General features: G+C 69.4%; 55 protein-coding genes (1 of these 55 cut by a window edge). 23 read left to right on the forward strand and 32 right to left on the reverse strand.

The window, feature by feature from the left end; genetic code table 11:
• On the reverse strand, positions 1-394 hold the start of the coding sequence (locus L3Q65_RS31795) for an NCS2 family permease (RefSeq protein ID WP_237597391.1). 1,070 nt of this gene lie to the left of the window's left edge; the window shows 394 of its 1,464 coding nt (coding positions 1-394); it begins with the start codon at positions 392-394; its stop codon lies beyond the left edge, outside the window.
• Positions 395-477: 83 nt separating this feature from the next.
• On the opposite strand from L3Q65_RS31795, the gene L3Q65_RS31800 reads away from it, so the two are divergent.
• A complete protein-coding gene (locus tag L3Q65_RS31800) occupies positions 478-705 on the forward strand; it encodes a DUF2530 domain-containing protein (protein ID WP_182896749.1) in 228 nt (75 codons plus the stop codon).
• Positions 706-754: 49 nt separating this feature from the next.
• Here the strand turns inward: L3Q65_RS31800 and L3Q65_RS31805 are convergent, their stop codons facing one another.
• Together L3Q65_RS31805 and L3Q65_RS31810 are read right to left on the reverse strand one after the other, a co-directional pair.
• Complete coding sequence (locus L3Q65_RS31805) at positions 755-3,547, reverse strand: sacsin N-terminal ATP-binding-like domain-containing protein (protein ID WP_237597392.1); 2,793 nt, start codon at positions 3,545-3,547, stop codon at positions 755-757.
• Positions 3,544-4,677: a DUF3027 domain-containing protein gene (locus tag L3Q65_RS31810; protein ID WP_182896732.1), complete on the reverse strand. Its 1,134-nt coding sequence runs from the start codon at positions 4,675-4,677 to the stop codon at positions 3,544-3,546. The genes L3Q65_RS31805 and L3Q65_RS31810 overlap by 4 nt, the downstream gene beginning before the upstream one ends.
• 51 nt (positions 4,678-4,728) lie before the next feature.
• Between L3Q65_RS31810 and L3Q65_RS31815 the strand changes: the two genes are divergently transcribed.
• The 3 genes from L3Q65_RS31815 to L3Q65_RS31825 are packed head-to-tail and all read left to right on the forward strand — an operon-like array spanning position 4,729 to position 8,033.
• Complete coding sequence (locus tag L3Q65_RS31815; RefSeq protein WP_237597393.1) at positions 4,729-5,502, forward strand: glutaminyl-peptide cyclotransferase; 774 nt, start codon at positions 4,729-4,731, stop codon at positions 5,500-5,502.
• Between the two features lie 38 nt (positions 5,503-5,540).
• Positions 5,541-7,547 carry an MFS transporter gene (locus L3Q65_RS31820; RefSeq protein ID WP_237597394.1) on the forward strand — a complete coding sequence of 669 codons (2,007 nt, stop codon included), beginning with the start codon at positions 5,541-5,543 and terminating at the stop codon, positions 7,545-7,547.
• 9 nt (positions 7,548-7,556) lie between these two features.
• Positions 7,557-8,033 (forward strand): DUF2771 family protein, encoded by a 477-nt coding sequence (locus tag L3Q65_RS31825; RefSeq protein ID WP_037807782.1) that lies wholly within the window; start codon positions 7,557-7,559, stop codon positions 8,031-8,033.
• Between the two features lie 81 nt (positions 8,034-8,114).
• On the opposite strand, the gene L3Q65_RS31830 is transcribed toward L3Q65_RS31825, so the two are convergent.
• On the reverse strand, positions 8,115-8,501 hold the full coding sequence (locus L3Q65_RS31830) for a cold-shock protein (RefSeq protein WP_037718500.1): 387 nt from the start codon (positions 8,499-8,501) through the stop codon (positions 8,115-8,117).
• A 130-nt stretch (positions 8,502-8,631) separates the two neighbouring features.
• On the opposite strand from L3Q65_RS31830, the gene L3Q65_RS31835 reads away from it, so the two are divergent.
• Complete coding sequence (locus tag L3Q65_RS31835) at positions 8,632-8,859, forward strand: hypothetical protein (RefSeq protein WP_067594726.1); 228 nt, start codon at positions 8,632-8,634, stop codon at positions 8,857-8,859.
• 7 nt (positions 8,860-8,866) lie between these two features.
• Here the strand turns inward: L3Q65_RS31835 and L3Q65_RS31840 are convergent, their stop codons facing one another.
• Complete coding sequence (locus L3Q65_RS31840; protein WP_182896748.1) at positions 8,867-9,487, reverse strand: HAD family hydrolase; 621 nt, start codon at positions 9,485-9,487, stop codon at positions 8,867-8,869.
• Between the two features lie 108 nt (positions 9,488-9,595).
• Here L3Q65_RS31840 and L3Q65_RS31845 point away from each other — a divergent pair, with 108 nt between their 5' ends.
• Together L3Q65_RS31845 and L3Q65_RS31850 are read left to right on the forward strand one after the other, a co-directional pair.
• Complete coding sequence (locus L3Q65_RS31845; RefSeq protein ID WP_182896729.1) at positions 9,596-10,207, forward strand: TetR/AcrR family transcriptional regulator; 612 nt, start codon at positions 9,596-9,598, stop codon at positions 10,205-10,207.
• Positions 10,204-11,175 carry a R2-like ligand-binding oxidase gene (locus tag L3Q65_RS31850; RefSeq protein ID WP_182896728.1) on the forward strand — a complete coding sequence of 324 codons (972 nt, stop codon included), beginning with the start codon at positions 10,204-10,206 and terminating at the stop codon, positions 11,173-11,175. The genes L3Q65_RS31845 and L3Q65_RS31850 overlap by 4 nt, the downstream gene beginning before the upstream one ends.
• 52 nt (positions 11,176-11,227) lie before the next feature.
• On the opposite strand, the gene L3Q65_RS31855 is transcribed toward L3Q65_RS31850, so the two are convergent.
• Positions 11,228-12,886: an AMP-binding protein gene (locus tag L3Q65_RS31855; protein ID WP_237597395.1), complete on the reverse strand. Its 1,659-nt coding sequence runs from the start codon at positions 12,884-12,886 to the stop codon at positions 11,228-11,230.
• 142 nt (positions 12,887-13,028) lie between these two features.
• Here L3Q65_RS31855 and L3Q65_RS31860 point away from each other — a divergent pair, with 142 nt between their 5' ends.
• The 3 genes from L3Q65_RS31860 to L3Q65_RS31870 are packed head-to-tail and all read left to right on the forward strand — an operon-like array spanning position 13,029 to position 14,976.
• Positions 13,029-13,784: an ESX secretion-associated protein EspG gene (locus tag L3Q65_RS31860; RefSeq protein ID WP_237597396.1), complete on the forward strand. Its 756-nt coding sequence runs from the start codon at positions 13,029-13,031 to the stop codon at positions 13,782-13,784.
• A gap of 56 nt (positions 13,785-13,840) precedes the next feature.
• Positions 13,841-14,605, forward strand: a complete 765-nt coding sequence (locus L3Q65_RS31865; RefSeq protein ID WP_237597397.1) for a PhzF family phenazine biosynthesis protein — start codon at positions 13,841-13,843, stop codon at positions 14,603-14,605.
• A complete protein-coding gene (locus L3Q65_RS31870; RefSeq protein WP_182896725.1) occupies positions 14,605-14,976 on the forward strand; it encodes a YccF domain-containing protein in 372 nt (123 codons plus the stop codon). The genes L3Q65_RS31865 and L3Q65_RS31870 overlap by 1 nt, the downstream gene beginning before the upstream one ends.
• 13 nt (positions 14,977-14,989) lie before the next feature.
• On the opposite strand, the gene L3Q65_RS31875 is transcribed toward L3Q65_RS31870, so the two are convergent.
• Positions 14,990-15,499, reverse strand: coding sequence for a hypothetical protein (locus L3Q65_RS31875; RefSeq protein WP_182896724.1), 510 nt, complete (start codon positions 15,497-15,499; stop codon positions 14,990-14,992).
• Positions 15,500-15,610: 111 nt separating this feature from the next.
• Here L3Q65_RS31875 and L3Q65_RS31880 point away from each other — a divergent pair, with 111 nt between their 5' ends.
• Positions 15,611-16,171: a dihydrofolate reductase family protein gene (locus L3Q65_RS31880; RefSeq protein ID WP_182896723.1), complete on the forward strand. Its 561-nt coding sequence runs from the start codon at positions 15,611-15,613 to the stop codon at positions 16,169-16,171.
• Here the strand turns inward: L3Q65_RS31880 and L3Q65_RS31885 are convergent.
• Both L3Q65_RS31885 and L3Q65_RS31890 read right to left on the reverse strand, forming a co-directional pair.
• Positions 16,168-16,962: a metallophosphoesterase family protein gene (locus L3Q65_RS31885; RefSeq protein ID WP_182896722.1), complete on the reverse strand. Its 795-nt coding sequence runs from the start codon at positions 16,960-16,962 to the stop codon at positions 16,168-16,170. The two genes, L3Q65_RS31880 and L3Q65_RS31885, sit on opposite strands and share 4 nt — an antisense overlap.
• 37 nt (positions 16,963-16,999) lie before the next feature.
• On the reverse strand, positions 17,000-17,794 hold the full coding sequence (locus L3Q65_RS31890; RefSeq protein WP_037361533.1) for an HAD-IIA family hydrolase: 795 nt from the start codon (positions 17,792-17,794) through the stop codon (positions 17,000-17,002).
• A gap of 194 nt (positions 17,795-17,988) precedes the next feature.
• Here L3Q65_RS31890 and L3Q65_RS31895 point away from each other — a divergent pair, with 194 nt between their 5' ends.
• On the forward strand, positions 17,989-19,767 hold the full coding sequence (locus L3Q65_RS31895; protein ID WP_237597398.1) for a multicopper oxidase domain-containing protein: 1,779 nt from the start codon (positions 17,989-17,991) through the stop codon (positions 19,765-19,767).
• 359 nt (positions 19,768-20,126) lie between these two features.
• Here the strand turns inward: L3Q65_RS31895 and L3Q65_RS31900 are convergent, their stop codons facing one another.
• From L3Q65_RS31900 to L3Q65_RS31920, 5 genes are read right to left on the reverse strand one after another with little or no spacing between them, the layout of a single operon-like run.
• Positions 20,127-21,206, reverse strand: a complete 1,080-nt coding sequence (locus L3Q65_RS31900) for a sulfate/molybdate ABC transporter ATP-binding protein (protein WP_237597399.1) — start codon at positions 21,204-21,206, stop codon at positions 20,127-20,129.
• Positions 21,203-21,970 carry an ABC transporter permease gene (locus tag L3Q65_RS31905; RefSeq protein ID WP_237600967.1) on the reverse strand — a complete coding sequence of 256 codons (768 nt, stop codon included), beginning with the start codon at positions 21,968-21,970 and terminating at the stop codon, positions 21,203-21,205. The genes L3Q65_RS31900 and L3Q65_RS31905 overlap by 4 nt, the downstream gene beginning before the upstream one ends.
• Positions 21,971-22,019: 49 nt before the next feature.
• Entirely contained in the window at positions 22,020-22,823 is an 804-nt protein-coding gene (modA, locus tag L3Q65_RS31910) for a molybdate ABC transporter substrate-binding protein (protein WP_237597400.1), read from the reverse strand.
• Positions 22,820-23,224 (reverse strand): molybdopterin-binding protein, encoded by a 405-nt coding sequence (locus tag L3Q65_RS31915; RefSeq protein ID WP_009083933.1) that lies wholly within the window; start codon positions 23,222-23,224, stop codon positions 22,820-22,822. Before L3Q65_RS31915 ends, modA begins: the two co-directional genes overlap by 4 nt.
• Before the next feature lie 33 nt (positions 23,225-23,257).
• Positions 23,258-23,716, reverse strand: a complete 459-nt coding sequence (locus L3Q65_RS31920) for a MarR family transcriptional regulator (protein WP_237597401.1) — start codon at positions 23,714-23,716, stop codon at positions 23,258-23,260.
• A gap of 86 nt (positions 23,717-23,802) precedes the next feature.
• Between L3Q65_RS31920 and moaA the strand changes: the two genes are divergently transcribed.
• The 3 genes from moaA to L3Q65_RS31935 all read left to right on the forward strand — a co-directional run bounded on the left by moaA (position 23,803) and on the right by L3Q65_RS31935 (position 26,439).
• Positions 23,803-24,867: a GTP 3',8-cyclase MoaA gene (gene moaA, locus L3Q65_RS31925; protein WP_182896718.1), complete on the forward strand. Its 1,065-nt coding sequence runs from the start codon at positions 23,803-23,805 to the stop codon at positions 24,865-24,867.
• A 3-nt stretch (positions 24,868-24,870) separates the two neighbouring features.
• Positions 24,871-25,152 carry a MoaD/ThiS family protein gene (locus L3Q65_RS31930; RefSeq protein WP_182896717.1) on the forward strand — a complete coding sequence of 94 codons (282 nt, stop codon included), beginning with the start codon at positions 24,871-24,873 and terminating at the stop codon, positions 25,150-25,152.
• Between the two features lie 663 nt (positions 25,153-25,815).
• Positions 25,816-26,439 carry a transglycosylase family protein gene (locus tag L3Q65_RS31935; RefSeq protein WP_037807815.1) on the forward strand — a complete coding sequence of 208 codons (624 nt, stop codon included), beginning with the start codon at positions 25,816-25,818 and terminating at the stop codon, positions 26,437-26,439.
• A gap of 161 nt (positions 26,440-26,600) precedes the next feature.
• On the opposite strand, the gene L3Q65_RS31940 is transcribed toward L3Q65_RS31935, so the two are convergent.
• From L3Q65_RS31940 to L3Q65_RS31955, 4 genes are all read right to left on the reverse strand, one after another.
• On the reverse strand, positions 26,601-27,524 hold the full coding sequence (locus tag L3Q65_RS31940; RefSeq protein ID WP_237597402.1) for a molybdenum cofactor biosynthesis protein MoaE: 924 nt from the start codon (positions 27,522-27,524) through the stop codon (positions 26,601-26,603).
• Entirely contained in the window at positions 27,521-27,991 is a 471-nt protein-coding gene (gene moaC / locus L3Q65_RS31945; RefSeq protein ID WP_037807821.1) for a cyclic pyranopterin monophosphate synthase MoaC, read from the reverse strand. Before moaC ends, L3Q65_RS31940 begins: the two co-directional genes overlap by 4 nt.
• 101 nt (positions 27,992-28,092) lie before the next feature.
• Positions 28,093-29,487 carry an NAD-dependent malic enzyme gene (locus L3Q65_RS31950; protein WP_182896715.1) on the reverse strand — a complete coding sequence of 465 codons (1,395 nt, stop codon included), beginning with the start codon at positions 29,485-29,487 and terminating at the stop codon, positions 28,093-28,095.
• Between the two features lie 158 nt (positions 29,488-29,645).
• Entirely contained in the window at positions 29,646-29,825 is a 180-nt protein-coding gene (locus L3Q65_RS31955; RefSeq protein WP_037807827.1) for a hypothetical protein, read from the reverse strand.
• A 92-nt stretch (positions 29,826-29,917) separates the two neighbouring features.
• Between L3Q65_RS31955 and L3Q65_RS31960 the strand changes: the two genes are divergently transcribed.
• On the forward strand, positions 29,918-32,158 hold the full coding sequence (locus L3Q65_RS31960; protein WP_237597403.1) for a helicase-associated domain-containing protein: 2,241 nt from the start codon (positions 29,918-29,920) through the stop codon (positions 32,156-32,158).
• Between the two features lie 79 nt (positions 32,159-32,237).
• On the opposite strand, the gene L3Q65_RS31965 is transcribed toward L3Q65_RS31960, so the two are convergent.
• From L3Q65_RS31965 to L3Q65_RS31990, 6 genes are all read right to left on the reverse strand, one after another.
• A complete protein-coding gene (locus tag L3Q65_RS31965; RefSeq protein WP_182896713.1) occupies positions 32,238-33,269 on the reverse strand; it encodes a DUF742 domain-containing protein in 1,032 nt (343 codons plus the stop codon).
• 3 nt (positions 33,270-33,272) lie between these two features.
• Positions 33,273-33,704: a roadblock/LC7 domain-containing protein gene (locus tag L3Q65_RS31970; protein WP_009083953.1), complete on the reverse strand. Its 432-nt coding sequence runs from the start codon at positions 33,702-33,704 to the stop codon at positions 33,273-33,275.
• Between the two features lie 453 nt (positions 33,705-34,157).
• Positions 34,158-34,763, reverse strand: a complete 606-nt coding sequence (locus L3Q65_RS31975; protein ID WP_182896712.1) for an ATP/GTP-binding protein — start codon at positions 34,761-34,763, stop codon at positions 34,158-34,160.
• The gene (locus tag L3Q65_RS31980; protein WP_037807839.1) at positions 34,744-35,520 is read right to left on the reverse strand and encodes a DUF742 domain-containing protein; all 777 of its coding nucleotides are present in this window, start codon (positions 35,518-35,520) and stop codon (positions 34,744-34,746) included. The genes L3Q65_RS31975 and L3Q65_RS31980 overlap by 20 nt, the downstream gene beginning before the upstream one ends.
• Before the next feature lie 27 nt (positions 35,521-35,547).
• Complete coding sequence (locus L3Q65_RS31985; protein ID WP_369871052.1) at positions 35,548-36,024, reverse strand: roadblock/LC7 domain-containing protein; 477 nt, start codon at positions 36,022-36,024, stop codon at positions 35,548-35,550.
• Positions 36,021-39,101, reverse strand: coding sequence for a nitrate- and nitrite sensing domain-containing protein (locus L3Q65_RS31990; RefSeq protein ID WP_237597404.1), 3,081 nt, complete (start codon positions 39,099-39,101; stop codon positions 36,021-36,023). Before L3Q65_RS31990 ends, L3Q65_RS31985 begins: the two co-directional genes overlap by 4 nt.
• Before the next feature lie 699 nt (positions 39,102-39,800).
• On the opposite strand from L3Q65_RS31990, the gene L3Q65_RS31995 reads away from it, so the two are divergent.
• The 4 genes from L3Q65_RS31995 to L3Q65_RS32010 are packed head-to-tail and all read left to right on the forward strand — an operon-like array spanning position 39,801 to position 43,226.
• Complete coding sequence (locus L3Q65_RS31995; RefSeq protein WP_220508765.1) at positions 39,801-40,763, forward strand: ABC transporter substrate-binding protein; 963 nt, start codon at positions 39,801-39,803, stop codon at positions 40,761-40,763.
• Between the two features lies 1 nt (position 40,764).
• Positions 40,765-41,532, forward strand: a complete 768-nt coding sequence (locus L3Q65_RS32000) for an ABC transporter permease (protein WP_067594799.1) — start codon at positions 40,765-40,767, stop codon at positions 41,530-41,532.
• Complete coding sequence (locus L3Q65_RS32005) at positions 41,529-42,353, forward strand: ABC transporter permease (protein WP_182896709.1); 825 nt, start codon at positions 41,529-41,531, stop codon at positions 42,351-42,353. The genes L3Q65_RS32000 and L3Q65_RS32005 overlap by 4 nt, the downstream gene beginning before the upstream one ends.
• A gap of 15 nt (positions 42,354-42,368) precedes the next feature.
• On the forward strand, positions 42,369-43,226 hold the full coding sequence (locus L3Q65_RS32010) for an ABC transporter ATP-binding protein (protein WP_182896708.1): 858 nt from the start codon (positions 42,369-42,371) through the stop codon (positions 43,224-43,226).
• Here L3Q65_RS32010 and L3Q65_RS32015 read toward each other — a convergent pair whose 3' ends face one another.
• The 5 genes from L3Q65_RS32015 to L3Q65_RS32035 form a co-directional block, all read right to left on the reverse strand.
• Positions 43,227-43,946 (reverse strand): hypothetical protein, encoded by a 720-nt coding sequence (locus L3Q65_RS32015; protein WP_237597405.1) that lies wholly within the window; start codon positions 43,944-43,946, stop codon positions 43,227-43,229.
• 91 nt (positions 43,947-44,037) lie between these two features.
• Positions 44,038-45,255: an acyl-CoA dehydrogenase family protein gene (locus tag L3Q65_RS32020; RefSeq protein WP_182896707.1), complete on the reverse strand. Its 1,218-nt coding sequence runs from the start codon at positions 45,253-45,255 to the stop codon at positions 44,038-44,040.
• Between the two features lie 123 nt (positions 45,256-45,378).
• Positions 45,379-47,019 (reverse strand): protease pro-enzyme activation domain-containing protein, encoded by a 1,641-nt coding sequence (locus L3Q65_RS32025; RefSeq protein ID WP_237597406.1) that lies wholly within the window; start codon positions 47,017-47,019, stop codon positions 45,379-45,381.
• Between the two features lie 326 nt (positions 47,020-47,345).
• Positions 47,346-48,023 carry a copper homeostasis protein CutC gene (locus tag L3Q65_RS32030; protein ID WP_182896705.1) on the reverse strand — a complete coding sequence of 226 codons (678 nt, stop codon included), beginning with the start codon at positions 48,021-48,023 and terminating at the stop codon, positions 47,346-47,348.
• Between the two features lie 3 nt (positions 48,024-48,026).
• Positions 48,027-50,711, reverse strand: a complete 2,685-nt coding sequence (locus L3Q65_RS32035) for a nitrate- and nitrite sensing domain-containing protein (protein ID WP_237597407.1) — start codon at positions 50,709-50,711, stop codon at positions 48,027-48,029.
• A gap of 136 nt (positions 50,712-50,847) precedes the next feature.
• On the opposite strand from L3Q65_RS32035, the gene L3Q65_RS32040 reads away from it, so the two are divergent.
• Positions 50,848-51,867 carry an ABC transporter substrate-binding protein gene (locus L3Q65_RS32040; protein WP_237597408.1) on the forward strand — a complete coding sequence of 340 codons (1,020 nt, stop codon included), beginning with the start codon at positions 50,848-50,850 and terminating at the stop codon, positions 51,865-51,867.
• Between the two features lie 3 nt (positions 51,868-51,870).
• On the opposite strand, the gene L3Q65_RS32045 is transcribed toward L3Q65_RS32040, so the two are convergent.
• On the reverse strand, positions 51,871-52,491 hold the full coding sequence (locus L3Q65_RS32045) for a hypothetical protein (RefSeq protein WP_237597409.1): 621 nt from the start codon (positions 52,489-52,491) through the stop codon (positions 51,871-51,873).
• Between the two features lie 78 nt (positions 52,492-52,569).
• On the opposite strand from L3Q65_RS32045, the gene L3Q65_RS32050 reads away from it, so the two are divergent.
• Positions 52,570-54,216: a DNA repair helicase XPB gene (locus L3Q65_RS32050; RefSeq protein WP_237597410.1), complete on the forward strand. Its 1,647-nt coding sequence runs from the start codon at positions 52,570-52,572 to the stop codon at positions 54,214-54,216.
• Between the two features lies 1 nt (position 54,217).
• Here L3Q65_RS32050 and L3Q65_RS32055 read toward each other — a convergent pair whose 3' ends face one another.
• Entirely contained in the window at positions 54,218-54,862 is a 645-nt protein-coding gene (locus L3Q65_RS32055; RefSeq protein WP_182896700.1) for a response regulator transcription factor, read from the reverse strand.
• The gene (locus L3Q65_RS32060; RefSeq protein ID WP_182896699.1) at positions 54,853-55,980 is read right to left on the reverse strand and encodes a histidine kinase; all 1,128 of its coding nucleotides are present in this window, start codon (positions 55,978-55,980) and stop codon (positions 54,853-54,855) included. The genes L3Q65_RS32055 and L3Q65_RS32060 overlap by 10 nt, the downstream gene beginning before the upstream one ends.
• 137 nt (positions 55,981-56,117) lie before the next feature.
• On the opposite strand from L3Q65_RS32060, the gene L3Q65_RS32065 reads away from it, so the two are divergent.
• Positions 56,118-56,759 (forward strand): DedA family protein, encoded by a 642-nt coding sequence (locus tag L3Q65_RS32065; protein WP_182896698.1) that lies wholly within the window; start codon positions 56,118-56,120, stop codon positions 56,757-56,759.
• The last annotated feature ends 60 nt before the right edge of the window (positions 56,760-56,819 follow it).

Consider the following 56,819-nt stretch of genomic DNA (forward strand, 5'->3'; position numbering starts at 1 on the left):
TCACGCCCTCGATGACCACCAGGCCCATCGCCTCCGGCCAGCTCATCTGCGGTGCGATGGTGACCGCGAGCAGGCTGTTGATGCCGAGCCCGGTGGCGATGCCGAACGGATAGTTCGCGACGAGACCCATCAGGATCGTCAGCACGCCCGCGACCAGCGCGGTCACCGCCGCGACCTGCGGCACCGGGAGGATGTGGCCGAGCACGTCCTTGTGCGCGGACGGGGTGTCGGCCGCGAAACTGCCGATGATCAGCGGGTTGAGGACCACGATGTAGGCCATCGTCACGAACGTGACCACGCCGCCGCGGATCTCCCGCCCGGTGCTCGACCCGCGTTCGCTGATCCGGAAGAAGCGGTCCAGTGTGGACCCCGCCCGCTCGCGCTGCTCCGCCATTTCCCCGCCTGTCTCGCTGTTTCCGTCCGGGTAAGCTCGCCACCGTGGACGAACCGACCAGTGCACCGGACGCTCCGGCTGCCTTGCGGCACACGCCGGACCTGCCGAAGCGGCTCACCGACCTGACGCCGGTGGTGATCGTAGGTACTGCGCTCTGGCTTGTCGCGCTCGTGGTGCTCTTCTTCACGAGCGAGGGCGTGTGGGTGCAGACGTGCGTAGCGGGGATCGCGCTCGGGTTTATCGGGTTCGGGATTATTTTCTGGCAGCGGGCGGCTGCTCGACGGGGGTCCAAGTCGGCGCAGCGGCTTTAGGACTGGTGAGTGCTGATCACGGTTCTAACCGGGACCAGCACTCACGACCTCAGTTCAGCAACGTCCGCGGCGCCGGGTCTTCCAGCAGCGCTGTGATGCGATAACGCTCGTCCCAGCGATCACTCGCCCACGCGAACGCACGCGCCAGTCCCTCGGACGTGTCCGCCGCGTGCAGCCGGTCGTCCAGCCACCACGGCACCTCCGCCGTTTCCCCTTCGACCGTCACGGTGAGCGGGTCGTGCAGCAGCACCCCGCCGTCCGGCAGTGCGATGCCGAGTTGGTCCGCGGCGAGCGCGAGGGCGGGCAAGTCGGCCCACGCGACGTACTCGCCGGCGCTCTCGACCTCGGCTTTCAGGCTGCTCGCGACCGGGACGTCGAGGAGTTCCGCCAGCCGTTCCGGTTCGACCGGCGCGACCAGGATCTTCGCCGGGTCGAGTGCGGCCGCGACCCATGGCACGTCCAGCACCACGGCTTCCTCGACGACGCTGCCGTCCGCCGCGCGGACTCGCGCGGGGGCGTCGACGTCGGCGATGTCGATCGGGGCGGCCACCAGCGCGGCGTGCGCGCGGGCCACCAAGCCGGGGGTCGGCGTCCGTTGTGCGTCGCCGAGTCGCTCCAGCAGGTCGGTGACGTCTTCCGCGGTCTCCAGGTCCAGTCCGGTCCGGACGCCGGCCGCGCGGAGCAGGTCGTCGTTCAGGTCGAGGTCGGGGACCGGGTCGTACAGGCCAGCCAGCGCGGTCGCCGAGGCGAGCCGCCACGCGCCGGGCGCTTCGCCGGCCAGCAGGGCGTACCGCGCGAGCCACCAGCCCGCGTGGCCGTCCGGGCTGTGCAGTGCCTGCCACGTGTCCGGACGCGACGCGATCAAGCGGAGCGCGTCCGGCCAGGCGTCGTCCGCGACGAGGTCGAGGTCCCGGATGGACACGACAGTCGTCGGTGGTTGCTCGAACGAATCCCACCACTGCTCTTCGTCCGGCAGGTGGTGGTCAGGTTCGTGCGGATCCTCGTCCAGCACGACCGCGAACGAGTCGAGCACCTTCGCCGCGACGAGAGTCCCGGTCGACCAGTCCTCCGCGAATTCCTCGTCCAGCACGGAAAGCGCGCCGCCGGGCTCGAAGACCTCGGGGTCGATGACGTCCAGCAACGGCGAGGTCGGGAGCACCAGCTCGTCCGCGCGGCGCCAGCCGTCCTCCGCGGGCAGCGCCAGCGCGCCGATCCACTCCGGTGCCTGGTCGCCGCAATCGGTGACCAGCCGGAGTACCGCACCGGCGAGGTTCATCCCGTCCAAACCGGACTGAACGTCGGCGACGCTGTGCTCGACCGCGTACTGCAGCTGTTCCGCTTCGAGCAGCTGCCGCGCGTCAGCGTGCTTGGCTCCCAGCAGTTCCAGCAATTGATGCGCCGCGGCCGGGTGCACCAGCCGGAGACCGGGAACGTCCACATCGGACAGAAGTTCGCGGAGTTCACTGCTGCCGTCGACGAGCAGCGCGCCCTTGACACCCGGCAAAGTCCGCCCGTCCGACAACGGGACCGGCAGTCCGTCGAGCTGATTCGCACTGAGCGCGTGACTCTCGACCGCGACCGCCAGCTCCGCGTAGAGCTTCTGCCACCAGTCGGGCTCGCGGTCGATGCCGGTCAGGACTTCGAGGACGTCGCCGATGCTGAGGATGTGCGCGGACACCGGCTTGAGCAGCCGCGGATTCGCCTGCACCAAGCCCGGAATGACGTCAGCCAGCAGCGGAGCCAGTCCGTCGATGTCGAGCACCCGAGCCTGCTGCCCGGAGACCTCCTGACCGTCCACAGTGGCCAGCCAGGGTTCCTGCGCCAGCGAAGCGTAGACCAGATCTTTCAGCTGTGCGTCCACCGCGGACTGTGGGAAACCCGCGGCAGGAACCAGGATCGGCCGATGCTCCGCGGCTACCGCTCGGACCAGATCGACGTATTCGCTCGCCGCTTTCTCCAGCGCGCGGGTGAGCTCCGCACCGGGAAGCACTCGGCGGCGAGACGGCTCCAGCGGCACTTCGGCGATCAGCCGAGCCGGGAGCGAAAGGCCTTCGTCGGTGGGCGTCGGCGCGTGCAGCAGATCGTCTTCGAGGGGCTGCGGTACGCCGTCGGCGTCAACCGGAACCGCCCAGACGCCGTGCTTCAACCAACGCCGTCGTCCGGTCGGCGAGGTGATCTCGACGATCTCTTCGCCGCGTCGAGTCCACTTGCGACCGTCCACTTCGGCCTCAGCGAGCCACGGCAGCGCCAGCAGAAGGTCTTCGATCTCGTTCGCCAGGCCGTCGAGCAGACCCTGCCCGGATTCCTTCAGCGGCAACCGCACTTCGGTGGCGAATCCGTCCGCCGGCTGCTCCGTGATGGGAAACGGCAACCGCAGCACCGGAACGTCGCCGTCCCGGCCGGATTCCTCCCGGGTGCGCTGCGCGGAAAACGCGACCCCGCCCGAGGCCGAAACCACCCGAGGCTCGTCAGTGACGGTCAGGACGGCCGCGAATCCGACCCCGAACCGGCCGACGGTGCCTTCCTTGGCCGACGCCCGCAACGACGCCAGCGATTCGACCCCTCGGGTGTCCAGCGGCGCGCCGGTGTTGGCGAACCGCAGTTCACCGTCCACAACGGACACTCGGATCCGGCCCGGGGCACCCGCGATTTGCGCGGCGTCGGCGGCGTTTTGTGCCAGTTCGACGAACAACCGGTCGCGGTAAGCGCCGACGCGCAGGTCGCGTTCCGAGTTGGTGTCCTCAGTGAAGCGGGTGGGCGAATCGCGCCAGGCGCTCAGCACCGATTCCCGCAGCCGGACTGTCCCGAAAGGATCAGCCGCTCCCCCAGCGACCTCGTTCACCGGAGGACATCGCTCCCGTCGGAGTCGTCCTGCTTCGCGGTGTCGTCCTCGGCCGGAGCCGCATCGGCACTCGCCTCGACGACCACTTCAGCAGCGGTGCCGGCCGCCGAAGCCTCGACGACGTCCGCGCCCTCGACCGGCTCGGCAGTCGCGTTCTCGACCGGCTCCCCGGCCGCAGACTCCTCGGCAACCGGTTCGACGGCGTCCGAAGGAACGTCCGAAGCCGCCTCAGCGGCAGCCTCCTCGACCGCCACCTCCGCGGCCGCCTCCGGCTCCACCACCGCGACCGCGGCGGTCTCCTCGGCAGCCGCAGCCGCCGCCTCTTCCACCACCGCGGGGTCCGCGACGACGCCCGGCTCGGGAGCAGCCTCCGGAACCGGCGTGAAGTCGATCAGCGAATCGTCGTAAACCAGCTCCGCGACCGGAACCGAGGACGTCACCTCGACCCGCACCTCCGAGTGCGCGCCGCACCCGTAAGCCACGTCCACGACGTGCCCGTCCGCGGGCGCGATGTCGTTCGTGCACGCCCCGAAGGCAGCCCGCAACGAACCCGCCAGCGGCACGAAGAACCCACAGGTCCCGCAGGTCGCGGGCGCGCTGCGGGCCATGTCCGAACGGGGGCCGAACTCGCCTCCGTGCCAGCGCGCGGCCGCGTCCAGCCTGCCGTAGCGCGAGAGCACCTGAACCCGGCCGAGGCCGACCTCGTGCGCCGCTTCCTCGACAGCCGGGTCGTCCGACTGGAGGTACGCGGGCGAGAGGCGCGGGTCGTCCTTGTCCGCGGGGAACAGGTCGCCGACGCCGAGGTCTCCGGCGCGCACCCGCTGCTCCCACGGCACCCAAGCGGGCGCGACCAAGGCCTCCGGGCCCGGCTGCAGCACCAGCTCGCTCACCGTGACCGGCTCGTCCGGCCCGGCCACCGCGACGGTGACCGACCAGCGCCAGCCGCGATATCCGGGCACCGAGGCTTCGAACAGGTGGCTCGCGGAGACCGCGTCCTCGCGCTCCACGCCGACGTGCTGGCCGACCTGGTCAGCGGGTGCTTCCGCCAGCACGGCCTCCCGCGCCGCCTCGACGGCGTCCGCGAGCTTCCGGTGGAGAGAGCCGTCGTCCAGGGTCAACAGCAGCGTCATACCCCCAATTGTGCCGCACGCATCCGCGCCGCCCGTGCCAGGCTGTTCCTCGTGCGAACCCGGATCGTCTGGCCCCTGGTGGCCGCCGCCCTGCTCGGCGGATGCGCGGGCACCCAAGCCGCGCCCGCCCAGCCCGAACAGCTCACCGTTCAGGTGCTCGAAACGCTGCCGCACGACTCGGCCGCCTTCACCGAAGGGCTCGAGTACTCCGGCACGACGCTGTACGAGAGTCGCGGGCTCGAAGGCAAGTCCGCGCTCACCGCGGGCCCGGCCGGCGGAGCACCAGCCAAACAGGTGACGGTGCCGTCGCCGCTGTTCGCCGAGGGCCTCACGGTGCTCGGGCCGAAGCTGTGGCAGCTGACCTGGCGCGACGGAATCGCGATCGAACGCGACTCCCAGACGCTCGCCGAACTGCGGCGCGTTCGCTACGACGGCGAGGGCTGGGGACTGTGCCACCAGCCCGACGAGCGGCTGGTGATGAGCAACGGGTCGTCCAAGCTCACGTTCCGTGATCCGCAAACGTTTGCGGTCACCGGTTCCGTCGAGGTAGGCCAGGATCAGCTGAACGAACTGGAGTGCGTCGGCGACACCGTCTACGCGAACGTCTGGCAGACCGACACCATTCTGCGCATCGACGCCGCTACCGGACGGATCACCGCGAAGATCGACGCCAGCAGGCTTCGCACGTCCGCCCGGCCCGGCGAGGACGTGCTGAACGGCATCGCCGCGATCCCGGGCACCGACGAATTCCTTCTGACCGGAAAGCTGTGGCAGTCGTCGTTCCGCGTGAAGTTCGTCCCGGAAAATCAGCGAACCGGCACGTGAGCGGGCGGGGCGGGACCCCGATGAGGCAGGATTGAACCGTGGCCCTCTTCAGCTCTCGCTCCGGTTCCGACAGCCCCCTCGGCGGGCAGTCGGGCAAAGGCCGTGGGAAGAAGAAGCGCCGCTGGACTCCCGAGCCCGGCGCGGCGCAAGCCCGCTCGTGGCGCGACACCCCGCCGACCCGGGTCGATCCGGCCGTTGACCAGCGTGTTCGCCAGGCTCCGCCGGCGTACGCGCCGGAGCCGCCGCGGGCCCGACCGGAGCGCATCCCGGCCGAACCGCCGCGCGGGCGGCCGGCCGAACCGCGGACCGAGCACGTCGATCAGCGTCCTCCCCGCGGTTATCCCCGAGGCCCGGAGCCGCGCAGCGCCTTCTACGACGACGCACCGCCGTTTCAGCCGAACGCCGACGAAGCGCCCACCGGTGCCGTCCCGATGGGACACCGCCCGCCGCCGCCCCCGCGCGGCGCCCGGCCGTACCCGCCGCGCGACCACCGCACCGAGCCCGTCCACCCGCGGCCGTACGACGACCGTCCCGGCAGCGCCGGCTACGAGCACTACGACACCGGCGGCTACGCGGGCGAGCCGCGCGTCGAAGAAGAGCAGGACGAAGCCTTCAACACCACCGCCGTCGCTGGCGCGGGGTCGGTTCCGAAGCTGCCGAAAAAGCTCACCGTCACGCGCGTCGCCGCGCTGCGCAGCCGTCAGCTGAGCGGGCAGGCGATCGGCGCGTTCCAGCGCGCCACCAAGGCAGACGGCGCGGACAAGTCCGGCCTCACCTCGCTGATGTACGCGGTGATGCTGAACTACGCCAGCGACGCCGCGATGGCGATCGCACTGGCCAACACCCTGTTCTTCGCCGCGACCAGCGGCGAGAGCAAGGGCAAGGTCGCGCTGTACCTGCTGATCACGATCGCGCCGTTCGCGCTCGTCGCGCCGGTGATCGGCCCGGCGCTGGACCGGATCCAGCGCGGCCGGCGGCTCGCGATGTGCGTGTCGTCGCTCGGACAGGGCCTGATGGCAGTCGTGATGGCGCTGCACTTCGACGACTGGCTGCTGTACCCGGCGGCGCTCGGGATGATGGTGCTGTCGAAGTCGTTCACCGTGCTGAAGGCGGCGGTCACGCCGCGCGTGGTGCCGCCGGAGATCACGCTGTCGAAAACCAACGCGCGGATCACCGTGTTCGGCCTGATCGCGGGCGGCGTGTTCGGCGCGCTGGCCAGCGGTGTGAGCAGCCTCTCCAACTCCTCCGGCGCGCTGTGGTTCACCGCGGTGATCTGCGTGGCCGCGGCCGTGCAGTCGATGCGGATCCCGTCGTGGGTCGAGGTGACCGAAGGCGAGGTCCCGACGTCGCTGTCCGCGCGGCCGGAGCCGAAGCAGAAACGGCAGCGCCAGCCGATGGGACGGCACATCGTCGTTGCCTTGTGGGGCAACGGTTCCGTCCGCGTGCTGACCGGGTTCCTGATGATGTTCGCCGCTTTCGCGGTGAAGGCGCAGACCGAACACGCCGGGCACAGCCCGTTCGTGCAGTTGCTGTTGCTGGGCATCATCGGCGCGGCGGCAGGCGTCGGCGGATTCGTCGGCAACGCACTGGGTTCGCGGCTGCACTTCGGTTCGGCGGACCAGGTGATCGTGGCCTGTGTGGCGGCGTGCGTCGTGACGACGCTGATCGCGACGCTGCTGCCCGGCCTCGCCACCGCGGCGATCGTCGGTCTCATCGGCGCGACGGCCAGCGCGCTGGCGAAGATCAGCCTCGACGCGGTGATCCAGGAAGACCTGCCGGAGCAGTCGCGCGCCTCGGCGTTCGGGCGTTCGGAGACGGTGCTGCAGCTGTCGTGGTGCATGGGCGGCGCGGTCGGGCTGCTGCTGCCGCCGACCTACTGGATCGGCTTCCTGGTCGTGACGCTCTTGCTCGCGGTCGGCCTGACGCAGACGTTCCTGGTGCAGCGCGGCGGTTCACTGCTGCCCGGCCTCGGCGGCAATCGCCCATTGCGCCCAGAGCCGACCGGCAGCTTCCCCGCTCCGGGGCCCGCGCGAGGCCGCCGGTAATCTCGGGCCATGCGACGTTCCCGGGTGGTGGCCGTGCTCGCGGCCGGTGGTTTCGCGGTGGCCGGCTGTTCCGCGCCGGGCCCGGCCGAGGTGACTTTCTACGCCGACGGCCACACGATCAACGTCGCCCCGATCGGCAACTGCGACATCAAATCCGGCGTGTGCGCGGCCAACCCCGGCGCGACCGGCAAGCTCAAGGTACGGCCGGGCCGGTCGGTGCAGATCTCGGTGCCGAAGGAGATCGCCGAGACGCCGTGGAAGGTCACCGTGCAGTACGTGAACGGCAAGGGCGAGCCCCAGCCGCTCAAGGAGGACATCATCACCTCCCGCGACCGCTACGCCTACACCGCGACGCCGCCCGCGAAGGACGACCAGATCGTGGTGGTCGAGATCGCGCAGGCGTCGGTGATCAGCCGCACCGGCGACCCGAACGACGCCGAAGCGGTCACGACGGCGCTGTGGTCGCTGCAGGTACAGCCTGCTTGATCCGGCCAAAGCCGTGAAGGGCTCCGCGCGGGGAGATTCCCGCACGGAGCCCTTCACGGTTTCAAGCGGTGGCGTGACTGATCACGGGTCGAGGTCGCGCGCGACCGCCCGCATGATCTCCGCGATCTGCTTGGTGTTCTTGCGATCCGGGTACCGGTTGCGCCGCAGGTCCGGCTGGACCTTCAGCTCCAGCAGCTTGATCATGTCCTCGACGAGGCCGTGCAACTCCTCCGCGGGACGGCGGCGCGCCTCGGCGACCGACGGCGGCGGGTCCAGCAGCCGGACGGAGAGCGCCTGCGGTCCGCGCCTGCCGTCGGCCACGCCGAACTCGAGCCGCTGCCCGGCTTTCAGGCCCTCCACGCCGTGGGGCAGCGCGGCCTTGCGGATGTAGACGTCCGCACCGCCGTCTTGTGTGACGAAGCCGAACCCCTTCTCCGCGTCGTACCACTTGACCTTGCCGGTCGGCACTTCCCTCACCAGTCCTTCTGCTGTGCAGGTCACGACGAACGCGCCCCGAGCGATCTCGAGGCGCGCGTCCGACAAGCGTATCTCGCCACAGGCGCTGGGGAGAAGCGGATAGTCCCGTTACTCTCACCCCATGGAGAACGCAGCGAAGCAGACCGGCAAACCGATCCTCATGCGGCTCGGCATCGGCCTGTTCGCCATCGGCATGCTCGCGGTGGCGACGGTGTTCGTGATGTTCGCCGCCGGGCTCGAGAACCTGCCGGTGTGGCTCAGCGCGGCCGCCGGGGTGATCACCCCGCTCGGCCTGCTCCTCGGCCTGATCGCGCTGATCCAGGAAGCCCGCGCCGGAAAGCACGGCTGACCAGCGCTTACACCGCGGTCTCCACGAACGTCCTGGCAAACCACTCCGGGAACTCGACCAGCGAGTCGAACACCATGTCCGCTCCCTCGGCGGCCAACTCCTCGCGGGTGCACGGCCCGGTCGCCACGGCAACGGATACCGCGTTGGCCGCTCGCGCGCCCCGTACGTCGCCGAGGTGATCGCCGACGTACGCCCGTGCCTCGTGTTCCAGCAGGGCCGCCGCCTTCTGCGTGGACCACAGCTCGCCCACCAGCGCGTCGACCTTCATGCCCAGCGCGTCGAGGTGCATTTGCGCGTTGGGCCCGTACTTGCCGGTGACCACGACCGTTCGCCCGCCCGCCGCCCGGACCGCCTCCAGCGCCTCGGCCGCGCCGGGCAGCGCGACTGTGCTCGGCACGACCGTTTCCGGGTACAGCTCGCGGAACTGCCAGATCAGCTCGGGAATCCGGTCTTCGGGCGCGCCGAACTCGCGCAGCGCCTGATCGAGCGGCGGTCCGAGGTTCGAGGCGAACGCCTCTCCGTCGAACGGCAGCCCGGACTTCTTGCCGAGCGCGTTCATCGCCGCGACCATGCCCGGCCGCGGGTCGATCAATGTCATGTCGAGGTCGAACCCCACCGTGATGCCCACGTCCCACACGGTAGCCGTCCGCACCGACAAATCCGGCGCGCATTTGTACACGTGCACCATCCAGGTAAAGGTTCTTGACACAGATTCAGTCTGTGTCAAGCTGACGGTGTGACCAGCTTCACCGAGCGGACCAAGGCGACGCTTCGCGAGACGCTGCTGGACGCGGCCGCGGACCTGCTCCCCGACCGCGGCCATCAGGGCCTCCGGATGGCCGACGTAGCCGCGAAAGCCGGGGTCAGCAGGCAGACGGTCTACAACGAGTTCGGCAGCAAGGCGGCGCTCACGCAGGCCGTCGCGCTGCGCGTCGCGGCGGAATTCCTCGACGGCATCCGGTGCCGCTTCGAGGACGCCGAGAGTTTGCTCACGGGCATCCGCGGCGCGGTCGTCTACACGATCGAACACGCCAGGGAGAACCGGCTGATCGCCGCTGCGCTCGGCACCGAAGCCGGCGAGGATCTGCTCCCCCTGCTGACCTCGCGCGGCGAGCCGATCCTCACCGCGTCGGCCGAACTCGCGGCGCAGCAGTACCTCGCGCTCGAACCCCGGCTCAGCCCGGAGGCCGCCGCGCTGCTCGCCGAAACGGTGGTCCGGCTCTCGCTGAGCCACCTGGTGCTGCCGACGCATTCCGCGGCCGAGGCCGCCGAGTCGGTCCTCGCGGTGCTCGCCCCCGCCATCGACCAATTCGTCCACAATGGAGTGAAACGAGAGGGCCAGTCATGACCGAGACGCTTCCGGAGCTGCGCAGCGGATTCTCGTCCCTGCGCAAGGGCGGGCTGAACTGGGACTCGTTCCCGTTGCGGCTGTTCGTCAAGGGCAACAAGAAGTTCTGGAACCCGGCGGACCTCGATTTCAGCAAGGAACGAGAGGGCTGGGAAAGCCTGACACCCGAGCAGCAGCGCTCGACCACCTATCTCGTGGCGCAGTTCATCGCGGGCGAGGAAGCGGTGACCGAGGACATCCAGCCGTTCATGCGCGCGATGTCGTCGACCGGCCGATTCGGCGACGAGATGTACCTGACGCAGTTCTGTTTCGAGGAAGCCAAGCACGTCGAGGTCTTCCGGCGCTGGATGGACGCCGTCGGACTGGACGACGACCTGCATTCCTACGTCGCGGAAAACCCGCACTACCGCAAGCTTTTCTACGAGGAGCTGCCGCAGTCGCTGCGCGCGCTGGAGGCCGACCCCAGTCCGCTCAACCAGATCCGCGCGAGCGTGACGTACAACCACGTGATCGAAGGCAGCCTCGCGCTCACCGGCTACTACTCGTGGCAGCTGATCTGCACGCAGAACCAGATCCTGCCGGGAATGCAGGAATTGGTGCGCCGCATCGGCGACGACGAACGCCGCCACATGGCGTGGGGCACGTTCACCTGCCGGCGGCACGTCGCCGCGGACGACGCGATGTGGGACGCCGTGCAGGAACGCATGGGCGAACTGCTGCCGCACGCGCTCGGCATGATCCAGTGGGTGCAGGACCAATTCGAGGAAGTCCCGTTCGACAACGATCCCGAGGAATTGATCCAGTACGCCGCCGACCGCGCCCAGCGCCGCCTCGGTGCGATCGAATCCGCACGGGGCACGCCGGTCGAGCAGATCGACCTCGACTACTCGCCTGAGCAGCTCGAGGACACCTTCGGCGAGGAAGACGAGAAGGCCCTCGCCGAAGCCGCCGCAGCCGCCTCCGCCTGACCTGCTCGTGAGTGTTCATGCCGGTTCCAACCGGCATGAACACTCACGAGGCTCACGCGTGCTGCTGCGATGCCGCCTGCTCCAGCCCCAGCAAAGTCACCGACTGCTGTCGCATTTCGACCTTGCGCACCTTCCCGGTCACCGTCATCGGGAATTCCTCGACCACGTGGATATAACGCGGGATCTTGTAATGCGCCAGCTTGCCCTGGCAGAACTCGCGCACCGCTTCCGTGGTCAGCGGCTGCGCGCCCTCGCGCATCCGGATCCAGGCCATCAATTCCTCGCCGTACTTGACGTCCGGCACGCCGATCACCTGCGCGTCCAGCACGTCCGGATGCGTGTAGAGGAATTCCTCGATCTCGCGCGGGTAGATGTTCTCGCCGCCGCGGATCACCATGTCCTTGATCCGGCCGGTGATGTTGACGTAGCCCTCGTCGTCCATGATCGCGAGGTCGCCGGTGTGCATCCAGCGCGCGGCGTCGATCGCCTCGGCGGTCTTTTCCGGTTCCTCCCAATAGCCGAGCATCACCGAATAACCGCGGGTGCACAATTCGCCGGGGGTGCCGCGCGGCACGGTCAGCCCGGTTTCCGGATCGACCACTTTGGACTCCAGATGCGGGCCGACCCGGCCGACCGTGGACACCCGGCGCTCCACCGAATCGTCAGCGCGGGTCTGCGTGGACACCGGCGACGTCTCGGTCATGCCGTAGCAAATGGACACCTCGGTCATCCCCATCCGGTCGATGACCTGCTTCATCACCTCGACCGGGCACGGCGATCCGGCCATGATGCCGGTGCGCAGCGAGCCGAGGTCGAACGTCTCGAACTCGGGGTGGTTCAACTCGGCGATGAACATCGTCGGCACGCCGTAGAGCGACGTGCAGCGTTCGGCGGCGACCGCGGCGAGCGTGGCCTTCGGGTCGAACGCCGGGGCCGGGATGACCATGCACGAACCGTGACTCGTACACGCGAGATTGCCCATCACCATGCCGAAGCAGTGGTAGAAGGGCACCGGGATGCAGACCCGGTCCTCCTCGGTGTAGTTGCACAGCTCGCCGACGAAATAGCCGTTGTTGAGGATGTTGTGGTGGCTGAGCGTCGCGCCCTTGGGGAAACCGGTGGTGCCGCTCGTGTACTGGATGTTGATCGGATCGTCCGCGGACAGCCCGGCCTGCAGCTGCGCGAGCCGCGCCGGGTCGCCGCCGCGGCCGGACTCCATCAGGTCGGTCCACGACGAGGCGCCGAGCAGCACGACCGCTTCCAGACCGGGGCAGTTCGGCCGGACCTCCTCGATCATCGCCCCGTAGTCGGACGTCTTGAACTTGTCCGCGGCCACGAGCATCCGGATGCCCGCCTGGTTGAGCACGTACTGCAGTTCGTGCGAGCGGTACGCCGGGTTGATGTTGACCAGGATCGCGCCGATTTTCGCTGTCGCGTACTGGAGGAACGTCCATTCCGCCCGGTTCGGCGACCAGATGCCGACGCGGTCGCCCTTGCCGATGCCCGACGCCAGCAGCCCGTGCGCGAGGGTGTCGACCTCGGCGGCGAGTTCGCGGTAGGTCCAGCGGGAGCCCGCCTCACGGTCGACGAGTGCGTCCCGGTCGCCGAACGCGGCCACCGTGCGGTCGAAATTGTCCCCGATCGTGTCGCCGAGCAGGGGGACGCTGGAGGTCCCGGAGGCGTAACTCGGCAGTGCAGGCGCGTCAGGCATGGGTGCCTCCCGTGGCGGTCTTCGTCGACGAAGCAGAGTCTAAGCTCGATTTCGGACCTTTCCGCCACCCTCGTTATGGGGTGCGCTCGCACGAGCGGCTGATCGTCGTGCGCGTTCCGCTACCCTCGGTGCGGGTTGTTTCGTGCACGAGGGGACTGGGACGTTGCCAGAGGAATTCTCCCTGGGCTGGACCGAGACCGACGTGGCGGTGCGGCGCACCGGGCTGCCCGCGTCGTGGCATCCGTTCGAGATCCGCAGCGCGGGCGCGACGATGACCGAGCACAACCGGCTGGCCGAGGAAGCGTGGAACGCGCTGCGCGGCCGCGGGCTGGCTGACGCGGAGAAACTCGACCGGGACGTCGAAGCGACCCTTCGTGCCTGGACGAGGCCGGACGTGCTGATCATCGTGCGCGCGGCCGAACCGCCGTCCGGGATCGTGCTGTACCGCGCGTGCATCGGCGAGGGCCTCGGCGTGTTCTCCGAACAGGTCGACGACGGGCTCCGCTTCCGGCAAGTCCGGCCGGAGCGGCTGGTAGACCTGGTGCTGAGCATGTTCCCGCCCTATCGGGCGCTGCCCGTGTCCCCGGTCGCGATCACTCAAGCGCCCCCGAAACGAGGCGCCGAGGCTCCCGCGCCGTCGCGCCAGGATCGCGACGCGCTGGCCGGGTACTCGCAATGGCCGCTGCACCGGCACGGGACCGTGGAACTTTCGCTGCGCCCAGGGCAAGGCACGCTCCGCCCGGTCTCGACCGCGACGTTCGTGGACACCGACGGCGGGCGATACCTGACGTTCTCGGAACCGTTGGCCGACGGCGGATTCCGGTTGAATTTCACCCCGTCGACGGGCTCGCACCTGCGGAAATGGCTGCTGGAGACCATCGAAGAGGGCGTGCGCTGAGAATTCAGGGCTAATCCCCGATGCCGGCGACCGGCCAGCCGGGCAGGATCGGTTTCATGGACCCGAGTGCCCGGAACGAATTCCACCTCGTCGACGCCTTCACCGACCAAGCCTTCGCCGGCAATCCGGCCGGCGTCGTCGTGCTCGACCAGCCCGCGGACGCCGGGTGGATGCAGCAGGTCGCGACGGAGATGAAGCACTCCGAGACCGCATTCGTGGTCAACACCGGCGAGGGCGCGAAATCGCTCCGCTGGTTCACCCCGACCGACGAGGTCTCGCTCTGCGGGCACGCCACCATCGCGGTCACGCATGTCCTTGGCGGGCACCAGGTTTACGACACCCTCAGCGGCAGGCTGACGTGCACCAAGGCCGACGGCTGGATCGAGATGGACTTCCCCGCCGACCCGCCCGTCGAGACCGGCGAAGACCTCTCCCCCATCCTCAATGAGCCCGCGCGGTTCACCGGACGCGCTCGCGAGAACCTCTTCGCGGTGCTCGACAGCGTCGAAGCGGTCCGGAACGCGGAGCCGGACCTCGACGCCCTCCGCGCCACGTGGACCGGGCGGCTCATCATCACCGCGGCGGGCGACGACTTCGTCAGCCGGTTCTTCGGCCCCGGCGTAGGCGTCGACGAGGACCCGGTCACCGGTTCCGCACACTGCTCGCTGGCCCCGTACTGGCCGCGGCAACTGGGCAAAACCACCCTCGTCGGACAGCAACTCTCCGCCCGAGGCGGAACCGTCCGCACCGAAGTCCGCGACGACCGCGTGCTGCTGCGCGGCCAGGCCGTCCCCGTAGTGAGCGGGGAGTTGTACGTCTGATGCGACTGATCCTCAACGTAATCTGGCTCGTCCTCGCCGGTTTCTGGATGGCGCTGGGCTACCTGTTCGCCGGAGTCGTCTGCTGCGTCCTGATCGTCACGATTCCGTTCGGCATCGCGTCGTTCCGGATCGCGAACTACGCGTTGTGGCCGTTCGGCCGCACCGTCGTCGACCGGCGCGAGGCCGGGGTGGGCTCGTTCGTAGGCAACGTGATCTGGTTCCTGGTCGCCGGCCTGTGGCTCAGCATCGGCCACCTGATCACCGGGACGCTGCAATGCCTCACGATCATCGGCATCCCGCTGGGGCTGGCGAATTTCAAGATGATCCCGATCTCGCTGATGCCGCTGGGCAAGGAAATCGTGGACGCGTGAGCTCGCCCCCGGATCACTGGCTCGTCTGGTCGCCGGGGTCGCGCGGGTCGACGTCCGGCCGGGAGTTCAGCGGCGTGCGAATCGTCAGCTTCGCGTTCAAGACTCCTCTTCGCGCGTAGTTGATGAAGGCGAGCCGGTCGGACTCCATGGCGTCCCGGGCGTTGCGCCACGAGGCGAGATCCGCGATCTCGCCTTTCCGGATGGCGTGGTTGACGAGGAAGAACGTCTCGTCCATCCGCGCGGCGGCACGCGCGAGCCGGTCGTCGCCGAAGAGCCAGAGGCTGGACAACGCCTGGTTCCAGGCCACCCAATCGATCTGCGCGGCTCCGTCCTCCCGCCTCCGGAGGAATGCGCGCTGGACGCGCGTCGCTTCTTGGACGATGTCCCGGCACGCCTCGGCGAGCTTGTCGCGCGCCCAGTGCCGTCGCTGTGTCCGCGTCGTCGCCACGACTCCGGCGAATACGCCGATCAACGCGATCAGCGATCCAGCCGCGCTCGATGTCGCGATCTGCCAGACGGGCACGACCTCCAGGATCCGCCGTCTTCCGGCCTCCGACCAGCTGTCTCCCCCTAACGCCCACCGAAAAATAATTTTGTCTTGACAACTCAAACCATCGGCAGCAAGCTGTGTCGCATGGCAACCACACGCAAGCTGATCCTCGGTTTCTACGTCTCGCTGGACGGCAAGAGCGCCGACGCCGACAACGGCATCCGGGACGTCATGATGTCCATCGACGACCCCGAGCAGGAGAAATACTTCGTCGACCAGCTCTGGGAGGCCGGGGCCTTCCTCATGGGCCGCAACACTTACGAGGCCATGGCAGGCTTCTGGCCCACCTCAGACCACCCCTCGGCCAAGGCGATGAACGCGATTCCCAAGGTCGTCTTCTCCAGAACCCTGACCACTGCGGACTGGCCCGAGACCCGCATAGCCAGCGGGGACCTCGCGGAGGAGATCGCCAAGCTCAAGGCTGAGCCCGGCAAGGATCTCGTCGCCGCGGGCGGTACCGAATTCCTGCACTCGCTGATCAAGCTCGGCGTGGTCGACGAGTACCGGCTCTGGGTGCTCCCCGCCGTCACCGGCAAGGGCGCGGCGCTGTTCCCGGAGCTCGCCGAAGCCCGGCGGCTGCGCCTGGTCACAAGCACTGCCTTCCCGTCCGGGATTCTCGAGCTGCGGTACGCCCCCGCCGGCTAGTCCTCCGGCTCGAAGGGCAGCTTCACCACGAGGCACGGACCGCCGACGAACAGGCCGCCGTCGATGCCCAGCGCTTTCCCGCCGGCGTAGAGGTACGGGCCCTCGATCTGCGTCGGGTGGATGCCCAACTGGTCGGCTATCACGCTGTGCCCGTGCACGATCCGCGAGCCGCCGAGCGTCTTGAGCAGCCGCTCGGCGTTCTCCTCGCCGTCCGGGCCGCGGAAGGCGTACCGGGTGGTCATCCGCCGCCACACGTCCCACCAGGCCTCGATGTTGCTGCCGGAAAGAATGTCGTGCGCGGTGGCGTTGATCGAGTCGAGGTCCTCGCCCCAGTCGAGGTACTCGAGGGTGTCCGAGTGCAGCAGCAGGTGGTCCTCGTCGACCGCGACGAGCGGGCGTTCGGTGAGCCACTCGATGTGCTCGGGGGTGAGCCGGTCCTGGTCCGACAGCAGCCCGCCGTTGATCTCCCAGCTGCGCGCGAAACTGCGCGGCCCGAAGTCGGACGGCACCGGGCGGTCGCCGAAGTGGTACATCCCCAGCAGCAGGATCTCGTGGTTGCCGAGCAGCATCTGCACCGAGCCGCCCGACTCCGCCGCCTGCTCCTGCAGTTCGCGCACGAGGTCGATCACCCCGACGCCGTCCGGGCCGCGGTCGGTGAAGTCGCCGAGGAACCACAACCGGTCGTCGACGCCGGCCCACTTGCCGTCGCTGTCGACCAGGCCCTCGGCGCGCAGTGCGTCAACCAGGGCGTCCCGGTGCCCGTGGACGTCGCCCACCACATAGACGCTCATTGTTCGACGATATGCCCTGTTCCCGGGCGGTGGGCGGTCAGCCTTCGCCGAACGGGTCGAGCGTTCGCCCGATCAGGTCGGCGACCGAGCCGATCACCTTCGTCGGCCGGTACGGATAATTCTCCACCGACTCCTCGTTCGAGATGCCGGTGAGCACCAGGATGGTCTGCAGCCCGGCCTCGATCCCGGAGTGCACGTCGGTGTCCATCCGGTCGCCGATCATGAGCGTCGACTCCGAATGCGCGCCCAGCCGGCGCAGCGCGGACCGCATCATCAGCGGGTTCGGCTTGCCGACGTAGTACGGCGAGCGGCCGGTGGCCCGCTCGATCAGCGCCGCGACGGACCCGGTGGCGGGCATCGAACCCTCGACGCTCGGGCCGGTCGCGTCCGGGTTGGTCGCGATGAACTTCGCGCCGCCCTCGATCAGCCGGATCGCGCGGGTGATCGCGCTGAAGCTGTACGTGCGGGTCTCGCCGAGCACGACGTAGTCCGGGTCGCTTTCGGTCAGCACGTAGCCGACCTCGTGCAGCGCCGTGGTGAGCCCGGCCTCGCCGATCACGAACGCCGAGCCGTTCGGCCGCTGCGAGGCGAGGAACTTCGCGGTCGCGAGCGCCGAGGTCCAGATCGACTCCTCGGGGATGTCCAGACCGGTCCGCAGCAGCCGCGCCCGCAAGTCGCGCGGGGTGTAGATCGAGTTATTGGTGAGCACTAAAAAGTCGATATCGTTGTTCCGCAGTTCGGCGAGGAACTCGTCCGCCCCCGGGACGAGGTGTTCCTCCCTGACCAGCACACCGTCCATGTCGGAGAGATACGTCCACCGGCCTTCGCTCATGCGCGAAAACCTATCACGCGCGCGAGACGCCTGCGGCATACGACAAAAACGGCTACAGTGGAAATCGCCGGTAACGCGAGGGGAGTCGCGCTACCAGTTACCGAGGGGGTTCGGGGGAATCTTTTCCGTAAGCACCGGCGCATTCGCCGTTGCGCAATTCTTCCTGCCCCTTTTCCTGAAGGGGGAACAACCTGATGACCGAAATTGCCGAACGGCCGGCCGCCGCGGGTCCGATCACCGGGCCGAACTGGGGGCTCACCAAGTTCCTTGACCCGCTGCCGGTTCCGCCGGTGCTGCGGCCGCCGTGGTGGGGCCAGGACATGATCACCATTCCGATGGTGGCGAAGCAGCAACGGCTGCACTCGCAATTGCCGCCGAGTACATTGTGGACTTATGCCGGACATTACCCGGGGCCGACAATCGAAGTGCGCAGCGGCAAACAACTGCGGATTTCGTGGTCGAACGAAATAGCAGGCAAGTTCCCGTTGGTCGCCGTGCAGGGACCGGTGGCCGACGGGCCGACCACCCGCCCCGGCCGCGAGCTCGACCGGCCCGGCTACTCGATCGTCGACGGCGTCGCGGACCTGCCCGCCTGGACCGTGGTGCACCTGCACGGCGCGCGCACCAACGCGGGCAACGACGGATGGGCGCACAACGCCGGTCTTCCCGGCACTTCGCAGCTCGCCGAATACCAGAACCGGCAGCAGGCGATGCCGCTCTGGTACCACGACCACGCCATGGCGATCACCCGGTTCAACGTCCACACCGGCCTGGCCGGCCTGTACCTGATCCGCGACGACGAGGAGGACGAGCTCGACCTGCCCAGCGGCGATCGCGAACTCCCGCTGATCCTGACCGACCGCAACCTCGACACCGACCCGGCGACCGGGCAACTCACCGGACAGCTGCTGTACAAGTTCCCGTACGTGCCGAACGGGCCGATGATCCCGTTCTCCGGTCCGTTCACGCTGGTCAACGGGGTGATCTGGCCGCACCTCGACGTCAGCGCGCGCTGGTACCGCTTCCGGCTGCTCAACGCGGCCAACGAACGGTTCTTCACGCTCAACCTGGTCGACGAGAACAACGTGCCGCAGAACGACGCCGTCCGCCTGATCGGCACCGACGGCGGGCTGCTGCCCGCTCCCGCGCCGCTGCCGTCCGGCGGCCTGACCGTCGCGCCCGCCGAACGGTTCGACGTACTGATCGACTTCAGCCGGTTCAAGGGGCAGAAACTCAAGCTGCGCAACGCCGATCCGCGCCTCGGCGGGGTCGAACCGGACGTCATGGAGTTCCGGGTGGACAGCCGCGCCCGGCACGATTCGTTCGAGCTGCCCGAAAAGCTCTCGTCGTCGTACGTCCGGATCAAGCACGGTTCGACGCTGCCGGAGGACCACGACCACGTCTGGGTCGCGCTGCTGCTCAACGCCGACGGCCATCCGGAGATGTGGGACCTGGAGCAGGTCGACGCCGATCCGGGCGGCAAGGGGATCATCCAGATCAACGACCCGGCGGGCGGGCTGAAGACGTTCCGGATGGTGGGCCGGATCTTCGACGACACCACCGGCATCTTCATCAACCACGGCAACTGGGCCGTGTGGAACATCGTGCACGTCGCGAACGGCGGGCCCGCGCATCCGTTCCACATCCACCTGACCGAATTCCAGGCGCTCTTCCGCCGCAGCTTCACCACGACGTTCGACCCGGCCGCCGAGCGCACGGCCAAGCCGATCGAAGGATTCGCCGACATCCCGCTGGAGAAGTACGAGGAGGGATGGAAGGACACGATCATCGTGGATCCCGGGCAGTGGGTGAGCGTCGCGGGCCAGTTCAGCGGCGGCACCGGCGAGTTCATGTACCACTGCCACATCCTCGACCACGAGGACGAGGGGATGATGCGGCCGTTCGTCGTGCACCCGCCCGAGGTGGCGAAGTTCCACGTGCACCCCGGCGGCGGCCACCACCACGGCGGCTGACCCGGAACAGCCAGCCCGGGCAGCGAGCGTCCCAATGCCGCATTGGGTGCATCTGACGCACCCAATGCGGCGTTCGGTGCGTCCCACGCACCCAATGCCACGTTCGGTGCGTCCCACGCACCCAATGCCACGTTCGGTGCGTCCCACGCACCCAATGCCACGTTCGGTGCGTCCCACGCACCCAATGCCACGTTCGGTGCGTCCCACGCACCCAATGCCACGTTGGGGTTCTCTCAGCGCGGACGCAGTGGCGGCTGAGCGCGAAGCTGCCCCCGCTCGCCCGTCAGGCTTTCCCTCATCGACATCGGTGGGAGCCACGCGGCCCAGCCTGCGCATCGTCGCGACGAGATGGCGAGGGATCAGGAGGCCGCTGCCGGGTGCACCGCCACGGTCGCGGCCTTCACCGACAGCGCCACCGCCGAACCGGGCTCCAGCGCGAGTTCCGCGACCGCCGCCGGGGTCAGGTCGGCGGTCAGGCCGTGTGCCCAGCCGCTGCCCTCGGTCCGGACGCGGATCACCGGCCCGTGCGGTTCGAGCGCCGCGACGACGGCTTCGGTCGTGTTGCGCGGGCTGCCGCGGTGCTCGCCGTCGTGCGGATAAACGGCGACCGCGTTCGGCGCGAACACCGCGACCGCCGCCTCGCCCACCACGGTGTCCGGCGTCAGCAAACCCGTCACCACTTCGCCGGACGGCGTGCGCAATCCGTCGTTCACCGCCACCCCGGACACCAGGTTCAGCCCGGCGATCCGCGCGGTGAACGGCGTCCGCGGCGCGGCCAGTACTTCCCGGGTCGGTCCGCGTTCGACGATCCGGCCGCCGTTCATCACCGCGACGTGGTCGGCGAGCGCAAGCGCGTCCAGTGGGTCGTGTGTGACCAGCACGGTCGTCGGGCCGTCGCGCAGCACCCGGCGCAGCAAACCGCGGATCGCCGGGGCCGAGTCAACGTCGAGCGCGGCGAACGGTTCGTCCAGCAACAGCAGATCCGGTGCGGAGGCCAGCGCTCGCGCGATCGCCACCCGCTGCTGCTGGCCGCCGGACAGCTGGCTCGGCCGCCGGTTCGCGAACTCCGCCGCGTCCACTTCGGCCAGCCACCGCGAGGCGATCGTCCGCGCCTCCGTCCGGCCGGTACCGGTCGAGCGCGGTGAGAACGCGACGTTGTCCATCGCGGACAGATGCGGGAACAGCAGCGCGTCCTGGGACAGCAGGCCGATCCGCCGTTCGTGCGGCGGCAGGTCGACGCCCGTCCCGGCCAGCCGCCGGTCGGCGAGCGTGACGTCGGCCGAGGTCACCGGCAGCAGGCCGGCGAGGCTGCCGAGCACAGTGGACTTCCCGGAGCCGTTGGGCCCGAGCAGCGCGAGCACGGTGCCGCCGGGAACGGTGAACTCGACGTCGAGCGAGAACTCGCCGCGGGTCAGCGCCAGCTTCGCCGACAGGGTCACCGCAGCCCGCCTTCCCACGACCGCGGCCGCGCGACCGCGATGACCAGGATCGCGACCACGATGAGCAGCAGCGCGAGCGCGACCGCGCTGTCGATGTCCACTTCGGCCTGCGTGTAGACCTCGAGCGGCAGCGTCCGGGTCACGCCTTCCAAGCTGCCCGCGAACGTGATGGTCGCACCGAACTCCCCCAGCGCACGAGCGAAGCTCAGCACGACGCCGGAGCCCAGCGCGGGCAGCAGCAACGGCAGCGTCACCCGGCGGAACACCGTCCACGGGCGCGCGCCGAGCGTCGAAGCGACCTGCTCGTAGCGGTCGCCGGAGCCGCGCAGCGCGCCCTCCAGGCTGACGACGAGGAACGGCATCGCCACGAACGTCTGCGCGATGACCACCGCGGCCGTCGTGAACGGCACCTGCTCGCCGGTCAGCCAGTTGATCAGGATGCCGAGGAAACCCTTGCGGCCCAGCAGGTACAGCAGGGCGAGGCCGCCGACCACCGGCGGCAGCACGAGCGGAAGCAGCACGATCGACCGGAGCATCCGCACGCCCGGCACCCGGGAGCGGGCCAGCACGATCGCCAGCGGAACGCCGAGCACCACACAGGCCACTGTGGACAGTGCGGCGGTCACCAGCGACAGCCGGAGCGCGTTCAGCGACGACGACGTGACCAGCAGCGACGGCAGCCGGGTCAGATCGGACCGCACGAGCAGGCCGACCACCGGCAGCACGACGAGCGCGAGCGCGGCGACGGCGGGGAGCCAGAGGATCAGCGGAACCCGGGCGTGCGGCGGCCGGGTCTCGGCCGCCGCGCCCGCCTTACTTGCCAGGGCCGAAGCCGATCTTGGCCAGTTCGGCCTTGCCCTGCGCCCCGAGGACGAAGTCGGTGAACTGCTTCGCCAGCGCCGGCTGCGGAGCGTTCTTCACGACCGCGATCGGGTACTGGTTCACCGCGCCCGAGGACTCCGGGAAGTCGACCTTGTCCACTTTGCCCGCCGCCGACGTCGCGTCGGTGACGTACACCAGCCCGGCGTCGGCGTCGCCCGACTGGACCTTGGCCAGCACCTGCTTGACGTTCGTCTCCTCGCTCACCGGCTTGAGCGTGGTCTTGGTGGTCTGCTCGACCTTCTGCGTGGCCGAACCGCACGGCACCTGCTGCGCGCACACGACCACGTTCAGGCCCGGCTTGGTCAGGTCGGCGAAGGTCTTGATGCCCTTCGGATTCCCCTTGGCCACGGCGATCGCGAGCTTGTTGGTGGCGAAGACGGTCGGCTGCCCGTCGATCACGCCGTCCTGCACCGCCTTGTCCATGTTCTTCTGGTCGGCTGAGGCGAACACGTCGGCCTTGGCCCCGTTGTCCAGCTTCTGCACCAGCGAGGAAGAACCCTCGTAGTCGAAGGTGACCTTGACGCCCGGGTGCGCGGCCTCGAACTGCTTGCCCAGCGCGTTGAAGGACTCGGTGAGCGAGGCCGCGGCGAACACGGTCAGCGTGCCGCTCGCACCGCCCGGGGCGGGAGCGGACGCGGAACCCGCACCCGGGTTGGAGCTGGGCTGGTCGCCGGAGCTGCAGGCACTGGCGAACAGCGCGAGCGCCGCGGCACCGACGAGGGCGAGCTTCTTCATCTGGATCCTTCCGGGGTTTCCACCACGACGGTGGTCGCCTTGACCACGGCGACCGCGAGCACGCCCGGGCGCAGCCCGAGTTCGCGGACCGCCTCGGTGCTCATCAGTGACACCACTCGGTGCGCCCCGCACTGCAATTCGACCTGTGCCATCACCTTGTCGGCGACGACCTCGGTGACGAGCCCGACGAAGCGGTTGCGGGCGGAGCGGCCGACCGCCGACGGATCGTCCGGTTCGGACGCTTGTGCCCTGGCGAACCCGGCGAGCTGTGCGCCGTCGACGACCTTGCGGCCCGCGGCGTCGTCCGTCGCGGTCAACTGACCCGCGCGAACCCACCGGCGGACGGTGTCGTCGCTTACGCCGAGCAGCCGAGCGGCCTCGGACAACCGAAATTGCGGCATGGCCGGAACATTATCCCCGCAGATGCGGAAAAGCTATGCGGGATGCGCATTTTCGCGTAACGCTTCGAGCATTGCGAACTGATAACACCCGAGGACTTTCCGTTCTGCGGAAGTGAACTCCGCGAGCACCTCGGCAAGACGCCGCGCGACCCGCGCGGAGATCGCGTCGAGGCGTTCCCGGCCCGCCCCGGTGATCGTCACCAGCACCTTCCGGCGATCGGTCCGGTCGCGTTCGCGGAGCACCAGACCGGACTTCTCCAGCCGGTCGAGCACGCCGGTCACCGCACCCGTCGACAAGCCGGTGAGCTGCCCGATTCGGCCTGGGGTAAGGGAATCCGCGGCCTGCCCGGCGAGTTCGAGAGCTTGCAGCTCGGTCGCCGAGAGCCCTTCGCGGGCGGCGTCGCGCGCGTGCCGGAGGACGAGGTGCGTGCGCAGCTGAGCCGCCAACTCCGCGAAGTGAGTCAGCTCACCATTGGGCTCCGCAGTGCTCACCGAGTGCCTCCACATCGGAACCGAGGGTGGTTTCCCAGCTTTTCGCAAGACTGCCTTTTCCGGCCTCGCAAGCTATCCTGAGCGTAATGACAGCAGTACATCTCGGGTTTCCTCGCGTCCCCGGCAACCGAGGCCCGTCCGGCACGCCCCGGCCCGAGCACCCCGGTCTCGTCGATTCCTTCGGCCGCGTCGCGACCGACCTGCGCGTCTCCCTCACCGACCGGTGCAATCTGCGCTGCACGTACTGCATGCCGGCCGAGGGCCTCGACTGGATGCCGAGCGAGCAGGTGCTCTCCGACGACGAACTGGTCCGGCTCATGCGGATCGCAGTGGAGCTGCTCGGCGTCACCGACATCCGGCTGACCGGCGGCGAACCCCTGCTGCGCCCGGGGCTGGAGCAGATCGTCGAGCGGATCACCGCGCTCGAACCGCGCCCCCGGGTGTCCATGACCACCAACGGGATCGGGCTGGCCAAACGCGCCCCCGGCCTCGTCGCGGCCGGGCTCGACCGGATCAACGTGTCGCTGGACACCATCGACCGCGAGCGCTTCGCCGAGCTGACCCGCCGCGACCGGCTGCCGCACGTGCTGGCCGGTCTCGCCGCCGCCCGCGACGCCGGGCTGTCGCCAGTGAAGATCAATTCGGTGCTGATGCGCGGATACAACGAGCACGAGGCGGTGCCGCTGCTGCGGTTCTGCCTCGAAGAGGGCTACCACCTGCGGTTCATCGAGCAGATGCCACTGGACGCGCAGCACGGCTGGAACCGCCGCGACATGATCACCGCCGAGGAGATCCTCGCGATGCTCGGCGAGGCCTTCACCCTGTCGCCGTTCCCGGCTCCGCGCGGCGGTGCGCCCGCCGAACGCTGGCTGGTCGACGGCGGACCGGGCGACGTGGGTGTGATCGCGTCGGTGACCAGGCCGTTCTGCTCCGCCTGCGAGCGCACCCGGCTGACCGCCGACGGAGCCGTCCGCTCCTGCCTCTTCTCGAACGACGAGACGGACCTGCGTTCCCTCGTGCGCGCGGGCGCGCGCGATGAGGAGGTGGCGGACGCGTGGCGCGACACGATGTGGCGCAAGCTCGCGGGCCACGAGATCAACGAGGCCGGCTTCGCGCAGCCGATCCGGCCGATGAGCGCGATCGGCGGTTGAGCCATGACCTCTCCTACTGTGCCCGCTTCCCCGGTGACGGTCGTCGTCCGGTACTTCGCCTCGGCGCGGGCCGCGGCGGGCACCGAGGAGGAGAAGGTGGAACTGGCGGCGGGCGCGACGGTGGCGGACGCCGTCCAGGCGCTCCGCGAGCTGCACCCCGGGCAACTTTCCCGTGTTCTCGACGCGGCGAGCTTCCTGGTCAACGAGGTGGCGGTCCGCGATCGAGGCCGCGCGCTCGGTGACGGGTCCCACCTGGACGTCCTCCCGCCGTTCGCCGGGGGATGAGCGACCGGAAAGGCCCCGTTCACGCGGCTGAGCGCCGCGTGAACGGCCGGAGCGGCTGTTTCCGGCCGATTGGTCCGGACCACGGCGAATGGCGGCACTGGCGCGCTGAGCGGTCGGCACGCTTTATCCCTACTCTCCGAAGCGTTTCGCTCACGGCGTATTTCCGCAGCTCAAAGAACCACTCGGCGGGCAGTGGCCGACAGTTGACGAGTGGTTTAGAGTGCCCGCCCTTATCTGCTGCGAATGGCCCCTTGACGCGTAATCGACGTGACCCAAGCCTCACGATCCGTGAAATATCTCGGCAAGAAAACGAGCAGATAACGACGCTCTGACCAGCGCAAACAGGCGGATCGAGACAGGTTGCGTGCCGTTACTGTGACGTAGGTCACACCCCGAATGATTTCCGATCACGCCGCGAATTACGTACCGTCGCTTTTCGGTTGGCCCCGACCGACCACGCAACACCGGGAATCCGTAGCGCCCAGCTCTGTCCAACGGATCCCCGGACCCATACCCCGAGCGAAAGCATTTCCGGACAGAGACGAGGGGACGAAGACGGCGCGTCGTGCGACGTCCGCGTCAGCCGGCCGGCAACGGACGGACGGGCTCCCAACCCGACCCGCAGCATCGTGCTCGTAGGCGCAGGAATCGAGAAGTTTTCAGATGTCTTACCGAGGCAAGCACCGCAAGATGTCCGCCGCCACCCGCACCATCGCCCGTGTCGCAGTCGCGGGTATCGCGGTCGGCGCCCCCCTCGCGATCGCCGCGACCCCCGCGTCGGCGACCAACTGGGACGCCATCGCGCAGTGCGAGAGCGGCGGCAACTGGAGCACCAACACCGGAAACGGCTACTACGGTGGCCTCCAGTTCACCCAGAGCACCTGGAAGGCCTACGGCGGCACCGGCAGCCCGCAGGGCGCGTCGCGTGAGCAGCAGATCGCCGTCGCCGAGCGCGTCATGCAGGGCCAGGGCCCCGGCGCGTGGCCGGTGTGCAGCAAGAAGGCCGGCAGCTCGGCCTCCGCGCACAAGGCGACCCCGAAGAAGAGCACCGCCAAGAAGGCGACCCCGAAGAGCGTCGCCCCGAAGAAGGTCACCCAGCCGGTTGCCGCGCTGGTGGCGAACTCCAACCCGAACGGTGACTACACCGTCAAGGCTGGCGACACGCTCTCGAAGATCGCCAAGGAGCACAACATCCAGGGCGGCTACCAGAAGCTGCAGGACCTGAACAAGCAGTACGTGTCGAACGCGAACTTCATCGTGGTCGGCCAGAAGCTCGCCACCAAGTGAACCCTGGCCTCCTCGTGAGGCTGGTTCCGGCGCAGCGGCTGCTGTGACAGAACGCCCGAAGGGCCCCACCGCGTCAAATCCCCTGGCGGTGGGGCCCTTCGTCGTGTGCAGGGTCGTGAGTGGCTACGCCGGTTAGAACCGGCGTAGCCACTCACGAGGGGTCAGGGCGAGTTGACCCACTCGTCGGTCCCGTCGGTGAAGTGCTGGTGTTTCCACACCGGAAGCCGCGCCTTCACCTCGTCCACCAGCTCCGCGCACGCAGTGAACGCCTGGCCGCGGTGCTCGGCGGCGACCGCGCAAGCGAGCGCGACATCGCCGATCGTCAACGCGCCGACGCGATGGCTCACCGCCACCGCCCGCACGCCCTTCCAGCGCGCCGCCAGGTCGTTGACCACCTCGGCGAGCACGTCACGGGCTGTCGGATGGCCTTCGTAGGTCAGATCGCGCACGCCCTTGCCGCCGTCGTGGTCGCGGACCACGCCGGAGAACGTGACCACGGCACCCGCCGCGTCGTCCTCCACCAGTTGCGCGTGTTCCTCGACCGACAGCGGCTGATCGCTCACGTCCGCGCGCAGAATCCGGACCGCGGGACCCGACGGCGTCGCCTCGCGCGGGTGGTCGCCACCGGCCAGCTGGTCCACCGCGTGGTCGAGAATGTCCTCCAGGACCCGCAGACCGTCCTTCACGCCGCCGCTGGAGCCCGGAAGGTTCACCACGAGGGTCCGGCCCGCGACTCCCGCTACGCCGCGCGAGAGCACCGCGGTGGGCACCTTCGGCAGTCCGGCCGCGCGGATCGCGTCCGCGACGCCAGGAAGCTCGTAATCCAGCACCGCGCGAGTGACGTCCGGGGTCCGGTCGGTCGGCGAGATGCCGGTGCCGCCGGTCGTGAGGACCACCTGGACGCCGTCGGACACCGCGGCCCGCAGCGCAACGCCCACCGGGTCGCCGTCCTCGACGACGACCGGCGGCGGGACGTCGTAGCCGCGGTCGGCCAGCCAGGCGACGAGCACCGGGCCGGTCTTGTCCTCGTAGACGCCTCGCGCGGCGCGATTCGACGCGACGATGACGCGCGCGGTCTTGGTCATGGCCGCTCCCAGGTCCCGGTCTTGCCGCCGTCCTTGCGGATCAGCCGCACGTTGTCGAGCGTCGCGGCCGGGTCGACGGCCTTGATCATGTCGTGCAGGGTCAGCCCGGCGACCGCGACGGCGGTGAGCGCCTCCATCTCGACCCCGGTGACGTCCTTGGTCTTGGCCGTCGCGCTGATGTGCACGGCGGTCTCGGCCAGTTCGAACTCCACCTTGACCCCGGACAGCGCGATCTGGTGGCACAACGGGATCAGCTCGGGCACCCGCTTGGCGCCCATGATCCCGGCGATCCGCGCGGTCGCCAGCGCGTCGCCCTTGGGAAGGCCGTTGGCCGAAAGCAGGCCGACGACCTCCGCCGTGGTGTGGACGGTCCCGCCGGCCAGCGCGGTGCGCGCGGACGCGGTCTTGCCGGAGACGTCGACCATCCGGGCGGCCCCGGACTCGTCGACATGGCTGAGTTCACTCACGCCCGCGAGGCTACTGCGCAACTTCGCCCAAAGTCCGTGAAGGGCTCCTTGCGGGAATCAGATTCCTTCAAGGAGCCCTTCACGGACGGAAGGAGGCTGGGTCAGCTGGCGCGTTCGGCGCGGACGGCGTTGCGCACCGCTTCCGCGACCGCGGGGGCCACCGCGCTGTCGAACACGCTCGGCACGATGAACGACGCGTTGAGCTTGCCGTTGTCCACCACGTCGGCGATCGCGTCGGAAGCGGCCAGCAGCATGTTGTCGTCGATGTTGTGCGCGGCGGCGTCGAGCAGGCCGCGGAAGACGCCGGGGAACGCCAGGACGTTGTTGATCTGGTTCGGAAAGTCGCTGCGGCCGGTGGCGACGACCGCGGCGTGCTTCTGCGCCTCCAGCGGGTCGATCTCCGGGTCCGGATTGGCCAGCGCGAAGACGACGGCGTCGTCGTTCATCGTGGCGACCTGCTCCGCGCCGAACAGGTTCGGGGCCGAGACGCCGATGAAGACGTCCGCGCCGACCAGCGCGTCGTGCAGGGTGCCGGACTTGCGGTCCTTGTTCGTGTGCTCGGCGATCCAGGTCAGGTTGTCGTCGAGGTTGCCGCGGTCGGGGTAGACGATGCCGTCGATGTCGGCGGCCACGATGTCGCCCGGGTTCTTGCGCAGCAGCAGCCGGATGATCGCGGACCCGGCCGCGCCGACGCCGCTGACCACGATCTTGCAGTCCTCGATGTTCTTGCCGACCACGCGCAGCGCGTTGCGCAGCGCGGCGACCACGACGATCGCGGTGCCGTGCTGGTCGTCGTGGAAGACCGGGATGTCCAACTGCTCGCGCAGCCGCTTCTCGATCTCGAAACAGCGCGGGGCGGCGATGTCCTCGAGGTTGATGCCCGCGTACACCGGCGCGAGCGCCTTCGCGATCATGATGATCTCTTCGGTGTCCTGGGTGTCCAGGCAGACCGGCCACGCGTCGACGTCGGCGAACTTCTTGAACAGCGCCGCCTTGCCCTCCATCACCGGCAGCGCGGCGGCCGGGCCGATGTTGCCGAGGCCGAGCACGGCGGAACCGTCGGTGAGCACCGCGACGGTGTTGCGCTTGATGGTCAGCCGGCGCGCGTCCTCGGGGTTCGCGGCGATCGCCTGGCACACGCGGGCGACGCCCGGGGTGTAGGCGCGGGAGAGATCGTCCCGGTTGCGGAGCGCGACCTTGGGGCTGACCTCGATCTTGCCGCCGAGGTGGATCAGGAACGTCCGGTCCGAGACCTTGCGCACGCGCACGCCCGGCAGCGAATCGAGCGCCGCGGTGATGTCCTGCGCGTGGTTTTCCGACAGCGCGTTGGCGCTGATGTCGATCACGATCGTGTCCGCGTGCGATTCGACGACGTCGAACGCCGTCAGCACGCCGCCGACGCGGCCGACCGCGGTGGTGAGATCACCCGCGGCCGTGGACGAGGCCGGGGCCTCGACCCGGACGGTGATCGAATACCCGGGACCGGGAACCGGCATGACACGTACTCCCCGCAGGTGGTGTGGGTTCGGACGGCTCGAATCTAGTCCGGTGACCCGCGCCACCACACCCCAACCGGGTGACTGACCAGTAACTTCAGCCTCGTGAGTGTTTACGCCGACGAGAACCGGCATCGCCACTCACGAGGGCACGCAGGTCAGCGGTTGATCTCGGTCTCCGGGTGCACGTAAGGCACCTGCTCGAGCGGGAAGGCCAGGTCGCCGAACGGCGAAAGCGCTCCCTGCCGGTCCGAGGACAGCTCGGTGACCGGGTGCTCGCCCGGTTCGCCCGGCCACGTCGGGTCGATGCCCTTGCTCTGCTTGTCGCCCTTCGCCACTGCTTCCTCCGAGGCCCTCGTCCGGCAAACTCGCACACAGTCTGCCCGAACACCGCTCGGGCGCGCGCACCCGCCCGGTATCCTGGGTGTCTATGCCCGCGACCTCTCTGGCGGACTGGCTGCGTGCGGAGTCCGACGACGCACTCGCCGAACTGCTGCGCACGCGTCGCGATCTGTCCACCCCTCCTCCGTCCGACACCACCGTGCTCGCCACCCGCGCGGGCACCCCGGGGTCGGTCGCCCGAGCCTGCGAAGACCTCGACACGTTCACCCTCGCGGTGATCGACGCGCTGCTGATCGCCGGTGCCGACACCGAACCGACGCCGGTGTCCGCGGTGACGGCGCTGGTCGGCCGCGACGTGAGCGAACCGCTCGCGCGGCTGCGCGCCCGGGCGCTCGTCTGGGGTGCCGACGACGAGCTGCGCGTGCCGCCCGCGGCCCGCGACGCGCTCGGGCCGTTCCCCGCCGGGCTCGGCGCACCGTCGCCCGCGTTGGCCGCCACCGACATCGACGCGCGGCTCGCGGAGGTCGGCGAGGACGAGCGGGCCGTGCTCACCGCGCTGGCCGCCGGGCCGCCGATCGGCCGGACCCGCGACGCGAGCTTCGACGTCGGGCTGTCCGACGCGGCCACGCCGGTGCAGAAGCTCCTCGCGCGCGGTCTGCTGCTGCGCCGCGACGACCAGACTGTCGAACTGCCTCGCGAACTCGGCCTGCTGCTGCGCGGCGGGCACGCGTTCGAACCGGACACGCTGGTCGAGCCGGAGCTGCCCGTCCATCCACATCGGACGGACACGGTGGACGAAACCGCGGCCGGCGAGGCGATGGAGTTGCTGCGGCAGACGGAATCTCTGCTGCGGATGTGGTCGGATTCGCCGCCGCCGGTGCTCAAGGCGGGCGGGCTCGGGGTCCGAGAGCTGAAGAAGGTCGCGAAGGATCTCGAAATCGACGAGACCCGCGCGACACTGCTCGCCGAACTGGTCGTCGGCGCGGGACTCGTTGCGGACAGCGAAAACACCGCCCCGGAATACGTGCCCACCATGCTTACCGACAGCTGGCTTGCGTCGCCTTCGGTGCAGCGGTGGATGACGCTCGCGCAGGCGTGGCTGGAACTTCCGCGGCTGCCCGGGCTCGCCGGTGGCCGCGACGCGAAGGACAAGCCGATCGCGCCGTTGTCCGAGGAATTGCGACGGCCGCTCGCGCCGGTTTCGCGGCACCGCGTGCTTTCCGCGCTGGCTGAGCTGAATCCGGGCGCAGGCGTCAAAAGTGTCGACGAGCTAGTGGCCGTGCTGGCTTGGCGCGCGCCCCGGCGAGGTGGCCGGCTGCGAGACGAAACCGTCCGCTGGACGATGGCCGAAGCGACCGCGCTGGGCCTTGTCGGTCTCGGCGCCCTCACCACCGCCACCCGGCTGCTGCTGGAGGACGACCGCCCCGGCGCTGTCGAGGCAATGCACGACGCGCTGCCCGCACCGGTCGACCACGTGCTGGTGCAAGCCGACCTGACGGTGGTCGCGCCGGGCCCGCTCGAGCCGGAACTGGCAGCGGACATGGCTGCGGTCGCGGACGTCGAATCCGCTGGCCACGCAACGGTTTACCGCGTCACCGAGCCTTCGGTGCGGCGCGCGCTGGACACCGGACGGACCGCCGATGAACTGCACGCGATGTTCCGCGACAAGTCGGCGACCCCGGTGCCGCAAGGCCTCACGTACCTGATCGACGACGTGGCCCGCCGCCACGGACGCCTCCGCGGCGGTACCGCGGGCTCGTTCCTGCGCTGCGACGACGAGGCGCTGCTCGCCGAGGTCCTCGCGAATCCGGTGGCCGCGGAGTACGACCTGCGACTGATCGCGCCGACGGTGCTGATCAGCTCCGCGCCGCTGGCCGAAGTACTGGAAGCCTTGCGCGGCGCGGGTTTCGCTCCCGCGGCGGAAGGTCCGGACGGCCGGGTAGTCGACCTGCGCCCCACCGGCCGCCGGCTCCCCGCCCGCGCCCGCGCGGCTCGCGCCCGGCCGGGCGAGCAGGCGGTGCTGACCGACGAACAGGCGGCGCGGATCGTGTCGAATCTCCGCGCGGGAGACCAAGCTTCGGCCCGCCGCCGCGGTTCGACAGTGCGCGCGCCAGGCGGCGGCGGTGCGGACACGACGGCGACGCTCGACCTGCTGTCCCGCGCGACGCTCGAACAACGCGAGGTGTGGATCGGCTTCGTCGACTCGCGCGGCACGGCGAGCCAGCGCGTGGTGCGCCCGCTGCGGGTCGGCGGCGGAGTGTTGGAAGGCGCGAACCACGAGCGGTATCCGTTGCACCGCATCACTTCCGCCGCACTGGTCGAGGACTGAGCTCGCCAGCGGTCGGGTCTTTCAGCAGCGCGGTTCGGCCAGCACGAACGTTCGTGAGGGGAACCCTGAGTGAGCGTGGTCAGAGGTTGCGAAGCCCCTGCAGCACCCGCTCCATGAACTCCCGCGACGAACGGTCGCCCAGCACCAGATCGGTCTGGTGCAGCATGACCAGCCCGATGTCCGCCATGTCCCCCACCAGGACCTTCACCACGCCGAGCGGCAGGTGCAGGTGCGCGGCGATCTCCGCGACCGAGCGGGTGTCCAGGCACAGATCGCAGATCCGGCGGTGCTCGATCGAGCGCACCCCGCGATAGCGGCGGCCCTCGTCGCTGGTGGAGACCAGGGCCTCCAGCGCCAGATTGTGGTCCGAGTGCGTGCGCCCGCGGGTCCGCGCGTACGGCCGCACGCGCGATTTCGTCGGCTGGGCGGGCGGTTCCGGCTGCGCGGGTTCGTCGCCGGACCAGAACCGGTCCAATTCGGACACTCCGGAGGCCGGGCCGGGGTCGGAGTACGCGTACCGGTCGTCCGCCGGGGGCTCTTCGGCCAGTGCGTGCCTGCTGCGGGTGGCTTGGTCGACGTGCTGCCGCTGGTACGCCGAGCCTTCCGGGACCACGCGGTCGTCCGGGCCGGGCGAACCGGCGTACTCGTCGAACGAGTACGGGTCGTGCGCCGCGGGACGGCTGGGCCGGGGTTCTTCCCAGCGCGGCTGCTGAGGCTCTTCCCACCGGTCGCTGTGCCGCGGCTCTTCCCAGTACCCGGATTCGCCGTCCTCGACCCATTCGTAGCCGTCGTCGTCCCAGCTCTCCTCCGGCACCGGAGCGGGAGCGGGCGGCGGGGCCACCGGACGCGGGGCGACCGCCTGCCGCACCGGACGCGGCTCAGGCGCGGGAGCCGGGCGAGGCGCGGGCTCGGGACGCCGGGCGGGCGGCTGCGCGTGCCGCGAAGACGGGGGCGGAGGAGGCGGCGTGGCCCGAGGCTGCCGGTGCGGCAACCGCAGGCTCAGCGAACTCAGCTCGTACCGGCTCGGCGAGTCGAACGACTCCCGTTCCGTGCCTTTGTGGAGGGCGTCCCAGGCACCCGTGTCCTGGTCTCCGAAACCCGAGATCTTCATCGGCTACCCCAGTACCCCGCCGCCCTGCAGCTGCGCGCGCAGCTCCGGCGTGATCTGCTCGCCGACCCGCTCGACCAGCAGGGTCATTTCGTACGCGACTGTCCCGATGTCACACGTCGGCGCGGCGAGCACGGCCAAACAGGACCCGTCCGAGACCGACATCAGGAACAGGTATCCGCGTTCCATCTCGACCACGGTCTGGTTCACGCCGCCCGCCTCGAAGCATCGCGCCGCGCCCTGGGTCAGGCTGATCAGCCCGGACGCCACCGCCGAGAGCTGCTCGGCGCGTTCCTGCGGCAATCCCTCCGAAGGCGCGAGCATCAGTCCGTCCGCCGACACCAGCACCGCGTGCGCCGCACCCGGGACCCGGCGCACGAAATCCGAGATCAGCCAGCTGAACGTGCCCTGGTCCGCTGGCCGGTCGGAATCGGTCACTGCCCCTCCAAGCTCCTCGAACGCTGCCGGACGCCCGTTCGCCGCCCTCGGGCCATCCTCGCCCGGCCGCGGTGAAGTCGTCGTTCCAGCGTATTCACGCACCCGGTCGTGTCGAGCGTGTGCCCGGGCACGGTACGTGTCTGCCGGATGTAACGTCGCGCGAACGCATGCACAACCACGCATTCGCGGGTCACTCGGTGGTGGCGGCGGCCACCGTGCGCAGCGGGATGTCCGTGCAGGTCACCGCCGGTCCGACGCCCCGATCAGGGGCGGCCGGCCTCGGCCGCGAGGGGACGGGACTACTCGGCCCGCCCCGCTCGGAGGCACCACTCCCCGAAGCGGGTGAAGCCCGTGGAGTTCACTCCAACGGCCGCACCCGAGCCGGGGTGTAACGGGAATCTGGGAGTCGGCGGACGCCTCCTTCGCAGACGGCGGCGGGGACCGCGGACGGGACTAGCCCGCCCGCAAAGCCGTGTCGTGCGCGATCGCGTGCTGCACGACGGAGATCAGCACCTGCTTCGCCGAATCCCGCTCCCGCGCGTCGCACGCCATGATCGGCACCGACGGCGAGATGGTGAGCGCGTGCCGCACGTCCTCGATCTGGTGGTGCAGCAGCCGGTCGAAGCAGTTGATCGCCACGACGTAAGGCAGCTTCCGGTTCTCGAAGAAGTCGATCGACGGGAACGCGTCCGCCAGCCTGCGCGTGTCCACCAGCACGACCGCGCCGATCGCGCCGACGGCGAGGTCGTCCCACATGAACCAGAACCGGTGCTGGCCCGGCGTGCCGAACACGTACAGCACCAGGTCGGAGTCGAGCGAGATCCGGCCGAAGTCCATGGCCACCGTGGTGGTCGACTTGTTCGGCGTGGCCGACACGTCGTCGTGGCCCACGCTGGCCTCGGTCATCATGGCCTCGGTGGTCAGCGGGTCGATCTCGGAGATCGCCCCGACCAGAGTCGTCTTGCCCGAACCGAACCCACCCGCGACCACGATCTTGGCCGACGAGGTCGGACCCGTATGCGGTGTGTTCGCGTCGGAGTCAAATTCTCCGAAGCCCACTGAGCACCCTTTCCATGAACTCGATACTGGGGCGGTCGCCCGAATTCGTGCTGCTGCTCGTGTGCACGAGCACCAGGCCGAGGCCCGCCACGTCACCAATCAGCACCCGCACCACGCCGAGCGGCAGCCGCAGGAGCGCGGCCACCTCGGCGACCGACCGGGTGTCGAGGCAGAGGTCGCAGATCGACCGGTGCTCCGGCACGCGGACGCGGTCAAGCACCCTGCCCTGCTCGCTCGTCGACACCAGCGCCTCGATCGCGAGGTCGTAGGTCGGCTTCGTGCGCCCTCGGGTGCGGAAGTAAGGCCGGACCAGCCCGGAGGTCTCCACCTCGGCGGGCTCGTCCACGTATTCGCCGGCCGCCTGCATCGGCAGCGCGGCGGCCAGTCCGTTCGACGGGAAGCTCGATGGCCCCGGCGACCCGTCGCGTTCGGCGCTGAACGCGGCGAACTCGGCCGAGTCGTACAGCGGTCCGCTCGCCCCGCCGAACAGCTCCGAACCGGGTCCGCCGAGCAGCCGCTCGCGGTACCCGGGCACCGCGGTGATGCCCGGCTGCTGCCCGGCGTTGGAATCGGTCAGCCAGTTCGGCGGTTCGCGCACCGGCTCGGAATCAGCGGCTTGGACGTCCCTCGAACGCCATTCGCGGTCGACCCGATCCCGGAAGGACTTCCAGTCCTCCCGGCTCTGGTCCCGATCGCCCCAGCCCCCGGTGTGCTCGTCACCGAGCCGGCCGTCGCCGCGCAAGCGCCCGTCGTCCACGGTTTACTCCTGTAGTCCTAGGTCCGCCTAGCGACGGACCGCAGCGCCCTGCAGTTGTGCCCGCATCTCCGGTGTCAGCTGCTGGCCGACCCGTTCGACCAGCAGAGTCATCTCGTACACCACCAAGCCGATGTCGCTTTCCGGCGAACCCAGCACCGCGAGGCACGAGCCGTCGGACACCGACATCAGGAAGAGAAATCCGTTCGCCATCTCGACCACGGTCTGCGCGACCGGGCCGCCCTCGAACACCTTCGCCGCCCCGCGCGCGAGGCTGGTCAGCCCCGAGGCGACGGCTGCCAACTGGTCCGCCCGGTCCTTCGGCAGCCCGCGCGAAGACGCGAGCAGCAGACCGTCGGCCGAGACGACCACCGCGTGCGCCGCACCGGGCACCCGGTGGACGAAGTCCGTGATCAGCCACGCGAAGCTGCTCGCCGCGCTGCCGCCGGCCTGCCTGCCGTTCGGCTGCACCGAGCCGCCTCCCGGCTGCACTCCCGCCCGTGTCACTCTCGCTCCTCACTGCTGTCGCTCACATACCCGGCCCCGGTGACGCGAACCCCGTCGTCGTCGAGCCGGGCTTCCGGCGGCCGCTCCTTCAGCGCGTGCCTGCCGGACTTGTACCCACGCTGGAAGCTTGCCATCCGGCTGCGGGCAGCCGTCGCCGAGCGGGTGATCGCACCCGTTCCGGGCATTCCGGTGGTCGCGTCGGTGAACGAGTTCTGCTGCTGCGCCGGTTCCGGCGCGTTGCCGATCGAGCCGGGGACCAGGTACGCGTTGGGCACGCGCTTGGGCAGCCCGGCGGACGTGATCTCCTCGTTCTTGGATTCGAGCAGCGACTGCGCCGCCTGCCAGCCCTCGTCGGAGACGCTGTGCCAGCTGTCGTCCTCCGGCTCGTCGGAACCGGGGTAGAGCGGCGTCGACTCGAGCGGCTCGCTCGCCTGCCGCGCCGGCTCGGCCCTGGTCTCGGCGCGTTCCTCCGGCGCGGCGGCGGGAGCCTCGGCGGCTTCCGGCTCCGGTTCCGGCGCGGCCGCCTGCGGCGTTCCGGCTCCGGGTTCGCCGTCCTCGCCCTCGCTGAACCAGCGCGACAGCACCGACTGGTAGATCGGCAGCCGCCGGGTGGGCACGTCGTCCTCGAGCGCGGCGGAACCGTCCGGCTCGGCGGGCGGCTGCTCCTTGGGCGCTTCCGGCGCGACGTACTTCGGCTCCCGCTTCGGCAGCACCAGCGGCGGGAATTCGGTCTGGGCCAGGCTCGCGCCCTCGCCGTACGACTCGCGCGTGAGCGGCGCGAGGTCCTCCGCGGTCGGCCACGCCGGAGCTTCCGAGGCGGGCGTCGCCGGGCTGAGGAACGGACCGGCCGCGCGGTTGCCCGCGACGAGGTCGTCGAGGCTGATCGGCTGGTCGAGCGGGACGAGGCCGCCGTTCTCGGACGCTCCGCCGGAGTGCGCCGAACCCATCGCCTCGGTCAGCTCGGCGGCCGCGGGCGGCGGCGCGAGCGGAAGCGGGTTCGACGGCTCCGGTTCGCGGTTCAGCGGCGGAAGGCTCGGATGCGAGACCTCGTTGCGGTTCGGCGGCGGCGGGGTGTTCCGCATCGTCGGGGACACGGTCCGGACCTGGGTGAGCAGCTCGACCGGGACCACGACGCGGGCGATCACGCCGCCCTCGATGTCCTCGTTCTCGCGCAGCCGCACCTCGATGCCGTGCCGCTGGGCGAGCCGCGCGACCACGTACAGACCCATTCGCCGGGTCACCGACACGTCAAGGTCCGGCGGGTCGGCGAGACGCTCGTTGACTTCGGCGAGGCGTTCCTCGCTCATCCCGACGCCGTGGTCGGTGACCTGGATCGCCAGCGCCTTCTTGCGCGTGATGACCGCGCGGACGGTGATCTTGGTCTCCGGTTCGGAGAAGTAGGTCGCGTTGTCGAGCAGTTCCGCGAGCACGTGCACGAGGTCGTGGATCGCGAGGCCCTGCACCGCGACCTCGGGCACGATGCCGATCTCGATGCGGGCGTACTGCTCGATCTCCGACACCGCCGCGCCGATCACGTCGGCCGCCGGCACCGGCTTGGGCACCGACTTCGCGAGGCCCGCGCCCGAAAGCACCAGCAGCGATTCGCCGTTCCGGCGCAACCGGGTCGCCAGGTGGTCGAGTTCGAACAGGCTCGCGAGATGGTCCGGGTCCTGCTCGTCGGCCTCGAGCCGGTCGATGACGCCGAGCTGGCGTTCCACCAGCCGCTGCGACCGCCGGGAGAGGTTCACGAAGATGCCGTTGACGTTCTCGCGCAGCAGTGCCTGTTCGGCGGCCATCTTGACCGCCTGCTCGTGCACCACGTCGAACGAGCGCGCCACTTCGCCGATCTCGTCGCGGGTGAGGACCGGGACCGGGTCGACCGCCTTCTTCGAGGCGTTGACCGGGTCCGGGTCGTCCAGGATGGCCTGCACGGTTTCCGGCAGCCGGGTGTAGGCGACGTCCAGCGCGGTCTTCCGCAGCACCCGCAGCGGGCGCAGCATCAGCCGGGCGATGACGAGCATCAGCATCAGCGCGGCGACCAGCGCGGCGAGGACGATGACCCCGCCGACCCACGCCGAGCGCACCGCGTTGCTGGCCAGTTCGTCGGCCTGCGCGCGCAGCTGGGTCAGCAGGTTGACCTCGACCGCGCGCAGTTTGTCGGCGGCGACGGTGGAGTCCTGGCCGAGCTTGGTGCCGTCGAGGTTGAGCGGCTGGCTCTGCTGGGCGAAGGAGAACGCCTGTGTCTGCAACCGCCGACGCTCGTCGACCTCGGGGCCGGAGTAGGTGTCGTTGTAGAGCTGGACCTGGTCGTCGGTGGCGTTGGCGAGGAACGCGGTGATCGACGCGTCGCCGCTGGCCTCGGCGGCCCGGGTCTCGTCGATCAGGTTGCCGGGGAAGCCGTCGCGGAACGCGGCGATCTGCAGCGCGGAGTCGCCGCGGAGGATGAACTCCTTCGCCTCGCTGATCGACTGCGTGCTCGTGCCGAGGCGGAGCAGGTCGCGGTCGGTCGTCGCGGTGGAGACCTCGCGGCCGAGCTGGATCAGCGAGTCGAGCACCGAGGAGTAGGTGTCGAGGACCGCGCGGTCGGAGTAGGCCGAGGTGGTCATCGCCGCGCGCAGCGGGCGCAGCGCGTCGAGGCGCTGGAGGCCGTGCGCGTAGCGGTCGCTGGCCGCCTGGTCCTCGTTGTCGAGGTTGACCGCGGCGTTGCGCAGGTCGTCGACGTCGCGGTCGACCTTCGCCATCTGCGCGTCGAGGCCGGTCTGGCGCAGCGGGTCCGCCGAGGAGATCCGGACCACCGCCAGCGCGCGCTCGCGCTGCAGGTCGTGCACTACCGCGGTGACCTTCTCGGCGAAGGCGACCTGGTTGGCGGTGTGGTTGAGGTCGACCGCCGACCGCACGTCGTCGACCACGCGCAGGACGCCGAGCACCAGCGCGGTGATCGTGGGGATGAGGAGAATGAGCGCGAGCTTGGACCGCAATCGCCAGTTGCCGAGCGCGAGCCAGGACCGCTGCTGCGCGGTCCCCGCGTTCTCCTGAGCGGAGGCCTCCCCTGCCCCCGCGGTGTCTTCGTTCGGCACCGCCGCACCACCGTCCGGGCCCGAGGGGCCCGTTGATTCCGAACCTGCCGTGCTCGTGGCCACTACGCGCACGCTCCCGGCAGGTAATCCGCCACCTGAGTGGTCTGGACCGCGCCCCGGACTGTTACACCCTTTCGAGTGAAAAGATCGACTTCGAGGTGCGGCTGCCCGCCGCCTCGGGCGCGGAATCGGTTCAGGTCTGGCATGACGTTCGGTCCCCGCACGTGGTCGATCTCTTAGTCCGTTCGGCCGAGGCCACCCTGCACCGGCTCGTCGCCGGCGTGCGCGGAGAGCCTTTTCCCTAGTCGCGCTCTCACTACATCGGTGGTCCACACCTCACATTGCAGGAGCAGAGGGTAGCGAACGCCTGGCCCATTTGTAACCCTCCAGAAGTTGCCCGGAGAGCACCCAGGCAGCGGATCAAGGCCCATCGGGCACCCACAGGTCGTTCACATACCCCGACATACCAGGGGATTCGATCACCTGATCGAGTGACCAGTGCCACTTCTGAATCGTATATGAACACCCATTGTGAGTGATCGTCCTGGTTCTCTACAGTAGCCGCGTGACTCCGGACAATGAGCCACCTTCCCCCCGCGTCCATGCCAGACGCGGGCCCATTTGCTAGGAGCGACCTTGTTTGATGAAGCGGTGAGCAGCCGGCGCGATTACGGCAGGCGCGGGTTCCTGTCGCTCGCGATGGCGGGCGGCGTGGCCTTGACTGCCAGCGGATGCGGCCTGCTGGGCGGATCGGACGATTCGGGCAGCGCGAAGGGCGGCTCCGGGGTCGAGAAGGCCAAGATCAAGGTCTCGATCATGCCGACGATCGACGTGGTGCCTTTCCACCTCGCGGTCCAGAACGGCTACTTCAAGAACGAGGGACTCGAGGTCGAAGCCGTCGACGCCGCCAGCGGTGACGCGTCGCTGCAGAAACTGCAGGCGGGCGAGGTCGACATCGCCTACGCGAGCTACACGCCGTTCTTCATCGCCAAGAGCAAGGGCGCCGCGGACATCAAGCTCGTCGCCGACGCCTCCTCGGCCGGCCCGAAGAGCACCGAGGTCGTGGCGATGCCGAACAGCAACATCAAGAACGTGCACGACCTGGCGGGCAAGCGGATCGGGATCACCGCCACCAACACGATTTGCGACACCCTGACCAAATCGGTCATGCGCGACAACGGCGTGAGCTTCAACGACGTGCAGTGGGTTTCCCTGCGGTTCCCGGACATCGGCCCCGCGGTCAAGCGCGGCAACATCGACGCCGGCTTCCTGACCGAGCCGTTCATCACGCAGTCGGCGAAGGTCAACGGGACGGTCGAGGTCATCGACACCGCTTCCGGCGGCACCAAGGACTTCCCGACCGCGGGCTACGGCTCGCTCGGCAAGTTCACCGACGCCAACCCGAAGACCGTCGCGGCGTTCCAGCGCGCGATGCTGCGGGCCACCAAGGAATCGGCCGACCGTTCGAAGATCGAGCCGCTGATGATCCAGTTCTCGAAGGTGGACGAGGCGACCGCGAAGATCACGAACCTGCTGACCTTCCAGTCCACTTTGGACGCCCGGCGCATCCAGCGGGTGCCGGACCTGCTGCAGCAGTTCGGTTCCATCCAGTCGAAGATCGACGTCCAGTCGATGATCGTCCCGCAGGCGAACGCGTCCTGACGTGCGCCTCGTCCGGAACCTGACCGGCCTGCTCGGCTTCCTCCTGATCTGGGAGGCCGTCGTGCGGGCCGGTCTGATCGACCAGAACGACCTTCCCCCGCCGACCGTGGTGTTCGCCCGGATCGGCGAACTGTTCGGCGACGTCGAATTCGTCCGCGACGTGGTCGCCTCGGTGCTCGCGTGGCTGATCGCGCTGCTCATCTCGATCGCCATCGCGGTCCCGGCCGGTCTGCTGCTCGGCAGCGTCCGCTGGCTGCGCGACGCGACCAAGGCGATCGTCGAATTCCTGCGGCCGATCCCTTCTGTGGCACTGATTCCGCTGGTGCTGATCGTCGTCGGCGGCGGCCCGGAAGCGAAGATCACGCTAGCCGTGTACGCGGCGGTGTGGCCGATTCTCTTCAACACCATTTACGCGCTGGCCGAGATCGACCCGCTGCTGCTGGAAACCGCGCGCACCTACGGAACTCCGCGTTCGCGGGTGCTGACCTCGGTCGCGCTGCCGCACGCCGCGCCGTTCGTGTTCACCGGGATCCGGCTGTCCGCGGCGATTTCGCTGATCCTGGTGATCAGCACGGAATTCCTGGCCGGGGCGAAGCTCGGCATCGGGCAGTTCGTGCTCGAAGCCAGTTCCGGACCGGGCCGGATGGATCTGGTGCTCGCCGGAACGGTGGTCGCCGGGCTGCTCGGCTACCTCGTGAACGAGGGCCTGGAACGACTGGGCAATCGGCTGTTCCGCTGGAGCAGCGCTGTCGAAGGAGCCGCCGCGTGAGTGTGGTCGAGAAGCCCTCCACCGTCACGCGCCGGGTGAGCCGCGGCCTCAGCGGGTTCGCCCGCAAGTGGCTGCTGTTCGCGATTCTGGTGGTGCTGTGGGAGATCGCGACGCAGCTGAGCGAAAGCGTGTTCTTCCCGCCGCCGTCGAAGATCGCCGCCGCGGCCGCGAAACTGTGGTTCTCCGGCCCGGCCTCGCACCTGTTCCTCGGCGACCCGGTGTTCGACCACATCCTGCCGAGTCTCGGCAGGCTGCTCGGCGGCTGGCTGCTCGCGGTGGTGATCGGTGTCGCGCTCGGCACCGCGCTCGGCCGCTCGCGCACCGGGATGGACTACGTGGGGCCGCTGTTCGCGTTCTTCCGCGCCATTCCGCCGCCCGCGCTGGTGCCGGTGTTCATCATCCTGTTCGGCATCGGCCCTGGCATGCAGACCGCGACGATCATCTTCAGTTCGCTGTGGCCGGTGCTGATGAACACAGTGGACGGTGTCCGCTCGGTCGACAAGGTCAAGGTCGAGACGGCCCGCGCGTTCCGTACGCCCAAGCGGTACTGGATCGGGCTGGTCGTGCTGCCCTCGGCGCTGCCGAAGATCTTCGCCGGGCTTCGGGTGTCGCTTTCGATCGCGCTGATCCTGATGGCGATCTCCGAACTGGTGGGAGCGCTCAACGGCATCGGCTACGCGCTGCTCGCCGCCCAGCGTTCGTACGACTTCGACCAGATGTGGGCATGGATCGTGCTGCTGGGCATCCTCGGCTACGCGTTCAACGCCGCACTCCTCGGCATCGAACGCCGGGTGCTCGGCTGGCAGCCCGGCCGGAACTAGGAAGGTTTTCCCGTTATGTCGACCATGCTCGAGGTCTCCGGCCTCAGCCACCGCTACGGCAGCGGCGAGTCCGCGCACGTCGCGGTCAACGAACTGTCGTTCACGGTGGAGACCGGGCAGCTGGCGTGCATCGTCGGCCCGTCCGGCTGCGGAAAGTCCACCCTGCTGCGCGCGATCGCCGGCCTGATCCCGCCGACCGCGGGCACGGTGAGCCTGCACGGCGATCGCGTCACGTCGGTGCCGGACGATCTCGCCGTGGTGTTCCAGGACTACAGCCGCTCCCTGTTCCCGTGGCTGTCGGTCGCGAAGAACGTGGAATTCCCGCTGCGCTGGAGCAAACTCGACAAGGCGACCCGGCGTGCCCGGGCCGCCGAAGCGCTCGAGGCGGTCGGCCTGTCGGCCGCGGTGAACAAGTACCCGTGGCAGCTCTCAGGCGGCATGCAGCAGCGGGTGTCGATCGCCCGCGCGCTGGCGAGCCGCCCCGCGCTGCTGCTGATGGACGAGCCGTTCGCGTCGGTGGACGCCCAGACCCGGTTCGAGCTGGAAGACCTGCTGCGCCGGGTGCAGGTCGAACAGAGCACGACGGTTTTGCTGGTGACGCACGACATCGACGAGAGCGTGTACCTGGGCGACCGGGTGCTGGTGCTGTCGAAGTCGCCTGCCCGGATCGTGGCGGATCTGAAGGTGGACCTGCCCGCCCAGCGGGACCAGATCACGACGCGGGAATCGGCGGAATTCGTTTCGCTGCGCGGCGAAGTGGCCCGGTTGCTGCACGGGCCGGCCGTGCAGGCGGCGGCCGATCTGGCGGAGCAGGAGGCGGCGGAGGCCGCTGCTTCGGAGGCTTCGGACGCCGTCGTTTCGGAGAAGAAGTAGTCACAGCTTCGGGAACCAGACCGAGACGTCCGCAAGGGCGTCAAGGGTGCCGGGATCCACTTTTCCGGCAACGGTTTCTGTTTCGGCGACCACCATTGCTCGACCGTCCACTCTGGACTGGAAGTGGTGGCCGGAGAATTTCACGCCGTCGAGGCCGAGCAGGGCAGCGCCTAGGGGTTTGATGTCCCCGCTGCCCTGCACCTCCTCGACCTTCTCGCACCCCTCGGCGTCGCTCTTCTTCGGAAACCCCACCCGCGCGATGGAAAGCACCGCCGCGTTGCCGTGTCCGTCTCCGACGGCGAAGAGGTTCCGATGCAACGAGGTACAACGGTGCCGTGCGAGGTACTCCCGGACACGACCGGTGGAATTCAGCAGGCAGTCGCCCTCGCGCTCCATCGCTTCCTTGAGCTGCTTGAGCTTGAACCGGCTGAAGGTCTCTTTCTTACGGCCCCGCTTCGCGGACTTCTCGGCCTCCGCTTTCCGTGCCTTGAGGCTCCGGCCAGGCAAGGAATCCGCGACGTCGCCCGCGAGGTTGCCGGGCAACGCCTCTGCCGCACCGGAACCCACGCTGGCCGCACCGCCAAGTCCCGTCGCCGTGCCGCCGCCGACTGCGGCGACGATGGCCACCCCGGCTACGAAAACCTTTGCTCCGCCGCCCTTCTTAGGCGTGATCGGATACTTCGTCCCGTCCGGACGCGTCCGGATAATCGGCTTCGCCACTCGCTGTCCCTCCCCTGGACACCAAGACCGAAGCGGTCAAGATAGCCCCTGAGCAGCAAGAACTCATTCGATTCCGGCCCGGTTCACCCGTTCAGCCCTTAGCGCGGGAATCCGGTCCGGTCTCGTCCGGACCGATCTCCGGCAGCGTTCGCACGCCCAGCACGTTCGCCCCCACCAGTTTCCGGGTCGCCAGGTTGCCCATCGGCATGAACGTGCTCGCCTGCACGTCGCGCCACATGCGCTCGAACGGCAGCGCCTTCGTGTAGGACATCCCGCCCAGTGCATCGACCAGCCGCTGCATCACCTGGACCGCGTTGTTCGCCGCCGTGTACTTCACGATCGCGCTGCGGGCCACGCCGTCTTGGATGTCCCCGGTGAACAACCGCCGGCTCGTCACCTCTTCGGCCTGGCGGTAGATCAGCGCGCGGGAGCTTTCCAGCAGGATCTGGCATTCGCCGATCACGTCCTGCAGCACCGGGTCTTCCGCCTTGCCGCGCTGGATCAGCGTCTGCACGGTCCAGTCCAGCGCGCCGGCCGCGATTCCCGTGTACACCGCCGAGAACGCGGGCATCGCCCAGGCCCAGACGGTTTCCAGCACCCTCGAGTCGAGGTGTTTCACTGGCAGCGAGTGCACGACCGCGGCGTCCTCGACGAACACCTTGTCCAGTTCGACGTCGTTGCTCTGGGTGCCGCGCATGCCCATGGTGTTCCACGTCTGGTGGATCGTGACGCCCGGCGCGTCCAGCGCGATCTGGCACAGCAGCAGCCGCGGGCCGCCGTCGGCGTCCTCGTAGCGGGCGGTGGTCGAGCAGTGCGTGGCGACCGCCGAGTTGGTCGCGAAGCTCTTGCGGCCGGTCAGTTCGAAGCCGCCCTCGACGCGGACCGCACGGGTCTTCGCGTCCGTCATGTCGTTGCGCAGGCCCGTTTCGCTGGTGATCGACGCCCAGACCAGTTCGCCGTCCACCGCCTTGCGCAGCAGTTGCTCCAGCCGGGGCGCCTTCGTGCGCCGCCACACGCTCGCCCACTGTCCCAGCGGCGACAGGTGCATCGTGAACGCCAGCGCGGTCGCGCCGTCGCCCATCGCCAGCCGTTCCAGCACCGGCAGGATTTCCGGCAGCCCGGCACCGGAGCCGCCGAGTTCCTCGGGAACCGACAGCCGGAGGAAGCCCGCCTCCCGCAGATCGTCGTAGTTCTGGTGCGGGAACGTGTTGTCCCGGTCGTGCTCGGCCGCGCGCTCGGCGAAACTGTCCGCGAGCTTGGCGGCGCGGTCGACGAGGGCCTGCTGCTTAGGCGTCAGGAGAGGCTGCACCCGGCCATCAAAACAGCGTCCCGGATCTTGGTCAATCAGCCATTGTCCGTAGCCGCTTCAGTCCACAAGACACGCGCGAGCGCCTGCCCCGGCGACCGGGACAGGCGCTCGCGACAGTCGTTGTCAGCCGATCAGTTTGGACAGTCCGGAGCCGTTGAACGAACCCCAGCCGGTCGTCTGGTCGTAGCCCTTTCCGGCGGAGAAGCCGGTGGTGCCGTTGAAGGTGTTGTTTCCGGTGGTCACATCGTGGAAGCCAAAACCGTACGAGGAACCGTTGCCGATGCTGTAGAACTTCGCGTTCAGGTTGCCGAGGCCGCCCTTGTGGACCTCGTTCTGCAGCGCGGCGAAGCCCGCCCACAGCGGCGCGGCGCCCGACGTGCCCCACACGTTCCCGGTCTGTCCGCCGGAGATGATCGTGTACGCCGAACCCTGCGCGGCGTCACCGGCGACGTCCGGGACCTTGCGCTTGGTCGTGCTCTGCTTGGACTGCCACGACGGCGCGGCGAAGATCGTCGAGATGCCGCCGCCGCCCGCTCCGCCGGAAGCACCGTCGTTCCACGTCGTCTCGCTGCTGTAGCCGTTCGACGAATTCACCGTCAGCTGCGTGCCGCCGACGCCGGAGACGTTCGGGCTCGACGCCGGGAAGTCCACGGCCTGGGACTTGCTGCCGGTCTGGCGGGCGCAGTCGGTGGTGCCGTCGTCGCCCGCGGCGGCGAAGTAGCTGATGCCCTCGGCGGTGCCGGTCGCGAGCGCCTTGTCGACGCTGTTGGCCGCGGCCGAGCCTTCCGCCGCCTCGCAAGAGCCCCACGAGATCGAGACGACGCTGACCTTCTTGTCCGACGCGATCTTCTGGTACATCGCCAGCTCGCCCGCGTTGGAGTTCGGGGCCTCGTACACGTAGTCGTTGGCAGGCGCGGCGAGCGCGTGCACGACCTCGATGTCCAGGTCGACCTCGGTCTGGCCGTCGCCGGGGCTGGAGTCGTAGTTGGCTCCGTTGACCGAAACCGTGCTGACCGTGCCCGCCTTGAGGCCGTACTTGGTGTCGTACGCGGTGATGTCGGACTTCTTGTAGCCGTCGAACTCCACGAAACCGACATTCACGCCCGCGCCGGTGGCGGTCATTCCGCTGGTGCCGTACGCGGTCTTGAGGATGGTCGGCGTCACCGGCTTGACCGTGCGCGGCGCCTGCGTCGGCTTCGCGTGGTGCTTGACCGCGTGATTGTCGAGGCCGACGACCGAATCGACCACCGAGGACACCGAAGCGGGCAATTCCGGCGCCGAGTCGTTGGCGTAGAACTTCCGGCCGGTGACCGTGTCGGTGTAATTGCCGATACGCGTATGGAAGGCAGATTCCAGCTGTCCGGCAGTTGCCGAGAAGGTGATCGCCTGCCGGTTTCCGGAAACCTCAATACCCTGCGCACCGCTGCGCTTGAGGAAATTCACCGCCTGATCGGCCTCGGCTTGCGTTGGGCCGAATGCAGCAGTGAATTGCTCCGGAGAGAGGAATCGGTGGTACTGCGGCGAAGCCGGGTCCTGCACGTCGGCGAGGAAGCGGGCCAATGCCTGCTGGTTGTGCAGCTTGAGGGACAGTGCGGCGGGAATCTGCTGCTCAGCGGCAATATCGCCGGACCGCGCGCTGGCGGCGAGCGGTGCGGCGTTGCCGGAAAGGGCGACCAGCGGATCGGCGTTCGCGACGCCAGCCACGGACAGGCACAGCAAGGCCGGCAGCGGAACCGCGGCGGCGACGAGCTTGCGCAAGCGCATGAGAATTCCTCTCGAGAGGCGGGGACCAGGTCGGCTAAATCGCGGTACCGACCCGTATCACCGACCCTAAAAAACCGCAGGAAACAAAGAAACCTACTTTTGGCTGACCTTAACGCGGTTGGTTTGTTTTCCACTTGCACGATTTATGACTGATTGACGCCGCGATGTCCAGCCGAATCCGGAAACCATCGGACGTCGGAAGACGGAAGCCCCGGACATTCCGGACCGCTTGCGCGCACACGCGCACTGTGCTCGTCAAGCAAAGAAGGGAACCTTGCCGGAATTGGAATTCCCGGCGAGGTTCCCTTCCGCAATGGACTGGAGCGTCAGCCCTTGACGAGTTCGGCCCACTCGCGCACGGCCGCCGCGTCGACCGGAGCGTCCCAACCGGACGGACGCACCGCTCCGCCGACGTGGAAGCCGCGCACCCCGCCCGCCCGCAGCAAATGCACCTGCTGTGCCCGCAAGCCGCCGCCGACCAGCAGCGCCGGACCGTCGGTCCGCCGCGCCAGCTGCTGCAGCACGGACAGTCCACTCGCGACACCGTTCGCGTGGCCCGCCGCCAGTACGGTGTCGCAGCCGAGCTCAGCCAGCACGTCGTAAGCGGCGATCGGATTGCGCGAACGGTCGATGGCGCGGTGGAACGTCCACGGCCGCCCGTCGATCTCCTTCAGCAGCGCGCGGCACGCCTCGGCGTCGACCTCGCCGTCCTCGGTCAGGAAGCCGAAGACGAACTCCTGCGCACCCGCGGACACCAACCGGGCCGCCGAAGCGCACAGCTCGTCGATCGCGCGCGCGTCGAAAGTGTTCTCCGCGCGCAGCATCACGCGCACCGGCAAGTCAGTGGCCGCGAGCACCTCGCGCACTGTCGCCTCGCTCGGGGTGAGCCCGTCGCTGGCCATGTCGGAGACCAGTTCGAGCCGGTCCGCTCCGCCCTCCTGCGCCCGCTCCGCGTCCCGCGCGCCCAGCGCGATCACTTCCAGCAGGGCGGTGTTCGAACTCATGCCTCATCCGTTTCGATCCAGTGGCGGGGTGTCTTCCCCCCTGGCGTGCCTGCCGCGCCGGAAGCCGCCTTGCAGGCTCGTCATCCGGGCGCGCACCGCGTCGGGGGAAAGCGAGAGTATCGGCCGCGGCTCCGGCTCCGCGGCGGGGCCGCCCGCCACGTCGGCGACCCGCAGGAACGGCCAGGTGTCCTCGGCCCCGTCCTCTTGTTCCAGGTGCTCAGGCGACGGCCACTCCGGTTGCTCCGCGGGCTCCGGCGCCGGCCACTCGGGAGCCGCCTCGTCCGGGTCGTCGGTCGGGAACTCCGGCGGCGTTTCGTAGGCGTGCCTCGGCTCGGCTGCCTGGTAGTCCGGCTCGAACGCGGGCACCTCGGGCATCGGCGCGACGACGCGCGGCTCCGGCGCCACTGGTTCCTCGACCGGGGCGGAGAGGTCGAACCAGCGCGAAAGCACGTCGCGGTAGGCAGGCATCCGGTCCGTCGGCGCGTCGATCTCCAAATGCGACCGCGACGCCGGCCCCGGCCACGACGGCGCTTCCTCGACCACCGGCGCCCGCCGCAGCGGACCGGCGTCGTCGAGGGTCGGCGCGACCAGTTCCACGGGCTCCGCTGGCTCCTCGGCCGGGGCCAGCGGCGCGAGCGGGGCCAGCAGCTCCGGTTCCGGCGCGGGTTCCGGTTCGACCGGCGCGGGCGGCTGCGGCAGCGGCGGGGCCTCGGTGATCAACGCCGCCGGGACGACGGCCGTCGCGGTGAGCCCGCGTCCCTCGGCCGGACTCAGCTTCACCGCGATGGCGTGCCGTTCGGCCAACGTCGCGACCACGAACAGGCCCATCCGGCGCGACACCTCGACGTCGACCTCCGGCGGATGCGCCAGCCGCGCGTTGGTGCGGTCGATCTCCGCCTGCGGCATGCCCGCGCCGCGGTCGGTGATCTCGATCCGCCACGCCCCCTCCGGCGTCCGCGCGCTCTCGACGGTGACCGCCGCCTGCGGCCCGGAGTACCGGGTGGCGTTCTCCAGCAGCTCGGACACCACGTGCACCAGGTCGTTGACCGCGTCGCCGCGCACCGCGAGCGCGGGGGCCGGACCGATCTCGATCCGCTGGTAATCCTCCACTTCGGACAGTGCGGCCCCGATGATCTCGTCGGCGACCACCGGTCCGGTGTCCTCGCGCACCAGGTCGGTGCCGGACAGCACCAGCAGGTTCTCGCTGTTGCGCCGCATCCGGGTGGCGAGGTGGTCGAGTTCGAACAGCCCGCCGAGGGTCTCCGGGTCCTGTTCGCCCGCCTCCATCCGGTCGAGCACGGACAGCTGCCGCTCCACCAGGTCCTGGCTGCGCTGCGACAGGTTGACGAACATCGCGTTGACGTTCTCGCGCAGCATCGCCTGCTCGGCGGCCAGCCGGACCGCCTCGCCGTGCACCGCGTCGAACGCGCGCGCGACCTGTCCGACCTCCTCGCGGGTGAAGATCGGCACCGGCGCGACCGCCGCCCGGTGCCGCAGGTTCTCCGGAGCCGGATCGGGCTCGGTGAGCAGCCGCTGCACGGCCTCGGGCAGCCGATGGTCGGCGACCTCCAGCGCGGTACGGCGCAGGATCCGCAGCGGCCGCAGCAGCGAGCGCGCGATCACCACCGACAGCACACCGGCGACCAGCAGGACACCGATGACGATTCCGCCGTCCCAGATCGTCGACGCGCGGGCGCTGGCGGCCCGTGCGTCCGTTTTGTCCTGGAGCTGGACGAGCAGCGCTTGCTGCACCTGATGGGCGAGATTGACCGTGTACGTCGACGCGGTGTCCCACTGGTCGGCGTCCAGACCAGAGAGCGGCTGGTTGTTCTCGGTCCGCGTGAGCGCCGACTCGACCATGTCGTTGCCGATGTCGACGACGATGCCGATCACCGTGTCCGAGTACATCCGCTGTTCATCCGGAGTCGCGAAGGTGCGGTAGTCGCTGCGCGCGGCGGCCAGTTCGGCCTCCGCGCCGAGCAGCGCACGCGTCCGGTCCCTGTTGAGCGTGCCCTGCGCGATCGCCTCGGACATGATCGCGCGCTTGACCGACATCTGGTCCTTGATCCGCGCGAGCGCGTTCCCGGCCAGCCGCAGCCGCGCCAGGTCGGGTTCGGTGACGTCGGCCGCGGCGGTGTCGCTGATGTCGAGCAACCCCGAGATCAGCTCGCTGTAGGAGCGGAGCACCGCGTCCGCCGGATACGCGGAGTGCTCGGCCGAATACCGGAGGCCGCCCAGCACCCGCAGCCGGTCGTCGCTCTGCTGCAGATCGCCCGCCGCCGATTCGTCGAGCCGCGTTTTGCTGTCGGCGAGCGACCGCTCGAACGCGCCGATCGCCAGGTCGACCCGGGTGCGCTGGCCGACGAGGACGTCGGTGGGCCCCTTGCGGTCGCCCGCGACGAACCGCACCGTGACGTCGCGTTCCCGCTGCAGCTGGTGCACGACCTCGGCGACCGTCGAGTCGACCCGGCAACGGGCGGCGAACTCGGCGAGCTGGCGGGCGTCGCGCAGGTCGCTGTTGACCCGGAGGCCGACCAGCACGACCACGGCGAGCGCCGGGATCAGCAGGACGACGAAGAGCTTGGTGCGCAGCCGCCAGTTCCGCAGCCGCCACCGGCCGCCGACCGGGCGCGAGGCAGCCGGATCCGTCGCGTCACCCGAACGGGGACGGTCGTCGCGACGGGTCACCTGTGCTTCCTTTTCCACCGCGGGAACCTCTGCCCACGGACGTCATCGGGCTCCGGCCGGAAACTACCGCTTGGTAGTTCCCGGCGAAAAGATCGGGAAGCCACCCTGGCGGGGGCACAGCCCTGCGGGCGATCGTATGGGCAGCGGCCCATACGATCCAGCACGAGGCAGAGATTCTCCCGGCAGGGGATGGCGAGTGAAAGCGACCGGTCTGAGGTTTGCGCTGGTGGCGACGTTGTTCGCACTCAGCGGCTGCTCCGTGTTCGGATCCAGTGACGCCGGACAAGCTCAACCGCCGGAACGCGCGACGCTGCGGGTCGGCGTCGCGAGCCCCATCGACACCGCCCCGCTGCGGATCGCCGTCGCCGCGGGAAAGTTCCGCCAGGCCGGGCTGAATGTCCAACTGGTGGAACTCGGCGACAGCGACGGCGTGGAAAAACTGAAGTCCGGACAGGTCGATGTGACGTTCGGCAGCGACGTGTCGCTGTTCCGCGCCGCCGGGTCCGGCACCGCGCTGCAATTGCAGGGCGAGGCGTACACCTTCGGCCGCACGACTATCGCGCTCGTCACGCTGCCCGATTCCGACTACACCGAACCGACCGCGAAGAAGTCGCCGAAGATCGCGGTGGACTCCCCTGACGACATCGGCGCGCTCACCGCGCGGGCAGTCCTCGGCACGGCGGGCGTCGACAAATCGAAGATCGAATTCGTGCCCCGGCCGTTCGGGCAGATGCCCGCCGCGCTGCAGTCCGGCGACGCGGACGCGGCGCTGATGGTCGAGCCGTACATCACCCGCGCGGAGAAGGAACTCGGCGCGCGGGTCCTCGCCGACGGCTCGACCGGCGCGACCCTCGACTTCCCGGCGTCGGGCTACGCCGCGACCGGCCAGTTCGCCGCCGCCAACCCGCGCACGCTGACGGCGTTCCGGAACGTCCTCACCCAGGCCCAGCTAGCCGCGTCCGACTCGGCGAAGGTGCGCGACGCGCTGCCGTCGTTCTCCGCCATCGACCAGACCACCGCCGCGCTGATCTCGCTCGGCAGCTACCCGACCACGCTGTCGGCGACCCGGCTTCAGCGGGTGGCCGACCTCATGCACAGCTCCGGGCAGCTCGCCAACCGCCTCGACGTGGCGGCGATGCTCCCCAACGCCTTGTAGCCCTCAGATGCTCGCCCCGGTCGGCTGCAGGCAGATCGTGCGCACCGGCGGCCCGGCGTAGACCAGCGACAGGTCCTTCTCGCCGCAGCTCGACGCCGACTTCGTACCGTCGTGCACGACCGCGCGCGCCTCCGCATTGGGGTCGTCACAAGCGACCTTGCCGACCTTCGACTCGTCCGAAACGTCACGCACGCACTCGCCGGACACGACGTTCAACGCGAGGCACAGCGTCTGGGTCGGCCTGCTGGTGGTGCTGCGCGCCGACGAGTACAGCTCGAACGGCACATAGTCCTCGCCGCGGCAGGAAGACCGGCCTTTGGCGACGGTGTCGACGCGGTAGGTGGCGGCCTGGTCGGAGCAGTCCGCTCCGGTGTAGGTCTGCGTCTCCGAGCCCAGCGACGTGAGGTAGAGACAACTGCCCGCGACCGGCGGTCCGGCCGAGCGCGCGACCGCGGCGAACCCGAACGCGCCGAGCGTGCCGAGCCCGAGCGCCACGACGACGAGCGCGGCGAAGAGCGCCTTCTGCTTGCCCGACACCCGTTTCGGGCCGCCCGGCACCGGCTGCCGCGGAAGCGGCTGGTACGGGTTCGCGGCCGGCGGCACGCCGAACGGTGGTGTGGTCACTGGGTCCCCTCCCGCGGCTTCGTCCCGCCATCTTGGCATCCCCGGGCCGCGGGCCGGGAGGGAACGTATAAAGGAGAGGTGACTGATGGCCCCCTGATCGTCCAGTCCGACAAAACCGTGCTGCTCGAGGTCGACAATCCGCGTGCCGACGACGCGCGGATCGCGATCGCGCCGTTCGCCGAACTGGAACGAGCGCCCGAACACGTGCACACCTACCGGATCACGCCGCTCGCGTTGTGGAACGCGCGCGCGGCCGGGCACGACGCGGAACAGGTGGTGGACGCGCTCACCACGTATTCGCGCTTCCCGGTGCCGCAGCCGCTCTTGATCGACGTCGTCGACGTGATGGGCCGGTTCGGGCGGCTGCAGATCGCCAACCACCCGGCGCACGGCCTGGTCATGACCACGACCGACCGCGCGGTGCTGGAAGAGGTCTCGCGCAACAAGAAGATCAGCCCGATGCTGGGCTCGCGGATCGACGACGACACGGTGATCGTGCACCCGTCCGAACGCGGGCGGCTCAAGCAGGCGCTGCTGAAGGTCGGCTGGCCCGCCGAGGACCTCGCCGGGTACGTGGACGGCGAAGCGCACCCGATCGATCTCGCCGAGGACGACTGGCGCCTGCGCGACTACCAGCGGAAGGCGGCGGAAGCGTTCTGGGCGGGCGGTTCCGGCGTCGTCGTGCTGCCGTGCGGCGCGGGCAAGACGCTGGTCGGCGCGGCCGCGATGGCGCACGCCAAGGCGACCACGCTGATCCTGGTCACCAACACCGTCGCCGGGCGGCAGTGGAAGCGCGAACTGGTCGCGCGCACGTCGCTCACCGAGGACGAGATCGGCGAGTACTCCGGGGAGAAGAAGGAGATCCGGCCGGTCACGATCGCGACGTATCAGGTGGTCACGCGCAAGACCAAGGGCGAGTACCGGCATCTGGAGCTGTTCGATTCGCGCGACTGGGGCCTGGTCGTCTACGACGAGGTGCACCTGCTGCCCGCGCCGGTGTTCCGGATGACCGCGGACCTGCAGTCGCGGCGGCGGCTCGGCCTGACCGCCACGCTGGTGCGCGAGGACGGCCGCGAAGGCGACGTGTTCTCGCTGATCGGCCCGAAGCGGTACGACGTGCCGTGGCGCGACATCGAGGCGCAGGGCTGGATCGCGCCGGCGGAATGCACCGAAGTGCGCGTGACGCTGACAGAGAACGAGCGCCTGCAGTACGCCACCGCGGACTCCGACGAACGGTACAAGCTCGCCGCCACCGCGATGACGAAGATCCCGGTGATCCGGTCCATTGTGGACAAGCACGTCGGCGAGCCGACCCTGGTGATCGGCGCGTACCTCGACCAGCTGGAGATGCTGGGCGCGGAACTGGAGGCCCCGGTCATCCAGGGCGCGACGAAGAACAAGGAGCGCGAGGAACTGTTCGACAAGTTCCGCCGCGGCGAGCTGCGCACGCTGGTGGTGTCGAAGGTAGCGAACTTCTCGATCGACCTGCCGGAAGCGTCAGTGGCGATCCAGGTGTCGGGCACGTTCGGTTCGCGGCAGGAGGAAGCGCAACGCCTCGGCCGCCTGCTGCGTCCGAAGGGCGACGGACGGCAGGCGCACTTCTACTCGATCGTCTCGCGGGACACAGTGGACACGGAGTACGCCGCGCACCGGCAGCGGTTCCTGGCCGAACAGGGCTACGCGTACCACATCGTCGACGCGGAGGACCTGCGTCGACCGCTGTGAATCACGAACCGAGGTAACGGAGAACGGCCAGCACGCGGCGGCTGTAGCCCTTCGCCTGCGGCAGGTCGAGCTTGTCGAAGATCGCGTTCGCGTGCTTCTCCACGGCACTCTGCGAGATGTACAGCAGCGTGGCGATGCTCGCGTTCGTGTGGCCCTGCGCCATTTTCTCCAGCACGTCGCGCTCGCGCGGGGTCAGCCGCGCGAGCGCGTCCTCGTGCGAGGTGCGGGCGACGAGCCTGCGCACCACCTCCGGATCGAAGGCCGCGCCACCGGCCCCGACCCGGTCCAGCGCGTCGAGAAAGTCGCCGACCTGCGCGACGCGATCCTTGAGCAGATAGCCGATGCGGCCGCCGTCACCGCCGATCAGCTTGGCCGCGTAGCGTTTCTCGACATATTGCGACAACACGAGCACCCCCGTGTCCGGCCAGCGTTCGCGGATTTCCAGCGCCGCACGCAACCCTTCGTCGGTATGAGTCGGCGGCATGCGAACGTCGGTGACGACCACGTCGGGTTGGTGTTCCGCCGTCGCTTCGAGAAGCTTCTCGCCATCGCCGACCGCGGCGACCACTTCGTGGCCTTCCTCCGCCAGCAGCCGCACGAGACCTTCCCTGAGCAATGTCGCGTCCTCGGCCAGAATCACTCGCACGGCAGCGCCACCCGCACTGTGGTCGGCCCGTTTTCGGGGCTCTGTACGGAGAACTCGCCATCCATCGCCGCCACTCGCCTCGCCAGCCCAGACAATCCGCCACTCGCACCGACGCTCGCTCCACCACAGCCATCATCCGTGATCTCTGCTTCGAGCTTGGTCTTTCCCCGGCGGACGTCGATCGTGACCTTGTTGGCGTTGGCATGTTTGGCCGCATTCGTGACCGACTCGGACGCCACGAAGTAGACCACCGTCGCCAACTCCGGCGAGGGCTCGTCGATTGCGTAACGGAGGTCGACCGGGATCGTGGCGCGCTCGGCCAGAGACTCCAGCGCGGCCTCGAGACCGCTTTCGTCGAGCGCGATCGGGTACACGCGCCAGCTCACCTCTCGCAACTCGCGCAACGCTTCCTGCGACTCCTCGTGCGCCTGGCGGACCAGCTCAGCCGCCCGGTCGGCGTCATGCGTCCGACGCGCCCGACCGAGCAGTACGCCTAGCGCGACCAGCCTTTGCTGCACGCCGTCATGCAAATCCCGCTCGATCCGGCGACGCTCGCCGTTGACCGCCTCGACCACTTCACTCCGCGTGGTCGCCAGCTCGGACACCCTGCGCCGCAACAGTTCCTGACTGCTCGGCCCGAAAAACCGCCTCGCCAGCTTTCGGTCGAGTGCGGCTACGCCGATCAGGCCCTGTCCACAAAGGAATACCGCGATCGCGCCGAGAGCCAGCACCGGGAGCCAGTCGAGGAGAGTCCCGTCGCCCGCTCCGCCGGGAGCTCGTCCGGTGACCAGTTGGGCGAAGTAGAACACCCCAGCCGCTATACCCGCGCCGATGCACACCCAGACTCCCAGCGCGAGCAGCCCGGTCAGGCCGCGCGGGACGAGGTACTGCAGGGCGCGGCGGCCGTCGTAATCGTCGCCGTTGCCGGCGTCGAGGAAACGCTGCACGCGGGCACGTTCTATTTCGGCGAGCCTTCGTGCGCCGCGGAACACCCGCGGTCGTGCTGCGGGGATGGCTAGGAGGGGTGCGGCGAGCAACAGGTACGGCACCTCGATGAGCGCCGTCAGCGCGCCTAGGCCGACGCCCGCCGTCCGGCGCAGCACTCGCGGTCTGTTCACGTTGATCAGGCTAGCCAGCTCGGTGGGGGCGGAGTACTGCGGTTTTCCGCATTTCTCCGGGTGGCCGCCCGCAATGTGTTGCGCGCCTTGGCTTCCTACCTTCGACGACGTTGCCTTCCATCGCGAAAGGACCCCTCGTGAACCTCTTGCTCGCCACCCCCGCCGAACCCCTCACCGGACTGGCCGGATGGGCCGTCGGACTGATGGACTCGCTAGGCGGCATCGGCGCCGCGATCGTCGTCGGCCTGGACAACCTGTTCCCGCCGATCCCGAGCGAACTCGTCCTCCCGCTAGCCGGTTTCTCCGCGAGCCGCGGCACCTTCAGCCTGGTCGGCGCCCTCTTCTGGACGACCCTCGGCTCCCTCGCCGGCGCCGTGATCGTCTATTGGCTAGGCGCCTTGCTCGGCCGCGACCGATGCCGCGCACTGCTCAGCCGCCTGCCCCTGATGGACGCCGCCGACTTCGACCGCACCGAGGCGTGGTTCGCCCGCCACGGCGGCAAGGCGGTGTTCCTCGGCCGAATGGTGCCGATCTTCCGCAGCCTGATCTCCCTGCCGGCGGGCGTCGAGCGGATGCCGTTCGCCCGGTTCCTGCTGCTGACGACGGCAGGCAGCCTGCTGTGGAACACCGCCTTCGTCGTAGCCGGTTACCTGCTCGGGGAGAGCTGGTCGCTGGTGGACCGGTACGCGTCGGTCTTCCAGTACGTCGTACTCGCCGCGGTGGCCATCGCCATCGGCCTGTTCGTCGCGGTCCGGGTGCGCCGCGTCTCCCGGCACTGACTCTTTCCGCCCCTCGACCTGGGCTTTCCCTAGGTTCACTCGAACGGATGAGCGAGCGTT

The organism is Amycolatopsis sp. FU40, assembly GCF_021903635.1.
GTDB lineage: Bacteria > Actinomycetota > Actinomycetes > Mycobacteriales > Pseudonocardiaceae > Amycolatopsis > Amycolatopsis dendrobii.

Bases quoted from the DNA above. Each gene is read 5' to 3' on its own strand.
- modA (WP_237597400.1), bottom strand. From the start codon at position 22,823: ATGAAGAAGCTCGCCCTCGTCGGTGCCGCGGCGCTCGCGCTGTTCGCC.
- L3Q65_RS31885 (WP_182896722.1), bottom strand. From the start codon at position 16,962: ATGAGCGTCTATGTGGTGGGCGACGTCCACGGGCACCGGGACGCCCTG.
- L3Q65_RS31855 (WP_237597395.1), bottom strand. From the start codon at position 12,886: ATGCCTGACGCGCCTGCACTGCCGAGTTACGCCTCCGGGACCTCCAGC.
- L3Q65_RS31890 (WP_037361533.1), bottom strand. From the start codon at position 17,794: ATGAGCGAAGGCCGGTGGACGTATCTCTCCGACATGGACGGTGTGCTG.
- L3Q65_RS31965 (WP_182896713.1), bottom strand. From the start codon at position 33,269: ATGAAGATCTCGGGTTTCGGAGACCAGGACACGGGTGCCTGGGACGCC.
- L3Q65_RS31995 (WP_220508765.1), top strand. From the start codon at position 39,801: ATGGCGGGCGGCGTGGCCTTGACTGCCAGCGGATGCGGCCTGCTGGGC.
- L3Q65_RS31935 (WP_037807815.1), top strand. From the start codon at position 25,816: ATGTCTTACCGAGGCAAGCACCGCAAGATGTCCGCCGCCACCCGCACC.
- L3Q65_RS31870 (WP_182896725.1), top strand. From the start codon at position 14,605: ATGCGACTGATCCTCAACGTAATCTGGCTCGTCCTCGCCGGTTTCTGG.
- L3Q65_RS31895 (WP_237597398.1), top strand. From the start codon at position 17,989: ATGACCGAAATTGCCGAACGGCCGGCCGCCGCGGGTCCGATCACCGGG.
- L3Q65_RS31960 (WP_237597403.1), top strand. From the start codon at position 29,918: ATGCCCGCGACCTCTCTGGCGGACTGGCTGCGTGCGGAGTCCGACGAC.
- L3Q65_RS31930 (WP_182896717.1), top strand. From the start codon at position 24,871: ATGACCTCTCCTACTGTGCCCGCTTCCCCGGTGACGGTCGTCGTCCGG.
- L3Q65_RS31810 (WP_182896732.1), bottom strand. From the start codon at position 4,677: ATGACGCTGCTGTTGACCCTGGACGACGGCTCTCTCCACCGGAAGCTC.
- L3Q65_RS32025 (WP_237597406.1), bottom strand. From the start codon at position 47,019: ATGCGCTTGCGCAAGCTCGTCGCCGCCGCGGTTCCGCTGCCGGCCTTG.
- L3Q65_RS31835 (WP_067594726.1), top strand. From the start codon at position 8,632: ATGGAGAACGCAGCGAAGCAGACCGGCAAACCGATCCTCATGCGGCTC.
- L3Q65_RS32030 (WP_182896705.1), bottom strand. From the start codon at position 48,023: ATGAGTTCGAACACCGCCCTGCTGGAAGTGATCGCGCTGGGCGCGCGG.
- L3Q65_RS31915 (WP_009083933.1), bottom strand. From the start codon at position 23,224: ATGCCGCAATTTCGGTTGTCCGAGGCCGCTCGGCTGCTCGGCGTAAGC.
- L3Q65_RS31850 (WP_182896728.1), top strand. From the start codon at position 10,204: ATGACCGAGACGCTTCCGGAGCTGCGCAGCGGATTCTCGTCCCTGCGC.
- L3Q65_RS31950 (WP_182896715.1), bottom strand. From the start codon at position 29,487: ATGCCGGTTCCCGGTCCCGGGTATTCGATCACCGTCCGGGTCGAGGCC.
- L3Q65_RS31865 (WP_237597397.1), top strand. From the start codon at position 13,841: ATGGACCCGAGTGCCCGGAACGAATTCCACCTCGTCGACGCCTTCACC.
- L3Q65_RS32010 (WP_182896708.1), top strand. From the start codon at position 42,369: ATGTCGACCATGCTCGAGGTCTCCGGCCTCAGCCACCGCTACGGCAGC.
- L3Q65_RS31880 (WP_182896723.1), top strand. From the start codon at position 15,611: ATGGCAACCACACGCAAGCTGATCCTCGGTTTCTACGTCTCGCTGGAC.
- L3Q65_RS31940 (WP_237597402.1), bottom strand. From the start codon at position 27,524: ATGACCAAGACCGCGCGCGTCATCGTCGCGTCGAATCGCGCCGCGCGA.
- L3Q65_RS31825 (WP_037807782.1), top strand. From the start codon at position 7,557: ATGCGACGTTCCCGGGTGGTGGCCGTGCTCGCGGCCGGTGGTTTCGCG.
- L3Q65_RS32040 (WP_237597408.1), top strand. From the start codon at position 50,848: ATGGGCAGCGGCCCATACGATCCAGCACGAGGCAGAGATTCTCCCGGC.
- moaA (WP_182896718.1), top strand. From the start codon at position 23,803: ATGACAGCAGTACATCTCGGGTTTCCTCGCGTCCCCGGCAACCGAGGC.